The following is a 44,275-nucleotide window of genomic DNA, read 5'->3' on the forward strand; positions in this document are numbered from 1 at the left end:
AGACGTGTATAGGAGACAGGGGTCAGGCCGGTGCCGGGGGCGGGGCAGGTCGGGTACGGCGCCGGGAGCCGGTCGGCGTCAGCGGTTGTACGCCGGCATCGGGCCGCGCAGCCGCGTGCCGACGTCGTCGCACGCCGCCGCCACCTCGGGCGGCAGCGGGCCCGCCCCGGCGGCGGCGATATTGGCCCGGAGGTGCTCGGTCCGTGAGCCGCCGAGGAGCAGAGCGTCGGTGGAGGGGCGGCCGAGCAGCCAGCGCAGCGCCAGGTCCGTGAGGGGGATGCCCGCCTCGCGCGCGATCCCGGTGAGTTCGGCGACGGCGGCGAACAGCCGCTCGTCCCAGTAGCGCTCCCGGTACATCGCGGCCAGCCGCGAATCGCCGAACCGGCCCGACTCCGGAGTCCGTCCGAACGTGTGGCGGCCGGTGAGGAGGCCGCCGCCGAGCGGGTTGTAGACCATGGTGCGCAGCCCGGTCACGGCCGCGTACTCGGCGTACTCCTCCTCCAGCCGGCGCGCCAGCAGATTGTGGAGCTGCTGGGCGATCACGGGCCGGGGCGCGCCCACCTCCTTGGCGGTGCGCACGAGTTCGGAGATCTGCCAGGCGGCGTGGTTGGAGACACCGAGGGCGAGGATCTTCCCCTCGGCCACGAACTCGGCGACGGCGGACAGGGTTTCGGCCAACGGAGTGGCACGGTCCGGCTGGTGGAGATAGAAGAGGTCGACGCGGTCGGTGCCGAGGCGCTTGAGGCTGCCCTCCAGCGCCGCCCGCATCCCGGCCGCCGACAGCGGGGCGTGCCCGCCCTGGTCGGGATGCGGGATCCCGGCCTTGGTCGCGAGGACGATGCGGTCGCGACGGCCCGGCAGCAGACCGGCGAGAATACGCTCGCTCTCACCGCCCGCGTAACCGTTCGCCGTGTCGATACCGGTGATGCCCGCGTCCAGCGCCGTGTCCACCATGGCGGCGGCGCCCGCCCGGTCGACGGTGTCGCCGAAGGTCATGGTGCCGAGGACCAGACGCGACAGCGGGACGGGGACATGCGGCAGGTCGATGCCGGTGGTCACGAACGAGTGCCTTCCCGTGCGGTGGTGGTGAGCAGGTGCCGGGGCTTGACGCCCCGGATCGTGGTCGGGTCGAGAGCCGCGCGGCGCAGCGCCCGGGTGTACGGCTCGGCCGGTGAGGCCAGCACGGCGGCGGTCGGCCCGGTCTCGACGATACGGCCGGCGCGCATCACCACCACCTCGGTGCTGATCTCGCGGACCACTGCGAGGTTGTGGGCGATGACCAGATAGGCGATCCCGGTCTCGGCCTGGAGCTCGCGCAGCAGATCCAGCACCTGGGCCTGTACGGAGACGTCGAGGGCGGAGGTCGCCTCGTCGCACACCAGCAGGTCGGGGCGGGACGCCAGGGCGCGGGCGATACCGATCCGCTGGCGCTGCCCTCCGGAGAACTCCGGCGGCCTGCGGTGCAGGGCCGAGGAGGGCAGCCCGACCCGGTCGATCAGCTCCGCCGCACGCCGGGCGCGGCCGGCCCGGTCCCCGATGCCCGAGAGGCGCAGTGGCTCGGCCACGATCTGCTGGGCGGTGAGATGCGGGTCCAGTGAGCCGTACGGGTCCTGGAACACCATCTGCACCCGTCGCCGCAACGGGCGCAGCCGGCGCTCGGACAGCGTGGCGATGTCCGTACCGTCGAGGACGATCCGCCCGGAGACGGGCCTGAGCAGCCGTACGAGGGCCCGCGCGAGGGTCGACTTGCCGCACCCCGACTCCCCGACCACGGCGAGCGAACCCCCGCGCGGGAGCTGGAAACTGACCCGGTCGACGGCACGGAAGGGACCTTGGGCGGTGGGGTACTCGACGACAAGATCCTCGACGTCGAGGAGCGGTGGCTCGGCCACTGGACCAGATGGTGGCCGATCCACCGATCCACCGCGCGGTTCGGCCGACGGACCGCTGAATGGCTCAGTCATCGGGCCACCGCCCCGGTCAGGCCGTCCTCGTCCCAGGCGCCCAGGCGCGGGACCGCCGCCAGCAGAGCGCGGGTGTACGGTTCGGCCGGCCGGTCGACAATCGTGCCGGCGGGGCCAGATTCCACGAATCTGCCCTCCTTCATCACATGAATACGGTCGGAGACGACCCGGGCCACCCCCAGATCGTGGGTGATCATCAGCATCCCGATCCCCTCCACTTCCTGTAGCTCCATCAGCAGATCGAGGACACCCGCCTGCACCGTCGCGTCCAGAGCGGACGTCGGTTCGTCGGCGATCAGCAGCCGGGGTTCGGCCGCCAGCGCCACGGCGATCAGAACGCGTTGCAGCATGCCGCCGGAGAACTGGTGCGGATACGCCTTCCAGCGGGTCTCCGGCCGGGGTACATGGACCTGGGCCAGCAGCTCCGTACCCCTCTCCCGCGTCTCGGCACGCGACAGCCCCGGATGCCGCAGCCGCAGCGCGTCCCCGAGCTGACGGCCGATGGTGTGCACCGGGCTGAGGGCCGTCATCGGGTCCTGCGGGATCAGCGACACCGTCCGCCCCCGCAGCGCCCGGGCGGCGCGCGGATCGGCGACGACATCCCGCCCCGCGATCCGTACCGACCCCGACAGCACCGCGAGCCCCTCCGGCAGCAGCCGCAGCACACCCATCGCGGTGGTCGACTTGCCGGAGCCCGACTCGCCGATGAGGGTCACGGTCTCGCCCTCGCCCACTGTGAAGCTCACCCCGTCGACGGCGCGGATCACTCCATGCGCGGTGATGAGCTCGATCTGGAGGTTCTCGACATCCAGCAGCGGAACGCCGTCCAGCGGCGACACGTCCGTGGCCATGGCTCAGACTCCCTTCCCCGCGCGCGCACCGCGCGATGTGCGCGGCGCGCGCACGCCGCGCGGCAGCCGTGCCGTACGGGTGCGGTCGCGCAGCCCGTCGCCGATCAGATTGACGCCGACCACCAGCAGTGCGATCACCAGCCCGGGCAGGGTCACCAGCCACCACGAGGTGGTGATGTAGTCCTGGCCGTCGGAGATGATCCGGCCCCAGGTGGCGAACGGCCGCTGCGGGCCCGCCCCGAGGAAGCTCAGCGCGCTCTCCAGCAGCACCGCCTGGGCGAGCAGCAGCAGAACGACCAGGCTCGCCGGGCGCACCACATTGGGGATCACATGGCGGCCGAGCACCGACCAGCCGCGCAGTCCCAGCACCCGGGCGGCAGCGACATAGGGTTTCTCGCGCTCCACCAGGACGAGGGAGCGGGTCAGCCGCGCCACCTCCGGCCACTGGGCCACCGCGATCACACAGGTGATGACGGTCACGGAAGGCCCGAACAGAGCGACCACGAGCAGCAGCATCATCAGCAGGGGCAGCGCGAGCTGCGCCTCCAGCAGCCGGGAGACGACCGTGTCGGCCCAGCCGCCGAAGAACCCGGCGGCGGCGCCCGCCGCGATACCGATCACCCCGGAGACCAGCACCGCCAGGATGCCGACGGTCAGGGACACCTGGCCGCCGTGCAGGACCCGGGAGAGCAGATCGCGGCCGAGCTGGTCCGTACCGAACAGATGCCCGTCGCTGAGCGGCGGCAGCCGGCGCTCCGACAGATCCTGCGCGTCGGCGCCGGGCAGCGGCAGTACGCGCGCCAGGGCGACCGGCAGTACGACAAGGGCGGTGCAGACGGTCCCGGCCCACAGTTTGAACCGGGCGCCGCGCCGCTGCCGGGTCGCGGTGGCCCGGGCGAGATCGCGCGCGGTGACCGCGCTCGGCCTGCCGCCGGAGCCGGCGGACGGCGCGCCGGACGAGGCGGCGCTGCGCAGGGCGGTGGTCATGATCAGGCCGCCTTTCCGAGGCGTACCCGCGGATCGAGCAGCGGGTAGGCGAGGTCGACGAGAAGCTGGACAAGGATCGCGAGGGTCGCGGTGACCAGGACAGTGGCCTGGATGAGCGGGTAGTCCCGGGTCTCCAGGGCGCGGACGACGAGCGAGCCGACACCGGGCCAGCCGAAGACGACCTCGACCACCACCACACCGTTGAGCAGTGCGGCGAAGCGGGTGCCGATGGCGGTGATCAGCGGCACCCCCGAGTTGCCGAGCGCGTACCGCCAGGTCAGCGCCCGCTCGGAGAAGCCCCGGGAGCGGGCGACGGTGATGTAGGGGGAGTTGAGGGCCGTGGTCATCTCACGCCGTACCAGCCGTGATATCAGGGCGAGTTGGAGGATGGCGACGGTCACCGTCGGCAGGACCAGACCGCTCCAGGACGTGAAGCCGGAGGCGGGCAGCACCGGCAGCAGCACGGCGAAGACGGTCAGCAGCATCACCCCGGTCCAGAAGTCCGGCATGGACTGGCCGGTGATGGTCAGGACATTGGCGCCCAGTTCGCGCTTCGAGTCGGCGCGGCGCGCCATCCACACTCCGAGCGGTACGGCGACGACGGCGGTGACGGCGATCGCGGCGACGGCCAGGGTGATGGTGTACGGCATCCGGTCCAGGACCACATCGAGGGCCGGGGCACGGAAGGAGTAGCTGGTGCCCAGGTTTCCCGTCAGCAGATCGCGCAGGAAGATCCCGTACTGCTGGATCAGTGGCTGATCCAGCCCGAACTCGCCGCGGATCCTGGCGAGATCGGCGGTGGTGGCGGTGGGGCCCGCGTACGCGGCGGCCGGGTCGCCGGGGGCGAGCCGTACCAGCAGGAAGACCGTGGTCAGGGTGAGAAAGACGGTGAGCAGGCTCTGGCCGAGCCGGCGGGCGAGATACTTCGGCACGGCTCAGCCCTCCAGCCGTACGGCGGACAGGTCGTAGGAGTTGATCGTCAGCAGCGACATGCCACGCACCCGGTCTCTGCGGGCGAGCAGGGTCTTCGGGGCGAAGGCCCAGAGGCTGGGCCAGGTGTCCCAGATCGCTTGCTGCACGGTGGCCAGCTTTCTGGTGCGCTCGGCGTCGTCCACCTCGGTGGCCGCGGCGGAGAGCTGCCGTTCGACGCCCGGTACGACATAGCCCATGAAGGCGTCGCGGGTACGTTCCTTCGCGGCGGTCCCGCCGTACATGCCCTGGAGCGTGGTGAGGGCCTGGCCGGTCGGGCTGCCGTAGCCGTTGCCGATGACGTCCCAGTCACCGGCCCGGCCCTGGCGCCAGGTGAGGATGTCGCCGCCGGGCTCGAACTGCTGGAGCGAGGCCCGTACCCCGACCGCCTTCAGCATGTCGAGGACGGCCTCCATCACCGAGGTGTCGGCGGCGAACTCCCCGCTCTCCCAGATGACCTTGACCTTCAGGTCACCGGCACCCAGAGAGGTCAGCAGGGCACGAGCCTTTCCGGGATCGTAGGTGTACGAGCCGGTCCGCACGGCGCCTTCGAGGGCGAGCGGCACCACACCGCCGGCCTCCTCCGCCGAGCCGTTCAGCACGTCATTGATCAGGGCGTCGCCATCGATCGCGTGGGTCAGTGCCTGCCGGACCCGGGGATCGGCGAGCGGATGCCCCTTCGGCTTGCGGAAGTTGTAGAAGAGCTGGCACATACGGACGCCCGAGGTCACCTCGACCTCGACCCCGGGCAGACCGGTCAACTGGTCGGCGGAGTCGGGGGTCAGGGTGTCGACGACATCGAGTTCGCCGCTGCGCAGCGCGACCACCCGGCTGGACTCCTCGGGTACGAACCGCACCCTTACGGTGTCGATCCGCGGGCGCGGCCCCCAGTACCGGGGATTGCGCCCGAGGGTGTACTCACCGGCGCCGCCGTTCGCCTTCAGCACCTGGTACGGACCGGTGCCGAGCCCGCTCTGCAACTCCTCCGGCTTGTTGGCGGCGGCCGGGGTGATGTGGATGTTGGCCATCAGCCGGTCCAGCACCGGCACGGGCTTCCTGGTGTGCAGCAGAAAGGTCCTGGCCCCGGTCTTCTCCACGGTGGGCAGCTCGGGGAAGAGACCGAGGAGGAACGAACCGTTGACCTGTCCGTACATCCTCAGGGCGGTGGCGACATCCTCGACGGTGACGGGGCTGCCGTCCGAGTAGCGGATGTCCTCGCGCAGCCGTACCGCCCAGGCGGTGGGCTCGGCCATCTCGAACCGTTCGGCCAGCACGAGCCGCGGCTTCATGCCGGGGCCGATACGGGTGAGGGCCTGCCGCACCGCACGCTGCACGGTGACCGCGGCGTCGAACTGGTTGAGCTTGTTGTCGAGGCTCACCAGGGAGCGGTTCAGTCCGAGGGTGAGCGTGCCGGGGCCGGGGGCCCCGGTGGGTCCCGCGCAGGCGGCCAGCGGGGCGAGCGCCACACCCGCGCCGCCGGCGGCGCCCCAGCGCAGCAGGGTGCGGCGGCTGAGCGGCTCACGCGGCGGAGCACCGGCCGGCGCGCCGGGAGAAGCGCCGGAGGAAGCGCTCTGAGGGGTAGGGGTCATCGTCGACCTTCTCGGGTTCTGGGAGGCGACCGGCTCAACTGGGTGTGCCCGGTCCGCCGGAGCGTGTCCGGTCTGTCCGGGACCAACAGGTGTCGCGCCGCACAAGGTGGCACGGTTGCGTGTTTCGCGCAAGGGGTCTCGCGCACTTCGCGCAGCGTGTGTCATCATCAGGCACCGAGGCAGCCCGCCCCGGGCCGCCCGGAGGAGGTATCCGTGTCCCTCACGCCCAGCGGAGACCGAACGCCCCGCCAGGTGCTGGCTCTCGCGGACGATCTGTCCGGCGCGGCCGAAACGGCGGCGGCGCTGCGCCTGCCCGCCAGGATCGTTCTGGGCCCCGCGGCCCCGCGGTCCCCCGGTGCCGGCCGGGCCCTGGTCGTCGACCTCGACACCCGGCAGCGGGACGCGGACCAGGCCGCCAGGATCGTCCGCGAGGCGGTACGGGGCGCGGGGCCCGGCACCGTACTGCTCAAGAAGACGGACTCCCTGCTGCGGGGCAATCTCGCCGCCGAGACCACCGCCTACGCGGACGGAGCCGCCGGACTTGTGATCGCCCCGGCGCTCCCCGCGGCCGGGCGCACCGTCCACGACGGCATCGTCCACCTGCGCGGACAGCCGCTCCACGACACCGACGCCTGGCGCGCGGAGACCCGGCCCGCACCGCGCTCGGTGGCCGCCGCGCTCGACGGCACACCGACAGCCGTCGTACCGCTCACCGCCGTACGCGCACCCCTCCCGGAGCTGACCGGGCGGCTGCGCGCGCTCGTGGAGGCCGGGCTCACCCCCGTGTGCGACACCGAGTCGGACGGCGACCTCGACGCGATCGCGGCCGCCGCGCTCGCACTGGGTCCCGGGGTGCGGCTCATGGGGACCGGCGGGCTCGCCGCCGCCCTCGGCCGGCTGAGTCCGGGAACCGACGGGCCGTCACCCGCCCCCGCGCCCGGCGGCGCGCTCCCGCTGCTCGTCGTCGTGGGCACGGCCGAACCCGGAGCCGTTGCGCAGATCGCGCAACTCACCGCCGCCGGGGCCCGGCATGTCGCCCTGTCCGCCGAACTCCTTGCCGGGGCCGCCGAACCCGTCCCGCTCACCACCGGCCCGGACGACGCCATCACCGTGGTGAGCGTCGAGGGCTCCCGGGGCATACGGCCCGGCTCGGCCCGCCGGGTGGTCGCCGGACTCGCCCGGACCGTCGCCGCCGTGCCGTACCCCGCCGATCTCGTCCTCACCGGGGGCGAGACCGCGCGCCGTGTCCTGGACGCGCTCGGTGTCACCGAACTCCTGCCCGTGGGAGAGGTCCACCACGGAGCGGTGCACAGCCGCACCGCCGACGGCCGGTCGGTGGTCACCCGCCCGGGCAGCTACGGCGATTCCGGCTCGCTGCTGCGGATCGCCCGGGCCCTCAGGCCGTACCAGCCCCTCGTACCACCGCACGTACCCGCCGCCGGTCCTCCGGCTCAAGTCCCCGCTCCGCGCGCGGAGTTCACCGCGCCGTACCCCCCACCGCCCGAATCACCCGTACCGCAAGGAGAAGCCCTGTGAACGCAGCAGCCCCGACCGCCCCCGCGGAGCAGACCGACACCGCGGGCCGGCCGCTCCCGATCATCGCGGTCACCATGGGCGACGGCGCCGGCATCGGCCCCGAGGTGATCGTCCCTGCGCTGCTCCACGCCGACACCCTGCGCCGCTGCCGCCCCGTCGTCATCGGCGACGCGGAGCGGCTGCGCCGGGCCGCCGCCATCGTCGGTGCCGACTGCGAGATCGTGTCCGTCGGGAGCCCGGCGGAGGCGGTGCCGGGACCCGGCCGTATCCATGTCGTCGACCTCGGGCTGCTCCCCGCCGATCTGCCCTGGGGCAAGCTGTCCGCCGTCGCGGGCGACGCCGCGTACCAGTACGTACGGGTCGCCGCCGAACTCGCCATGAACGGCGAGGTACAGGGCATCTGCACCGCCCCCCTCAACAAGGAGGCCCTGCACGCGGGCGGCCATCTCTACCCGGGGCACACCGAACTCCTGGCCGATCTCACCGGAGTCGAGGAGGTGTCGATGATGCTGTCGACACCCCGGGTGAAGGTCATCCATGTCACCACCCACATCGGACTGATCGACGCCGTCAACCGGATAGAACCCGGTCTGGTGGAACGGACCGTGCGCCGCGGCCATGAGGCGATGGTCCGTGCCGGTGTCGAGCACCCGGTCATCGGGGTCTGCGGGATCAACCCGCACGCGGGCGAGAACGGTCTGTTCGGCTACGGCGAGGAGGAGGAGAAGATCGTCCCCGCGCTGGAGATCCTGCGCGCCGACGGCATCGACGCGGTGGGACCGCTCCCGGCCGACACCGCCTTCTTCCTCGCCTCACGCGGCGACTACGACCTGATCGTCGCCATGTACCACGACCAGGGCCACGGCCCCGTCAAGGTCATGGGCATCGAGGCGGGGGTCAATCTCACCGTCGGTCTGCCGGTCATCCGCACCTCCGTCGACCACGGCACGGCCTTCGACATCGCGGGTACGGGCAGGGCCGAGGCCGGTAGCATGGTCGAAGCCCTGCGCCAGGCCGCCGAGATGTCGGCCGCCCCGGCCCGTTGACCGCCGGCCCGCCGACCCCCGGCCCCTTGCCCACCGGCACCGGCCCGTCGGCCCCGGTTCGCCCGTACCAGAGGACAGAAGACTGATGTCTGCGATCGGATCGAACGCCCGGCGCGACCGTATCGTCCATCTCGCCACGACCACCGGGCTCGCCAGTGTCGAGGAACTCTCCCAGCTCTTCGGGGTCACGGCGTCCACCATCCGCCGTGATCTCGCCAAGCTGACCACCGACGGCCGGCTCGCCCGTACATACGGCGGTGCGATGGCGCTGGCCGCCCACCCCGAGGCCTCGCTCCGGCAGCGTACGGGCGAGGCCTTCGAGGCCAAGCGGGCCATCGCGCGCTGGGCGGCCGCCGAAGTACGGCCGGGGGAGTCGCTGTTGCTCGACGCGGGTTCGACGGTCGGGGCGCTCGCGCACGAACTGCGTACGGCGGAGGATGTCACCGTCGCCACCACGGGCCTGACGGCCCTTCAGGAACTGGCCGATGTCGAAACGGTCCATGTGGAGTGCCTCGGCGGTACGCTGCGGCCGCTCAGCCAGGGCTTTGTGGGACCGCTGACCGAAGCCGCCCTGGAACGGCTCACGTTCGACCGGCTCTTCCTCGGCACCGACGGTGTCTCGCCCCAGCACGGCATCTGCGAGGCCGATCTGCGCCAGACGCGGCTGAAGGAACTCATGGCGCGCCGCGCCGACCGGGTGTACGTCCTGGCGCACGCGGCGAAGCTGGGCCGCCGCCCCTTCCACGCCTGGACCCCGCTCAGGCCGGAGTGGACCCTCGTCACCGACGAGGGCGCGGACCCCGAGACCGTCGAGGCGCTGCGCTCGCGCGGCGTCACGGTCGTGCTGGCGAAGCGGGAAACGTAACCCGCGCGCTGGGCAGGCCGGTCCCGGAGGCCCCGTGGAGCGCACGCTCCGCGGGGCCTTCCGGTCAAGTGCGGGCAGAGCGGTGCGAGCGGTACAGCCCGCCACGGGCCGGTTCATTCACGCGCAATTGAACGTCCAATTCTGCTTGCTGACTTTTTGTCGCAGAATGCCAATCCGAGTAAGGGTCGACTTTCCCAGATCAACTTACTAGGATGCCCAACAAGTTCGGGGCGCCCGCATTGATTAGGACAGGTGGGGTGTCCTATGGATCGTCTATTCATCTGTTGGCAAAGCAGGATTAAAGGCTCCTGGCCGGTCCCTGTGGGACGGTAAAGGGCACCGTGTCCTGAATAGCTGGTAGTAGGGCGTATCGCGCCATGACGGGGGAGTAGGAAATAGTGGGGCCTGGCAGAGGTCTGTACCACGGAAAAATGCGAAAGATTTCTTTCCGTGGATGTCCTGACGTCGCGGTGTGCCCAATTTTCGGCACTTTCACGCGCCGTGTACCCGAGTGCTGATTCGAGGGGCAGGAGTCGCGTGCGTTTCCAGCTTTTGGGCCCTTTGAGCATCGCCGAGGGCGAGGACGCCGTTGTCCTCAAACCGTCCAAACCGTCCAGCCTGCTGGCGGCTCTGCTCATCCACCCCGGATCCGTCGTCTCGACCGGTTACCTGCTCCGGGCCCTGTGGGACGAGGACCAGCCGGCCACCGCGAGAGCCGCGCTCCAGAGCTGTGTCCTGCGACTGCGCCGCCTCTTCACCAAGTACGGCGTCACGGGCAGCCTCATCGAGGCGGTGCCCGGCGGCTACCGGATGAACGCCGACGCCGACACCCTCGACCTGGTGCGCTTCCGCACCCTGGTACGGGCGGCGGACGGCGCGGCGGACGCCGAGAGCGAGCTGTACCGGCTCAAGGAGGCCCTCACCCTGTGGCAGGGGCCGCTGCTGGCGAACGTACCGTCCCCGATGCTCCACCGCGACGAGGTGCCGGGCCTCACCGAGGAGCGGCTGCGCGCCCTCGAAAGGGCCTGTGACATCGAGCTCGCGCTGGGCCGATGTCGCCAGGTACTGGTCGACGTCTGGGAGGCCGCCCGCCGGCATCCGGGGCGCGAGAGATTCTCCGAACAGCTCATCGAAGCGCTCTACCGCACCGGCCGGCAGTCGGAGGCCCTCAGCGAGTACCGCTCGGTGAAGGGCCGGCTGGAGGAGGAGCTGGGCATCGACCCGGGGCCCGGACTCCAGCGGCTCGAACTCGCGATACTCCGGGGCGACGACCTCGGCCCCGCGGCCGTCGACCAGGCGGTGCCCCTTCCGGGCCGGGCGCCACTGGCCCTCGCGGAGGGGCCCGCGCGGCCGGCCCTCGCCGCCGCCCCTGCTCCCGCGGACACTCCGGCCGCCGCCCTCCCGTCGGCACCCGCGTCCGTGCCCCCCGTACCGCTTCCGGTACTTCCCGCACGGCTTCCCGTGCCGCCCGTGCCGTCCTTCACCGGCCGGGCCGCCGAGCGGGCCGCGATCAACGCCAGCCTCACCGCGCGGGACCCGGGCGCCGCCACCGTCGTGGTGCTCTCCGGAGCCCCCGGAATCGGCAAGACCGCGCTGGCCCTCCAGACCGCGCACGACTGCCAGGAGGGTTTCCCCGGCGGGGTGTTCATCCTCGCCATGACCCGCCCGGACGGATCGTCCGTCACCCCCGCCGAGGCGATGGCGGACCTCCCCGCGCCCGGCACCGCCGCAGGGCGGATTCTGCTCGTACTCGACGATGTCACCGGCGCCGACCAGGTACGGCCCCTGCTCCCGGCTGCGGCCGGCGGCGCCGCCGTCGTCACCAGCAGACGCGGTCTGGCCGGTCTGGTGGCAACCCACGGCGGCACCGTCCACCGGCTCTCCACGCTGGAACCCGAGGAGTCCCTGGAGCTGCTGGCGGCCACCCTCGGCCCGGCCCGGGTGAACGCGGAACCCGCCGCCGCCCGTGAACTCGCCCGTATCTGCGGGCACTTCCCGCTCAGCCTGCGGATCGCGGCGGCCCGGCTGCTCACCCGGCCGGGGCTGCGCATCGACGACTGCGTGGCCTGGCTGGCCGAGGACCTGCCCGCCCGGCTCTCCCTCGCCGACGACCCGCGGATGTCCGTCCCGCATGTGTTCGGCGGGGCGCTGCACCGGCTGGAGCCGCGCTGGCAGGAGGCCTTCCGCCGACTCGGTGACCAACTCGGCGAGCACGAAGGGCTGTTGCTCTCCTCCGGCACGCTCGGCGGCTCCGCCGAGGCGGAAGAGGCGCTGGAGCGGCTCGCCGACGCCGGGCTGCTCGAAGAAGGGCCGCCCGGCCCCTACCGCATCCATCAACTGCTGAAAATCTACGCGCGTCGTCATGCGCGCGAATGGAACCGGAGCCGGACGGCCACCGCGCCCCACTGACGGGCCATGCCCGACCTCGAACGATCCCGCCACCTTGTCCACGCATCCAGGGGTGTCATTCACATGGGCTCAACCTACGAAGCCGTCGCCGCGACCCGTCCGCGTATCCGCCGGGACGTCCTGTTCACCGAGACCGCGGACGGAGTGCTGTTCCACAACGCCGACGGCGGGTTCCAGCTCACCGCCAAGGCCGCCTACCGCTTCGCCACACTGATCGTCCCGCACCTGACCGGGGACCACACGGTCGCGGACATCTGCCAGGGCCTCGGCGACCGGCAGCGCGCCATGGTCGGAGAGCTGGTGAAGAGCCTGTACGAGAGGGACTTCGCCCGCGCCGTGCCGCAGACCGGGGCCGGGGCCGAGGCGGTGGACACACCGCCCGACGTGGCCCGCCGCTATGCCCCGCAGATCGCCTATGTCGACCACTACTCCGACGACGCGGAGGCCCGGTTCCGGCGCTTCACCACCGCGCGGGTGGCCGTCCTCGGCGACGACGACACCGCCCGCTGGTGTGTGCTCAGCCTGATCCGCAACGGCTGCGCCACCATCGGCGTCCAGCCCGGACTCACCGGCGAGGACCGGGAGTTCATCGAGGCCGAGGCGCGGGAGGCCGCGGCCGACGGCTGCCCGGTGGCCCTCCTCGACATCCCGGACGGCGGCCAGGCCCGGCCCCTGGGCTGGCCGGACCTCGACACGTACGACATCGTCGTGGTGACCGGCGGACCCGCCGCGCCGTCGCGGCTGTTCCCGCTGCTGAGCGCGGGTGTTCCCGAGGGGCGCACCCTGCTGCCCGCCTGGTCGTACGGCCACCACTGCGTCGTCGGACCGCTGATGACGGCCGGCACCCCGGGCTGCTGGGCGTGCGCGGCGCTGCGTATCGGCTACCACGAGGAGACGGGCGCCACCGCCGACATCTGGAGTGCGCTGGCGCTGCCCGGCACCGTCCCGGCCGGTGAACTCCCGAGCCGCCCCCTGGCCGCCATGATCGGCAATCTGCTGGGGTACGAGATCTTCCGCCTCACCACCGGCGCCCTGACCGCCGAGACCGCGGGCCGGCTGGTCGTACAGGACATGCGGTCCCTGGACGTGTCCACCGAGCCTCTGCTGCCGCACCCGCGCTGCCCGTTCTGCGCGGCGGCCGGAGCGGGCGACGAAGCGGCGGCCGTCGATCTCACCGCGGCGGGCAGCGACACCCTGCCCATGCCGACGGTGGCCACCGCGCGGGACGCCGACGCGCTGGTGGAGGAGCTGAACCGCCGGTCCGTGCTGGTCGGGCCGAAGGCCGGGGTCTTCACCCGGTTCGCCGACGAGCCGCTCACCCAGATCCCGCTCAAGGCCACCGTCCTCGAACTGGGCACCGGGCACGGCACTTCGCGCCGTATCGCCGCCTTCGACGTCCACCATGTCGCGGGCGCCCGGCTCCGGGCGCTGAACGCGGCGGCCGAGGTGTACGCCGAGCATGTCGCGCCCACCACGGGCATCCTGACGGGGCATCAGCTCGAAGCGGCACGGGCAGGGGTCCGCTCCCTGGAGCCCGCCGCGCTGACCACCGCCGGGCCGGTGCCGGCCGTCGCCGAGCGGGTGGCCGAGTGGACCGTGGCCACCTCGCTGCTGACCAAGGAACAGGTACTGGTGCCGGCCGCGGCGGTACGGACCTTCGGCCGCCACAACGCCGACCGGCTGTTCGAGCCGACCCGGGCGGGGACCGGCGCGGGCGCCTCGGCCGCGGACGCCGCCGCCGACGGCCTGCTCTCCGCGATCGCGCATGCCGCCCTGACCAGGGCGCTGCGCGGCGGACCGGTCAGCCGGACACCGCTGAAGACACTTGGTGAGGGCCCGGACGCCGACGCCGAACTGACCTTCCTGATCCGCTCCGCGGCCGTCCTCGACATCGGTCTGGAACTGCTCGATCTGGGCGAGAGCGACCGCTCCGGCGTCCATGTGCTGCTCGCCCGGGGCGCCGGCGGCTGGGCCGTCGGCAGCGAGACGAGCTGGCGGAGGGCCGCGTCCGCGGCCGTACGTGATCTGCTCGGCACGGTGCAGCTCGGCCGCGAGAAGACAGCCGCGCCGTTCGACACCGGGGACCCGCTGCTGCGCGACCTCGACCCGGTGACACTTGACGCCCGTGACACCGACGGCCTGCCCGCCGCCGCGGACCGGGAGGCGACGCCCTGGTCCGACGTGCTCGACCGGCTCGCGGCCGCCGGGCGCGACGCCCTGGTGGTGCCCACCGGGTCCGCCGATCTGGCCACCGTCGGGATCAGGACCGCCCGGGTACTCCTCACCACGGAGGCTCTTCGTGGCGCCTAGGGTCTTTCGTTCGGATCAGGCTGGATCAGGGAGCGGGGGACGGCGCCGTGGATCGCAAGGCGGAGGAGAGAGCCATGGCGGAGCCCTGGTGACCGACGACAACGCGGCGAGGCGCGGTGCCGGCGCTCGCGAGCCCAGCAAGATCGGAACGAGAGGCCCTAGCACCCTCTCCGTGCGCCCGGCCGGTCTCGCGGACCCGGTCGGCGGCGCGCGGCTCCGGCTGGACGAACTTCTCGGGCGCGCCCTGGAGCGGCTCGGCGGACCCGAGGCCGAGATCGGCGTACTCGGCATCGGCGACGCGTTCGCGCCCGAGGCGCCGGCCGCCGTGGAGCGTCCTGACCGTACGGAACCGGCCGTTCCCGTACAGGTGTACGCCGGGCACGCCGTCGTCGGGCCGCTGCCCGGCGGCGACGGCTCGTCCGCCGCCCCCTGCCCCCACTGTCTCGCCCGCCGCTGGCAGGCCGTACGGTCGGTGGCGCTCCGCGATGCCCTGGAACTGGGCGGGGAGACCCGGGCCGCCGGCGAATGGCCCTACGCGACCCCCTTCGCGGCCGACGCCCTCGCCGCGCTCGTCACCGCCCTGCGGGACCAGCCCCCCGCCGACGGCGGCCCGTTCCCCGCGATCCGGCTGCTGGACCTCCGTACCCTCACCGTCCGCCACTACCCCCTCGTCCCCGACCCCGAGTGCCCGCGCTGCGCCACGCCCCGTACCGACACCGCCGAGGACGCCCGTATCACCCTGCGCCCCGCCCCCAAGCACCGGGCGGGCACCTTCCGGCTGCGCCCCATCGAGTCGTACGACATCGATGTGGCCGCGTTCGCCAATCCGGTGTGCGGCGCGCTCGGCCCCTCCGTCGTCCATGACGTCTCCTCCACCTCCACCTCGGCGACCATCGGCTGTTTCTCGATGCGCTCGGGGGAGTATCTGCGCGAGACGTTCTGGGGCGGCCACGCCGACTCGTTCGGCCGGAGCAACCGGATCGGCGTCTTGGAAGGCATGGAGCGGTACGCCGGAATGCGGGCGCGCTCCCGGGTCACCAGTGTGACCGGAAGCTACGAGGAGTTCGGGGCCGACGCCGTCGACCCCCGCGAAGTCGGCCTGTACGCACCGGAGTTCTACCGCGACAACCCCAGGGTCCGGCCCTTTGCGCCCGACCGCCGGATCCCATGGGTGTGGGGCCATTCGCTGCGCGACGACAAGCCGCGCCTGGTACCGGAAGTGCTGACGTACTATCACGCGCCCGGTCTGGAGAACAGGTTCGTCCAGGAGAGCTCCAACGGCTGTGCCTCCGGCGGCTGTCTGGAGGAGGCGATCTACTTCGGGCTGATGGAGGTCATCGAACGGGATGCCTTCCTGCTCACCTGGTACGGGCAGCAGCCCCTGCCCGAGATCGACCCGGCCACCAGCGATCGCCCCGCCACCCGCCACATGGTCGACCGGCTGGCGATGTACGGCTACCGGGCCCGGTTCTTCGACACCCGGATCACCTTCCCCGTCCCGGTGGTCACCGCCGTCGCGGAACGCTTCGACGGCGGTCCGGGACGGATGTGCTTCGGCGCGGGCGCCGGGCTCGACCCCGAGTCCGCGCTCGACTCCGCGCTCTGCGAGATCGCGACCGACGCGGTGAACCTCCAGGGGCGCACCGAGCGCGACGAGACCCGGCTGCGTGCCATGGCCGAGGACTTCGCGCAGGTGACAGCGCTGCACGACCATCCGCTGGTGTACGGGATCCCGGAGATGGGCGAGTACGCCGGGTTCCTCCTCGGCGACCGGGGCACGGGGCGGCAGGGCCCGCCGGAGCCGCCGCGCGCGGTCGCCGATCTCCGCTGGCCGGATCCGTCCGGCGCGCCCGCCTCCCCGGATCTGCGCGAGGATCTGCGGCGCTGTGTCGACGCGGTGACCTCGGCCGGCTTTGACGTGGTCGTCGTGGACCAGACCATGCCCGAGCAGCGCAGGCTCGGCCTGTACACCGTCAGTGTCCTTGTCCCGGGTCTGCTGCCGATCGACTTCGGCTGGTCCCGGCAGCGCGCCCGCACCATGCCCCGGATGCGTACCGCGCTGCGTGCGGCGGGACTGCGCGACCGCGATCTGACGCCGGAGGACCTCAACCCGGCGCCCCACCCCTTCCCGTGAACCCGTTTCCCGTGAACCCACCGTCCAGCAGAGAGGAGCGTCCCGTGGGCTACGCCCATGACTATGCGGCAGCGATCATGCAGCGCGGCCGGATCCCGATGGAGCCCGCCGATTTCGTCCCCGACTGGGCGGACCGGCCCAGGAAGGCGAAGTACTACCCGGGCATCGGGGCGTTCCCCCTGCCGGAGACCGACTTCCCCGAAGAGGCCACCGTCGCGGCCGGCTGTCTGCCCCCGGGGGCGAGCACGGCGGGCGGTCCTGGACAGCCGGGCGATTCCCAAGTGCCGTCCGGGAGCCGGCCGTTCACCCTGGACGCGCTGTCCGGGATGCTGCGCGACTCGTACGGACTGACCGGCCGCAGGCTCGGTGTCCAGACCAATACCGACCTGGCGGCCCTGCCGCACTACACCCAGGCCAACTGGTCGCGCGGCACCGCCTCCGGCGGCGGCCTCTACCCGGTGAGCGTCTACTGGATCTCGGGACCCAGCGGCCCCGCCACCCCCGGTGTCCACTACTACTCGGCCCCGCACCACACCATGCAGCGTCTGGTCGCGGGGGATGTCACCGGCGAGATACGCGCGGCACTCGGTGACGGAGCGGCCGGAGCGGACCGCGACCAGTTCCTGGTCCTGGGCATCAAGTACTGGCAGAACGCCTTCAAGTACAACAGCTTCTCCTTCCACGCCGTGAGCATGGACCTCGGCGCGATCCTCCAGACCTGGCGCATCTGGGCCCGCGCCCGTGGCCTGGAGGTCGAACCACTCCTGTGGTTCGACGAGCAGAGGCTCAGCCACGTACTCGGAGTCGACAACGCGGAGGAGGGCGTGTTCGCCGTCGTCCCGCTGACCTGGCAGGGCGCCAGGCCCACCGCTCCCGCACTGCCCGCCCCGCCGGCCGCCCGCTACAGCGACTCCGAGCGCTCCCGCAGGATCCTGCGCTTCGAGACCCTGGAGCGGATCCACGCCGCGACCGCCGAGGGAGCCGCCGACCGCCCGGCGCCGGGCGCGCTGGCCCCCGCCACCACCGTCCCGCCCGCCGGGACCGGGGTCACCGTGGCGCTGCCGGAGCCCGCGCTGCCGCCGGTGAGTGTCCGTACCGCACTGCGGGCACGCCGGAGCAGCTTCGGCCGCTTCGACGCCAGTACGCCCCTGACCACCGCGCAGCTCGCCGCCACCCTCAGCGCCAGTGCCGCCGCCTCGCTCGGCAGCGACGCCGAACGGCCCGCCACCGAGGGGGACGGTCCCGGCCGGGATCTGCCCGCCGTCCCCGGCCTGGTCACGCTGTACGCCTTCGTCAGCCATGCCGAGGGCGTCGAGCCCGGCGCGTACGCCTACGACCCCGCAGCCCATGAGCTGCGCCTGGTCGTACCGGGAGCGCCGGGGCCGTTCCTCCAGCGCAACTACTTCCTCTCCAACTACAACCTGGAGCAGGCCGGAGCCGTCCTCGTACCCACCATCCGCACCCACGCCGTCCTGGACGCCGTCGGCGACCGGGGCTACCGGCTTGTCAACGGCACCATCGGAGCCGTGGCCCAGACCTTCTACACGGCGGCCTCGGCCCTCGGCCTCGGCGCGGGCGTCGCGCTCGGCTTCGACAACATCTCCTACATCGAGGAACTCGGCCTCGACCGCACCGGCGAGAAACCGCTGCTCATCATGTTGCTCGGCAACGAGCGGGCCCGGCCCGCCGACTTCCGCTACGAGATCGCCTGACCCGGGACGGGGGAGAACTGCCATGACACCGGGCACAAGCACCGGCTCGCCCCAGGGCGCGCCCACCGAGGAAACCACCGACTGGCGGCCCGGCCGCCGCTTCATGCTGCGCGTCGCCGGGCTCCCCGTCGAGTCCGTGCACGCGCTGCGCTGCGCCGACAGCAGCCGCTGGGCCGACGACGTCCTCGCGGCCGAGGACCGGCTGCGTACCCGGGGAGCCGAACTCAGCGACCGGCTGCACGAGGTGGTACGCGCCACCGATGTCTCCCCGGACGGCGACGGCGCCGCACAGCGCCGTGAACTGCTCGCCCTGCGCCGCCAGATCTTCAACAACAAACTGCCCGCCGCCCCCGACGCCGCCCTACGGCTGGTCTCCGCGCTCGACCCGGACGCCGCGGAACCGACCGCCGAGTGGCTCAGGGACCGCAGGCACCTGGAGAAGCTGCGGGCCGAGGGCGCGCCGCTGCTCACCGCCGATCTCGACAGGACCCGGGCCGCGCTGCGCGGTCTGCTCACCGAGGACCGGCTGCGCTGCGGACTCCTGCTCGCCTCGCCGACCCTGGAGGGACAGCTCGACTCCTATGTCAACGCTGTCAAGGCCGGTCCGGGCGCGCCCAAGCGGATGCGCAAGATCGAGCGCTCGGTGCTCGCGTATCTCTACCGGACGGCCTGCAAGACCAGCCCGTTCAGTACCTTCACCGGCGTGGCCACCGGCCTCTTCGACGAGGACGGCACGGATGCGGACCTCCATGTGGAGGACCAGTGGACCAGCCACGTACGGCTCAATGTCGTCGTCCTGGGCCGGCTCGCCGAACTGATCCTCGCCGACCCCGCCCGCCGGGGCGATCTGCCCGTACGGCTGGCCTCCGGCTGGGAGCGCGACGACGACCGGATCCGTTATGTGCGCCAGTGGATCACCGCGGGCGACGACTCGGCCGCCGTCACCTTCGACGCGGTCAAGGACCGGCTGTTCTTCCTGCGCCGCAGCGGCACCCTGGACCGGCTGCTCGCCCTCTTCGACACCGGCCGCGAGCTGCGTTACCACGATCTGGTCGACTGGCTGCGCACCGAGCACGGCGCGGAGCCCGAGCAGTGCGAGACCTATGTGGCGGCGCTGCTCCAGCTCGGCATGGTGCGCGTCCCCTGCCTGGACACCGATGTCCACAGCCCCGATCCGCTGCGCTCCTTCCGCACCGCGCTCGGCGGACTCGGGCGGCCCTGGGCCGACGCACTCGCCGCCGCCCTCGAAGGACCGGTCTCCGCCATCGACCGCTTCCCCGCCGCCGATCGCGCCGAACGGGCGGAACTGCTGCGGGAACTGCGCGCCGGACTGCGCGACGCCCAGGCCCTGCTGAGCGACGGCGGAGCCACCCTGCCGCAGACACTGCTGTACGAGGACGTCAGCGCGGGCCGTGAGGTGAGCTGCGGTCTGGGCGCCTGGACCGGACCGGACGGCGGGGCGCTGCGCTCCGTCGAACGGATCCTGCCCGCCTTCGATCTGACGCTGCCTCAGCGCGTCACCTTCAAGGGCTTCTTCCTGGCCCGTTACGGCCGGGGCGGCCGCTGCGACGATCTCCTGGGGCTCGTCCACGACTTCCACGAGGACTTCTTCGACCAGTACCTCTCCTTCGCCGGCAAGCGGCGACCGTTCGACGACCGGGGAGAATACGTACCGGAGGAGAACTGGCTGGGCCTGTCCGGGATCCGCGCCATCGACGCGGCCCGGAAGACCTTCATCTCCCGGATGCGGCAAGCCTGGGAGGCCCGTGGCGAGGCGGACGAGATCCGGCTCGGCGAGGCCGATCTCGCCCCGGTCGCCGAGGAACTCGCCCCGGTCGCAGGCGAGTTCGTACCGCAGTCGCACCATCTCCAGCTCGCCCGTGAGAACGGCGAACCGCTGACCGTACTCAACCGCTCCTACGGCGGACTGTCCTTCCCCTTCAGCCGGTTCACCCATGTCTACGATCCGGAGGGCCCGGCGGCGGAGGCGGGGGCGTTCTCCCGCGAACTGCGCGACAGCGCCCGTGCCCGCATCCCCGACGGAGCGGTGCTGGCCGAGATCACCGGGGGAGCGGTCACCAGCAATCTCAATCTGCACAGCCCGCTCACCGACTACGAGATCGTCTGCCCCGGCGAGTCCAGCACGGTCCCCGAGGACCGGCGCATCGACCTCGACGACCTGTCCGTCGAGCACGACGAGGCCACCGACCGGCTGGTCCTGCGCTCGGCCCGGCTCGGCCGCGAGGTCATCCCCGTCTACCTCGGCTATCTCGTACCGCTCGCCCTGCCGGAGATCCCCCGCACCCTGCTGCTGATGTCCCCGACCTCGATGGCTCCCCTCGATGTGTGGGGCGGGGTCCCGGAGGGCGAGGCGGAGGACGGGGTCACCGCACGGCCCCGGGTGCGGTACGGCGAGCTCGTCCTGAGCCGGCGCAGCTGGGCCACCACGGCCGGGGCGCTGCCCGTACGCACGCCGGGCACCGGCGAGCACGAGTGGTATCTCGGCTGGCGGCGCTGGCAGCGCCGGCACCGGCTGCCCGACCGGGTGTTCGCGACCGTCTCCAGCGGACCCCGGGGCGGCGCGGGTGCCAAGCCGCAGTACGTCGACTTCCAGAGCTGTCTCTCCCTCACGGCCCTCGAAGCGCTCCCGACGCACCCCGACGACCGGGTCGTGCTGCGGGAGATGCTTCCCTCCGAGGACGGGCTGCATGTCCGGTCCGCGCGCGGCAGCCATGTCGCGGAGCTGGCCGTGGAGACCTTCACCTTCACCCCGACCCGACGCACAGAGGGCGCCCCGACATGTCAGAGCTGACCCCCGCCCCCGGCGACTGGCAGGCCATCCACATCTTCTACGCCGCCAACCCGCAGCCCCTGCTGGTGAACTGCGTACGGCCGCTGGTCGCCGAGCTGACCGCCGAAGGACTGCTGGCCGGCCACTTCTTCATCAACTACTGGCTGGAGGGACCGCATGTCCGCCTCCGGCTCAGACCGGCCACCCCCGAGGACACCGCCGAGGTGCGCCGCCGCGCCGAGGAGGCCATCAGCGCCTTCCTCCGTGCCAGGCCCGCCCTCTACGAGGTCGATTCCGGCTTCCTCAACGAGTTCTACAACACCCTCTTCGAAATCGAGTTCCCCGAGGGCGACCGCGGTGCCTTCATGGACGCCGACGGCCGGATGAACCTGCGGCCCAACAACTCCTTCTCTTACGAGCCGTACGAGCCCGAATACGGCAAGTACGGCGGCCCGGCCGGGATCGAGCTGGCCGAATGGCATTTCGCGCACTCCAGCGATCTGGTCATGGACGCCTTCCGCACCATGAACCTCCATCTGCGGACCGTGCTGCTCGGCACCTCGGCGCAGCTCATGATGGTCATGGCGGGCTGTTTCCTGCCCGAGCGCGAGGAACTCGGCGGCTATCTCGACCGCTATTACGAGTTCTGGCACAAGGCCTTCCCCGGTACCGGATTCATCGGCTCCAAGGAATACGACAAGAATTACGCGGAGATGGCCCCCGGTCTCGGCCGCCGCTTCGAGGGAATCCGGCGGGCCGTCCGTACGGGGGAACTCGGCCGGCTGCCCGCCTTCCTGCGCGGCTGGGCCGAGCACTGCCTCGAACTCCGCGACCGGGCCGAGGAGCTGACTGTCCGGGGCGAGCTGGTCTTCCGCTCCTGGGACGGTACGCGCGACGAGCAGGTCGGCGATCCCGCCGTGGCGCTGCCCCTGTTGCTCTCGCCGTATATGCACATGACCAACAACCGGCTGCATGTGACGATCCGCGACGAGGCGTATCTGTCGCACGTACTCGGCCGGGTCCTGCGCGAGGACACCACCGGCACCCCGGCCCCGGCGGCGATCCCATGAGCGGTAACCCCGCCCGGCCGGCCGACTCCGCCGGACTCCTCTCCCACCGCCCGGCGCTGCGCCCGGACATCCTGCTGAGCCCCGCCCTGCTGCACGGCCCCGCCACCGTGCATCTGATCAAGGACCCGGACGGGGGCGCCGCCTTCGAGGTCGGAGTGAAGGAGTACTTCCTGATCGCCCGGCTCGACGGTGTCCGCAGCCTGGCCGAGATCGGCGACGAGTACGCCGACGCCTTCGGCAAACGGCTCGGCGAGCCGCACTGGCGCCGGCTCCTCCAACTCCTGGGCGCCCGGAGCCTGCTGGTAGGCGCACCTCCTCGGCCGGCCCCGGCCACCCCGGCGTCCGGACCGTTCAACGGCACCCTGCTGCGTGGCACCATGCGGCTGGTCGCCGACGCGGACGCCACCACCGGCCGGCTCCACCGGCTGCTCCGCCCCGCTCTGCGCGCGCCGGTCCTGGTTCCGCTGGCCGCGCTCATGGCGGCCATGGAGGTCCTGCTGGCGTCTGCGCTGCCCCGGCTGGGCGACGACACCTGGTGGCTGTTCCACCAGCCCGTCGCCCTGGTGGCGGTCTTCACCCTGCTCTGGCTCAGCACGGCACTGCACGAACTCGCCCATGGGATCGCCGCCCGGCACTACGGCGGCACCGTCAGCGAGATCGGGCTGCGCTGGCGGCTGCCCATGGCCGTGATGTACTGCACGGTCGACAACTACCGCTATCTTCGGACGCGTTGGCACCAGTGCGCGGTGGCCGGCGCGGGGGCCTTCGCCAACCTGCTGTTCCTGCTGCCGTTCCTCGCCTGGTGGGCGGCGCTGCCCGACGGGGACCCGACCCGCCGCGTCCTGTCCGGCCTGCTGCTGCTCGGCAGCGCCCAGGCCCTGGTCAACCTGCTGCCCCTGCCGCCACTTGACGGGTACACGATGCTCGGCCACGCTCTGCGCGTCTCCCACCTCGCACCCGAGAGCGGGCGGTACCTGCGGCTGCGCCTGAACGACCGGCAGGCCGCCGCCGCGTACCCCCGCCGGGCCCGCACCCTCTACCTCGGGTACGCGGTGGGGTCGGCCCTGCTTGTCGTACTCGTACTGGCGGCCCTGGCAACAGGCCTGTATTTCCAACTAGTTCACTGACCCACAACCCCCGAGGGGCGCAGAAGCACATGAGCGAGGCCAGGACCATGGCGTCCGTGCCGGACGACGCAGCCACCGGCGCGGCGATCGTCGCCGACGCGATCCGCAAGCGGTACGGCGACCGCCAGGCCGTCGACGGCGTGTCACTCCAGGTGAACCGAGGGGAGTTCTTCGGACTCCTCGGACCCAACGGCGCGGGCAAGACCACCCTCGTCGAGATCATGGAGGGGCTGCGCCAGGCCGACTCCGGCACCGTCACCGTGCTCGGCCAGTCGCCCTGGCCGCGCAATGTGGCGCTGCTGCCCAGGCTCGGCGTACAGACCCAGTCGTCCGCCTTCTTCGTACGGCAGACCGCGCGCGAGCACCTCCGTACCGTCGCCGCGCTGTACGGAGCCGGACGCGAGGCGGCCGACCGTACCCTCGAATCGGTCGGTCTCACCGGACAGCGCGACGTGATGGTCGAGAACCTCTCCGGCGGCCAGCGCCAGCGCCTGGCCATCGCCTCCGCGCTGGTCCACGGACCCGAGCTGATCTTCCTGGACGAGCCCACCGCGGCCCTGGACCCGCAGGCCCGGCGCGATCTGTGGAAGGTGCTGCGGGACCTCAAGAGCGAGGGCCGCACCATCGTCTACACCACCCATCACCTGGACGAGGCCGAGGCGCTCTGCGACCGGGTCGCGATCCTGGTCGACGGCTCCGTCGTCGCCCTGGACTCCCCGCACCATCTTGTGAGCGCCGCCGCCGCGCCGACCCGGCTGATGATTCCCGCGGAGCGGATGAGCGAGGCGGACGCGGCGGCCATACCCGGCGTCGACCGGGTCACCGTCCAGGGCGGCTCGCTCGTCCTGGAGACCGCCGTCTCCGGCAAGGTGCTCCAGGCGGTCGACGCGCTCATCGGTCTGGACGGTGTCCAGACCCGTACGGCCACGCTGGAGGACGTCTACCTCGAACTCACCGGCGGGGCGGGCACCGAAGGCACGCAGAGCACCCGGAGTGCGCAGGGCAGCGACGCCATGAACAGCACGCACGGAACGAACAGCACGAACAGCACGCACGGCACCGAGGACATGGAGCGGCAGGGATGAGCGCGTACGCGGCACTGACGGGGGCCGGCTTCCGGGCCCAGGTCCGGGACAAGGCCACCCTCTTCTTCACCTTCGCCTTCCCGCTGCTCTTCCTGGTCGTCTTCGGACTGATCTTCCGCGGCCAGGAGGTCGAGGAGACCGGCCGTCCGTACATTTCCTACATTGCGCCCGGCGTGATGTCCTGGGGCGTGGCGAACGCCGCCGTCTTCGGTGTGGCGTTCACCCTGATGCAGTGGCGTCGCGACGATCTGCTGCGGCTGATCCGGATGACCCCCACCAGGCTGCCCGCGGTCCTGGCCTCCCGGTATGTGATCTCCCTGGCGGTGGGCGCCGTCCAGGCGGTGGTGTTCGTCGCGGTGGCGATGCTGCCGCTCTTCGGCCTCGAACTGAACGCCCGCTGGCCGCTCGCGCTGCCCGTGCTGGTACTCGGCATCACCGCGTTCCTCGCGATCGGCGTGGTCATCGGCTCGTACGCGGAGACGCCCGAGGCGGTCGCCGCCATCGCCAACTGCCTGATGGTGCCGATGGCCTTCCTCTCCGGGTCGTTCCTGCCGCTCGACATGATGCCGTCCTGGCTCCAGGCCGTCTCCCGCGTGCTGCCGCTGCGCTATCTCAACGACGCGGTGTCCGCCGCCCTCTCGGGCCGCGGCGGGATCGACGACATCGCGGTGGGCTGCGGAGGACTGGTCGTCTTCACCGTCATCTTCGGCGCGATCGCGCTGCGGACGTTCCGCTGGAGCAACAAGACATGACGCCTCCGACCACGACTTCTGTGAGCGACGGCGGGACGGCCGTGGACCGGGTACCGCTGGAAGCGGCGCGCGAGCTGCTCCAGCGGGCGCTCGCCGAACGGCTCGGCCCGGCCGCCGGTCCCATCGTGGTGCCGCTGGGCGCCGCGGATGTCCTCGGCCACCGGGGCGAGGACCCGTACGCCGACGCGCGGCCCGGCGCCACCGTCCATCTCACCGCGCAGGCCGTGCTGGTGGGCCCCTGGGGCGGTGAGCCGGACACCGCCGCCTGCGGCCAGTGCCTCGCCATGCGCTGGCAGCGGCTGCGTACCCGTACCGAACGGGACGCCCTGGAGACCGGTGCCCGTACCCGCGCGAGCGGACCATGGCCCGCGCTCACCCCGTACGCCGTCGACGCCGTATACGCCCTCTACCGTGCCGCTGTCCTCGCGGACTCCGTACAGCCGCCGGGCACGGAGGCGGCCGACCGGCGCCTCCCCCAGGTCTCGCGTCTCGACCTCACCACACTGGAGATACGGACCTATCCGCTACTGGCTGATCCACTGTGCCAGTTCTGCGGTCCGCGCGGCACCGACAGTCCGGACGAGGCGCGGCTCGGCCTGGCCGGCCGGCCGAAGCCCGCCCCCGACACATACCGGCTGCGGCCGGCCTCCTCGTATCCGATGCCGGCCACGGCACTCGCCAACCCCGTCTCCGGGGTGCTCGGCGCGGGCACCTGGATCAATGTCACCTCGCCCACCACCGCCCCGGTCGCGGGCAGCGTCTTCATGCGCGGATACGCGGGCCTCACCGATGTCACCTGGAGCGGCCAGGCCAACGGCTTCGACGCCAGCCGCGATCTCGCGTATCTGGAAGGCCTGGAGCGCTACGCCGGAACCCACCGGCGCACCGGCACCACCCTGCTCACCGCGTCCTACGACGACCTCGTCTCCGACGGCCGGCCCGCGCTCGACCCGGCCGAGTGCGGCTTCTACTCGCCCGAGACCTACCGCGACGACCCCATGGTCAGCGCCTTCGACCCCGCCCGTGCCATCCCCTGGGTCTGGGGCTACTCACTTCGCGACGAGCGCGCCCTTCTCGTACCGGCCCGGCTCGTCCACTACAGCGCCGGCCTCGCCTCCGACAACTTCGTCTTCGAATGTTCCAACGGCTGCGCGATCGGCGGCTGTCTGGAGGAGGCGGTCCTCGGCGGTCTGCTCGAACTCATCGAACGGGACGCCTTCCTGGTCGCCTGGTACGGCAACACACCGCTCACCGAGATCGACCTGGACTCCATCGGCGACCCCACGGTCCGCACCATGATCGACCGGGCCGCCCTCCAGGGCTACGACGTCCACGCCTTCGACAACCGGATCGATCTCGCGGTCCCGGTGGTCACCGGTCTGGCCGTACGGCGCGACGGCGGCCCCGGCACCTTCTCCTTCGGCGCCGGCGCGAGCCTCGATCCCGCGGCGGCGCTGGAGGGAGCGCTCTCGGAGGTCCTCACCTATATCCCGCACCTGCCCCGGCAGGTCGAGGAGCGCCGCTCCGAACTCGACGCCATGGCCGAGGACTTCGGCAAGGTGCTGCACCTCAAGGACCATGCCCAGCTCTACGGTCTGCCGCGGATGACCGGCCATGTTCGCAGCTATCTGGAGCCGTCCGCCGTCCGGCCGATGGCCGAGGTCTACCGCACGTGGGAGGAGCGGGACCGGCCGCGCACCGGCGATCTGCGCGACGATGTGACGCACTGCCGGGACGAACTCGTCCGCGCCGGGCACGATGTCATCGTCGTCGACCAGACCACACCGGAGCAGCACCGCATCGGCCTGCGCACCGTGGCCACGATCGTCCCCGGCCTGCTTCCGATCGACTTCGGCTGGACGCGGCAGCGGGCGCCGAGGATGCCGCGGCTGCGAACCGCCGCGCACCGGGCCGGACTCCGGACCACCGAGCTGACGGAGCCGGAGATCCGGATGGTGCCGCACCCGTTCCCGTAGGCCCGCCCCCGGGCCGTGAGCCCGGTGCCGCACAAGCCGTACGCGCCCGTACGAGCCCCACAAACCGTACGAGCCGTACGAGCGGCGCGAGCGGTACCGGCCGCACAAAAAAGAAACGGGCGGCACCCGCGCGGGAGTTCGCGGGTGCCGCCCGCTCCTGTGCGGAGCGCCGGAAATCAGGCGCTGCAGGAGGTGGTGCTGGTGGTGGAGGAGCAGGTCGACGTCGAGCTGCAGCTCGTCGAGCCCGCGAGGACGACCTCGCTGGCGTCCGAGTAGTCGGAGATCTCGAAGGTCTCCGACTCGAGCTCCATGATCTCGTCGGCGAGGGAGGCGAGGGTGCTCTTGTCAGCCATGATGTCTCCTTATGGGAGGGCCCGGCCCCCGGGGGTTCCACGGAGGCCCGATCTCTTGACACCCGTATTCCAGCGGACCCCGCTTGCAGAACGGCACGTCTTCCACTGACCACTTGTGTCAGCGGTCTGTACGTGGCGGGCCCGGCCCGTACCGCACCATGGTCCGGTGAGCCCTGTCGCGTACCCCGGAGAGAACGCCCCTGTCCTCGGCGGTCTGGCCGAGGTCCTCCGCCCGGCGATCGCCCTCTATCTGGATCTGCACCGCCACCCCGAACTCTCCGGCGAGGAACGGCGTACCGCCGCCGCGCTGGGCGAGTGGCTGCGCACCGCGGGGTACGAGGTGACGGAGGGCGTCGGCGGCCATGGCGTCGTCGGGGTCCTGCGCAACGGCGACGGGCCGCGCGTGCTGATCCGCGCGGAACTCGACGCGCTGCCGCTGACGGAGCGCACCGGTCTGCCGTACGCCGGCGACGGCCCGGCCGCCCACGCCTGCGGCCACGATCTGCATGTCGCCGCGGCGGCGGGAGCCGCGTCCCTGCTGGCCCGCGCCCGGGAGCACTGGCACGGTACGGTCGTGATCGTCGGCCAGCCCGCCGAGGAGACGCTCACCGGCGCGCGGGCCATGCTGGAGGACGGGCTGTACGAACGCTTCGGGCGGCCGGACGCCGTACTGGCCCAGCACACCGCGCCCCTGCCCGGCGGCATGGTCGCCCACGGGTACGGTCCGATGCTGGCCGGCAGCGTCGGTTTCGAGGCCGTCATCCATGGCCGCGCCGGGCACGCGGGCACTCCGCACCTCGCCGTGGACCCGGTGCTCACGGCCGCGGCGGCCGTGCTGCGGCTCCAGGGCGCGGTCTCGCGAGAGTCGGCGCCGACCGAGCAAGTGGCCCTGAACGTGGGCTCGTTCCACGCGGGCACCGGCAGTAATCTCGTACCCGATCTGGCGACCCTCGGGATCACCGCGCGCGCCCTCTCCGAGCGGGCGCTCGACCGGATGACCGCCTCGGTGGAGCGGATCGTACGGGCGGAGTGCGCCGCGTCCGGCTGCCCCCGTGACCCGGAGATCACTGTCGTGTCCCGCTCCCCGGTCACCCACCCCGACCCGGCGGCCACGGCGGCCGTACGCCGTGCGCATACGGAGCTGTACGGTCCCGAGCGTGTGGCGGCCTGGCCACCGGCCATGGCGACCGAGGACTTCCCGCTCTACGGAGACGCGGGCGCCGCCGTGCACGGGATGACCGGAATCCCCCTCTCCTACTGGATGTTCGGGGTGGTCGGCCCGAAGACCTGGGCCAGGACCCCCGGTTCGGCTGAGGACAAGCTGGCGGCTCAGCCACCGAACCACTCACCCGAATTCGCCCCGGACGTCCGCACCGCGCTGCCCACCGGCATCACGGCGCTGACCTCAGCGGCACTGTCCTGGCTGGGGAGCAGGGGCGGCAGGGCCGGCGCCGGCTCCTCAGCCGCCACAGAAACAGCGCTTCGGTGACCGACATGCGCTCCAGCTCACGCGGGTCCACGCTCTCGTTGTCGGTGTGGACACGGGCCTCCGGTTCGGCCAGACCGATCAGCAGGATCTCGGCGCGCGGGCAGAGTTCCGCCACGGTGTCGCAGAGCGGGACCGGGCCACCGAGACCGGCCACCCGCATCTCCTGCCCGTACGCCTGCCGCATGGCCTCCGCCATCGCGGTGTAGACGGGGCTCGTGGTGTCCGCGCCGAACGGCTGTGTCTCGCCGACGATGTCGCACCGTATGCGGGCACCCCACGGCGCGTGCGACTCCAGATGGGCGGCCAGCAGTCCGGCGGCCGTACCGGTGTCGGTCCCCGGCGGCACATGGAGGCAGAGCAGTGCTCTCGCACTCCCGCCGGAACCCGGCGGCGGGCAGTCGAGTCCCACGACGGTCGCGGCGGGCCGGGCCCAGAGCCGGTCGGCGATCGCGTCCGACCCCAACAGGCGGACGCCGTACAGGACTTCGGCGTCCCTGCGGAACCGTCTGCGCGGATACGGCGCACCGCGCCAGCGCCCCCGGCAGTCGAGGCCGTCGACGACCGTGTTGCCCTCGCGGTCATGGAGGGAGGCGAGGGTACGGAGCAGGGAGGCGAGCGCGTCGGGTGTGTCCGGTGTGTCGGGCAGGTGGGGAGTGTTCAACGTGTCAGGTGTGTGCTGTGCGGCCCTGTAGGGCGCCGAGTAAGCGGCCGGGGTCCGGTCCGGAGTGTGCCCGGGTGGATCCACCGTGACGCGGGCCAGCACCGCACCGCGCACGGACGAGGTCACGGTCGGCAGTCCGGCGCGTACGTTGCCGGTGGCGCCGATGACCACGGCGTCGGCGGCCAGCAGCTCCGGGTGCGCCCGCGCGTACCGCTCCAGTCCGCCCGTACCCCGCTTCTGCGAGCCTGCGACGAGCAGCTTGACGTTCACCGGGAGGTCCCCGCCCGCTCTCAGGGCGCGCAGCGCGAGCAGATGCATGAGGATGCCGCCCTTGCAGTCGGCGGCACCCCGCCCGTACCACCGGCCGTCCGTGCGCCGGGTCAGGGTGAACGGCGGTGTGTTCCAGGCGGATTCGTCCAGTGGCGGCAGGACGTCGTAGTGCGCGCAGAGGAGGACGGTCGGGCTCGCCGGCGGGCCCGGGAGCGAGCCGTACACCGACCGGGAGCCGTCCGGGGTGTCCAGCAGCGCGACATCCTCGAAACCCTCGGCGCGCAGGGTCGCGGCCAGCCAGTCCGCGGCGGCGTCGCAATCGTTCCCGGGGAACCGCACCGGATCGGCCACCGAGCGGAAGGCGACCAGTTCGGCGAGTTCGGCGCGCGCCTGCGGCATCAGACGGGCGACGGAGGCGGCGATGGCACGATGGGCGGCTTCTGTTTCCATGGGCACACTCCTCGCGAACGGCCCGCGCCCACAGGGGAGTTGGGCACGCGGCTCACAACAAGTGAACCGCGCCGGGCGGGTTTGGCACCGGTGGGAACACGGCAGTTTTCATGGTGTTGCGCCGCCTCGGCCGCATACGCACGGCCGTTCGGGGCGAGGATGAACCGCATGTCCGACGCCATGCCCTCGCCAACACCACGGTCACAGCCCCTGCCGCGCCGGATCGCGGACGAGTACGTCGACGCCCTGATCGCCCTGGATCCGGTCACCGGCACGATCCTCGGCGACCGGGGCAGCCACGGCCGGCTGCCCGACTACTCCCCGGAGGGCCGCGAGCGGATCGCGGAGCTGGCCAGGGACACCCTGCGCCGGTTGGCCGCGACCGGCCGACGGACGGCATCTGGCCCGGACTCGGCATCTGGCCCGGACCCGGCGGCCGGCGGTGAAGCCGTGGCCGAGCGCGACTGCGCCCGGCTCCTGCGCGAGCGGCTCACCGCGGAGCTGGCGACGCATGAGACGGGTGAGACGCTCCGCGCGGTCTCCACCATCTACTCGCCCGTCCATCAGATCCGGACGGCCCTCATCCTCACCCCCACCGAGAGCACGGAGGACTGGCGGGCCGTGGCGGGACGGCTGCGTGCCCTTCCCGCCTCCCTGGACGGCTATCGCGCCGCCCTCGCGGAAGGCCTGCGGCGCGGACTGCCCGCCGGGCCGTCGCTGATCAGCACCATGATCCGGCAACTGGACGAGTGGCTCAGCCGGAACGGCGTGTGGTTCAGCCACTTCGTCGCCCCGGCACCGGAGCCGCTGCGCAAGGAACTGGAGGGCGCGGCACGCGAGGCCACCGCGGGGGTCGGGCGGCTGCGTGACTGGCTGAGCGCGGTGTACGCGCCCGGCGTCGAGGGTGCTCCCGACGTGGTCGGCCGGGAGCGGTACGCCGTCTCCGCACGGTACTTCAACGGCACCGACCTCGACCCGGACGAGGCGTACGACTACGGCTGGTCCGAATTCCACCGACTCCTCGCCGAGATGCGGACCGAGGCGGCGAGGATCCTCCCGGACGCCGCCACCCCCTGGACGGTGCTGAAGCATCTCGACACCCATGGCCACGCCGTCGTCGGACATGAGGAGGTGCGCGCCTGGCTCCAGGACCTGATGGCCGGGGCCGTCGACCGGCTGGCCGGTGTGCACTTCGACATCGCGGACCGGGTGCGGCGCGTCGAGTCCTGCCTCGCCCCCGCGGGCAGCAGCCCCGCCCCGTACTACACCGCGCCGTCGCACGACTTCGCCCGACCGGGCCGCACCTGGCTGCCGACGATGGGCAGAACGCGCTTCCCGACGTACGAACTGGTCTCCACCTGGTACCACGAAGGCGTCCCCGGCCACCACCTCCAACTCGCCCAGTGGGCCCATCTGTCGGACCGGCTGTCCCGCTACCAGACAGGCGTCGGGACCGTGAGCGCCAACACCGAGGGATGGGCGCTCTACGCGGAACGGCTCATGGACGAACTGGGTTTCCTCTCCGATCCCGAACACCGGCTCGGCTACCTCGACATGCAGATCATGCGAGCCGCCCGGGTCGTCATCGACCTCGGTATGCATCTGGAGCTGACGATCCCCGCGCACTCGCCGTTCCGCCCGGGCGAGCGCTGGACCCCCGCGCTGGCCCGTGACTTCCTACGGGCACACAGCGGACGCCCCGGCCATTTCATACAGAACGAGGTGATCCGTTACCTGGGTGCGCCCGGCCAGGCCATCGGCTACAAGCTCGGCGAGCGTGCCTGGCTGCGCGGCCGCGAGGCGGCCCGCAGAGCGCACGGCTCCGGCTTCGATCTCAAGCGCTGGCACATGGCCGCGCTCTCCCAGGGCTCGCTGGGCCTGGACGATCTGGAGGCCGGACTCGCGAAGCTGTGACCTGGACACTTCCCAGGACGGTACCGGTTAGGTACCGTACGGTCATGCCATCACTCAACATCAGCTTCACCGAGGACGAACTGGAGGCGGTCAGGGCCGCCGCGGCCGCCGAGGGCAAGTCGCTCAAGCAGTACGTCCATGATCTGCCGCTGCGCGAGCAGCAGCGGATCCAGTTCGTGCGGTACGCCGTCACCTGGGGCGAGCGGCACAGGACCGAGTTCGACGAGGCGTTCGCGAACGAGCTCCCACCCTCCGATCATGGGAACCGGCAGGTGGACGCCGCCTGATGCCCGTGCTCCATATCGATGTGGCCTGGCTCCTGGACGTACAGGAACAAGCCGTTCCGGAGGATGTGTCCGTCGCCGACTACTCGGCCCTGGTCGCCGCCGTCGCCCGGCACAAGACCCGGATCCCACGGCCGGCCACCAGCGAACCCGACGGAGCCTGGCGCGCGGCGGCCCTCTTCCACACGCTGGTACGGCTGGAGCCGCTGCCGTACCGCAACAGCCTGTACGCGTGCCAGGTCGTCGCCGCGTACATGCACGCGTCCGGCGAGGGGATCGATCCGCCGTACGGAGCGCTTGTCGAGCTGGTGCGCGCCGTCCAGTCGGGAAAGGTCAGCGTCTACCAGGCGGCCGAGCACATCCGTGGCTGGCGCATCTGAGATGCCCGGCCGAACCGGCTCCGGTGGCCCTCAGCTCTCCTGAGGCTGCGGCCCGGCCTCGTGCCGAGGCGCCGGGACCGCCGCGGAAGTCTCCCGTCCGGCCCCTTCCGTCCGCTCCAGCAATGTGCCCAGCGCGCTCAGGACAAGCGCGCTCACATCGACGGAGGCCGCCGAAGCCAGCGGCTCCTTGGGGGCCACCACCCGCATCAGCCCGATGCCCAGCAGCCAGGCCAGCGCCAGATCCGCCCGCAGCGCCGCGTCCGGGGCATCCGTCAGCGTACGGAGCGTGTCCGCGTAGTCCTCGCCGAGCCGGCGGCGTACGTCGGACACCGCACCACCACCGCCACCCGACCGGAGGAAGGCCTCCAGAAATCCGTCACGTTCCTCGGCCGGCGCCAGCAGCGCGCCGAGCACCGAGGGGAGCAGCCGCTCCGGCGGGACCTGGGCTAGCTGGTCACGGCCCACCCCCACCATGACCTCTTCGAACAGCCCCTCCTTGGAACCGAAATAGCGGAAGACCAGCGCCTGGTTGACGCCCGCCCGCTGGGCGATGTCGCGCACCGTGGTGCGGTCGAAGCCGCGCTCGGCGAACAGTTCCGCCGCCGCGCGCAGCAGTTCCCGCCTGGTCTCGGCCGCGTCGCGCCGGCGCTCCGCCCCCTGCTGGGCCATGCCGTACCCCCCCGTACTTCCGCGCCCGGCGCCCCGACCGCATCCCGCGCACCGGCCCCGCGCCCGCCGTGCACCGGACACCGTAGTGCCGCACGGACCCGGAATGTGTCCGAAGTGGCGCCGTTGACGAGCCCGGAACCCACTCATACCGTTTGTAATCGAGCGCTTACAACGCCGACGATCGGGGCTCCGCAATGACCCAGTTGCATGAGACATGGGCCGCTCCCGCCGACTACCCCTTCAACCCGCCGGACGGCATCGAGCTGTCCGAGGAGTACGCCCGCGCCCGCGAGCTGCCCGGGCTGGTCCGGGTGCAGCTTCCCTACGGCGAACCGGCCTGGCTGGTCACCCGCTACGCCGACGCCCGGCTCGTCCTGGGCGACCGCCGCTTCAGCCGTGCCGAGGAGGCGCGGCGCGACGGACCGCGCCAGTGGGCCGAACCGCGCACGGGCGGAATCCTCAGCATGGACCCACCGGAACACACCCGGCTGCGCACCCTGGTGGCCAAGGCGTTCACCGGCCACCGGGTGGAGGCGATGCGGCCCGACATCGCCCGGCTCGCCGACGGCCTCGTGGACGGTCTGATCGCGGCGGGACCGCCCGCCGACCTGGTCGAGGACTACGCGCTGCCGATCCCGGTCGCCGTGATCTGCCAGCTCCTGGGCGTGCCGGTGCAGGACCGCCCGCTGTTCCGGGTGTGGAGCGACGCCGCGCTGTCCACCAGCGGGCTGACCCCCGAGGAGTTCGCCCGCAACCGTGAGGAGCTGCGCGCGTACATGGCCGGGCTGGTCGCCCGGCACCGGGAGGAGCCCGCCGACGATCTGATGTCCGCGCTCATCGAGGCCCGGGATGTGGGCGACCGCCTCTCCGAGACGGAACTCATCGACCTCTGCGACGGCATCCTGATCGCCGGGCACGAGACCACGGCCACTCAGATCCCGAACTTCGTGTACGTGCTGCTCGACCACCCCGAGCAGCTCCGGCGGCTGAGCAAGGATCCGGCGCTGATCCCGGGCGCCGTCGAGGAGCTGCTGCGGTTCGTGCCGCTCGGCGCGGGCGCCGCATTCCCGCGCTACGCCACCGAGGACATCGAGGTGGGCGGCACCCTGGTCAGGGCGGGCGAGCCGGTGCTGGTCGCGGTGGGCGCGGCCAACCGGGACGCGATCCGCTTCAGCTCACCCGGAACCCTCGACATCGAACGCGAGGGCAATCAGCACCTGGGTTTCGGCCATGGTGTGCACCACTGCCTCGGTGCCCAGCTGGCCCGGGTGGAACTGCAGGAGGCACTGCGCGCCCTGCTCACCCGGCTGCCCGGACTGCGGCTCGCCGGGGACATCGACTGGAAGCGGCGGATGATCGTGCGCGGGCCGCGCACCATGCCGGTCGGGTGGTGACCGGTGAGCTGGCGGGTGGCGGTGGACGGACAGCGCTGTATCGCTTCGGGCATGTGCGCGGGCGCTGCGCCCGGGATCTTCGCCCTGGACGACGACACGGCCAGGGCGCTGGCCGACCGTATCGAGCCTGACGAGACGGTGCTCGACGTGGCGGACTCCTGCCCGGCGTCGGCGATCACGGTCACCGAGGACGGCAGGGAGATCGGCCCGCGCCCCTGACACCGGGCCGGTGAGTGACCGAGCCACTGAGTGGCCGAGCCACCGGACCACCCACTCGGTCTCCGGATCACTCGGACCACTCAGCCACCGAGCCCGCTGGGCCGCTCGCCCACCGGCCCACGGCTCAGCGGCGCAGTGGCGCACTGGCTCGGCCACCGGGCCATTGGTCCACCGGCCCCGGAGACTCAGCGGCGCAGTGGCCCAGTGGCTCGGCCACTGGACCACTCAGCCGCCCGCCGCATCTCACACCCGCACCAGATGCACCGCCGTGCTCGCCCAGTCCCCGGCCGGCAGTTCCGGTGCGTACCCGTACCCGGTCAGTACCGCCGCCGAGTGCACCGTGCCGGTGCGCGTGTCGCGGTAGCGGGCCGCCGGGTCGAGTCCCGCCAGCCGGAGCGCGGGCCACGCGGCGCCATGGCGCGGCGCCCGCCGCCAGACCAGCAGCAGCGCCTCGCTCCGGTCCTTCGCGGTGTACTGCACCGCCGTCGGCCCGTCGTCCACCGGACCGCGCGGCCGGTGCAGTGTGCCGTGCTGGACGAGATGCCGTACGCGCTTGTACTGCGCCACCAGCTCGGCGCCCTCCGCCAGTTCGTCGTCCGACCACCGGGTGAGATCGCCGCCGACCCCCAGCACCCCGGCCATCGCCACATGGAAGCGGAAGCGCAGCGGCACCGACCGTCCGGTGAGCTGGTTCGGCACATCCGTCACCCACGCGGCCATGGTCCGCGCCGGATAGAGCTGCCCGTATCCGTGCTGGATCAGGACCCGGTCCGCGGCATCCGTGTTGTCCGAGGTCCACGCCTGGTCGGTACGGGACAGAATGCCCAGGTCGACCCGCCCGCCCCCGCCGCTGCACGACTCGATCCGCAGCGCGGGATGGTCCGCGCGCAGCCGGTCGAGAACCCCGTACAGATTGCGGACGTACGCCGTTCCGACGCGGTCCGCGCCGTCCGCCTCCTCCGGCCAGCCCGCCTCGCTCAGCGCGCGGTTCATGTCCCACTTGAGGAAGTCGATGCCATGGGCGCCGACCAGCTCGGTGAGCCGGCCGTACGCCCAGTCCGCGACCTCGCGGCGGGCGAAGTTCAGCACGAGCTGGCTGCGCAGCTCGGTGCGGGTACGGTGCGGGAAGTTCAGGACCCAGTCGGGATGCGCGCGGTAGAGATCGCTGTCCGCATTGACCATCTCGGGCTCCACCCACAGCCCGAACCGCATCCCGAGCCGGTGCACCTCCTCCACCAGCGGCCTGAGCCCGCCGGGGAAGCGGTCGGGGGACGGAGTCCAGTCGCCCAGCCCGGCCCGCTCGCTGCGGCGCGCGCCGAACCAGCCGTCGTCCATGACATACAGCTCCACACCGAGCGCCGCGGCCCGCGCGGCGAGTGCCTTCTGCCCCGCCTCGTCGACATCGAAGCCGGTCGCCTCCCATGAGTTGTAGAGCACAGGCCGGATCTCCTCGGCGTGCGGCAGCACATGCGCGAGGGTGTACGCGTGCCAGGCCCGGCTCGCCGCGCCGAAGCCGCCGTCGGTGTAGAGCCCGGCGTACGCCGGCGTGGTGAACTCCTCACCGGGCCCGAGCGGCAGCACCGTACCGTCCAGACCGGCGCCCCCGGTGAAGCCCGCCCTGCCGTCCGGGGTGCGCTGCACGGTGACGCGCCAACTGCCGCTCCAGGCAAGGGCCGCGCTCCACACCTCCCCGTGTTCCTCGGTCGCGTCGCCTGGGTCCACCATCACCCAGGGATTGGCGTGATGGCTGGTGATTCCGCGTCTGCTGGTGAGGACGGTCTCGCCGAACGGCAGCCGCTCCCTGCGCAGTTGGGTCTCGGCCGACCACTGTCCCGTGACATGGCTCAGCCGGTAGTCCTCCCTGGCCGGCAGCGTCCACGCGGCGGAGTCGGCACGCGGCAGCGCGACGGGAGCGTCGCCGGTGTTGCGCAGCACGGTCCAGCGTTCGATCACATCGCTGTCGTCGTGGACCCGGTAGTGGAGGCCGATCTCCAAGGGGTAGTGCCGGTCCCTGAACTCCAGTACCAGTTCGGCGGATCCGTGTGCGGGAGGCTCCTCGGTACTGTGCCCGACAGGGAGCCATTCGACGGCCCGGGTGCCGTCGGCGAACCGTACCTGGAGCGACGGCGGACCGAACCGGGCCCCGCCGTCGACCGGCAGTTCCTCACCGACGGGCGGACGCCCCTCGAAGCTGCTGGCCGCCGGGGCCGGGGGAGTGGCCAGTTCCCGTGCCTCGTCGAGCGTCAGCCGTGGCCCCCACGCGAGATGACAGGGCGCTCCCGTCTCGTCGATCCGCAGCGCGTACGAGGTGCGCGGAGTGGACAGCAGCCAGACCCCGGAGTCCGGGGCGAAGGAGATCACAGGCATGGATCCTCACGTTCGAGTAGCACCACGAGAGCCGTGCGCAGCCAATCGTCCCTTCGATCACCTGTCAATACCCAGGACGAATCTCGTATTTGCATGATCATGTTGCTTCGGGTTGGCACTTCGAAAGGAGCTTGCTTCTTTCATTGACAGCGGAAAAGAACCCACCTACGTTTCGGCCATGCGCTCGACGCCTCGCACCGAGGCGGTTCCGGTACCGACACCGGCCGCCTCCCTCGTCTTCACCACCGTGCTGTCCCACGGCCCGCTCACCCGGACCGGGATAGCGCGGCGGACAGCACTCTCCTCGGCCGCGGTCACCAAGGCGGTACGCCCGCTGATGGAAGCCGGCTATCTGGTCGAGGGTGTCGACGAGGAGTCACGGCCCGCCCTCGGACGGCCCGCCAACCCGCTGCGGGTGGACGGCGGCAGGGCCCTGTTCATCGGGGTCAAGGTGACCGGCGACGAGATCATCGCGGTCCTCGCCGACCTCTGCTGCCGTATCCGGGTCGCCCGGCATCTCCCGCTCACCGCCCGCGATCCCGGCGCCGTACTCGCCTCGATCACCGGACTCGTACAGGAACTCCTCACCGAGGCCGACGGGTTCGGCGTGGAGGTACGGGGAGTGGGCCTCGCGGTCTCCGGCGATGTGGACCGCGGCGCCGGGGTGGTGCGCTACTCGCCGTTCCTGGACTGGCGGGACGTACCGCTCGCCGAACTCGCCGGTACGGTCACGGGGCTGCCGGTCACGGTCGACAACGACGTACGGGCGCTGACCGTCGCCGAGCAGTGGTTCGGCGCCGGGGCCGGAATCTCCGACTTCGCACTGGTGACCGTGGGCGCGGGCATCGGCTGCGGGCTCGTGGTGCACGGACGGGTGGTCTCCGGCGCGCACGGCGTGGCCGGCGAGATCGGCCATCTCTCCATCGACCCGCTGGGCCCGCCGTGCCACTGCGGCAACACCGGCTGTGTGGAGGCGATCGCCGGGGACGCGGCCATCATCCGCCGGGTCAGGGAGGTCACCGGCCTGCCGGTCACCGGCTCGGACCAGGCCCTGGACCTCGCCCACCGGGGCGACCCCGGAGCCAGGGAGGTGTACGCCCGGGCCGGCGAGGCCATCGGACGGGCCATCGGGGCCGTCGTCAATGTGCTGGGACCGCAACGGGTGATCATCTCCGGCGAGGGACTCGCCGCGTACGACCTCTTCGCCGAGCACATCCGCGACGCGTTCACCGCGTCCGCCTTCGGGACCGCCGCACAGTGCGACGTGATGACACGTCCGCTGCCCTTCGAGGAGTGGGCGCGCGGGGCCGCGGCCACCGCCATCCAGTCCTTCATCGGAACAGACACGCAATAGGAGTAGCGATGACGCTGAGCCGCACCCCCTCGCCCGCCAGTGGGCCCGGCCGCCGCGGTGTGGTCCGCGGCGCGCTGGGCATCGGCGCCGCGGCGCTTGCCGCGCCCGTGCTGACCGCCTGCGGCGGCGGACCCTCGGCCGACCCGAAGACGGTGACCTTCGGATCCAACGGGGCCGACGCCACCCCCAAGTCCGCCTACGCGGCCGTCACCAGCGCCTTCACCAAGGAGAGCGGGCTGACGGTCAAGACGAACACCGTCGACCACGACACCTTCCAGAAGAGCATCTCCACCTATCTCCAGGGCACGCCGGACGATGTCTTCACCTGGTTCGCGGGCTACCGCATGCAGTACTTCGCCAAGAAGGGCCTCGCCCACCCCGTCGACGACGTGTGGGAGAAGATAGGCGCCGGCTTCAGCGACGCCGCCAAGCAGCTCTCCCGCGGACTGGACGGCAAGTACTACTTCGTACCGCTCTACAACTATCCGTGGGCCGTCTTCTACCGCAAGAGCCTGTTCCAGGAGCGCGGTTACGAGGAGCCCCGCACCTGGAGCGAGTTCACCGCGCTCGCCAAACGGATGAAGAAGGACGGCCTCTCGCCCATCGCGTCCGGCTACGGCGGCGGCGACAGCTGGTCCATCCTCGGCGCCTTCGACTATCTGAATCTCCGCGCCAACGGCTACGACTTCCACATGTCGCTGATGCGCGGCGAGGTCGCCTGGACCGACCCCCGTACGGTCAGGACGCTCGACCTCTGGCGCGAACTGAGCCCCTACTACCAGCAGGGCGCGGGCGGCCGCTCCTGGCAGGACGCAGCCCAGTCACTCCTCGACAAGAAGTCCGGCATGGCGGTCATCGGGCTCTTCCTCGGCCAGCAGATCACCGACGAGAAGCTGCGCGAAGACATCGACTTCTTCGCCTTTCCCGAGATCGACCCGTCCTTCGGGCAGGACACCGTCGAGGCGCCGACCGACGGCTTCATGCTCAGCCGCCGGCCCAAGAACCTCGATGCGGCCAACCGGCTGCTGGAGTTCCTCGGCAGCGCGAAGGCCGAGAATCTCTACATGGGCGTCGACCCGAGCAATGTCGCCGTCAACTCGCAGGCGGACACCGGCTCGTACAACGCCCTCCAGAAGAAGTCCGCTGAACTCATCGCCGAAGCCAAGCACATCACCCAGTTCGGCGACCGCGACAGCGACCCGGGCTTCATCTCCACCGTCGTCCTGCCGGGACTCACCCAGTGGCTGGGCCACCCCGACGACGGCTCGGCCCTGCTCAAGACGATCGAGTCGCAGCGCTCGCGCTTCTTCACGGCCTGACCAGGACCCGGAAGGTTCCACATGTCCTCCGTGCGCCCCGCGCCGCCCTCCCCGGCGTCCTCCGCCCCACCGCGTGCCCGGCCCAGGCCGCGCCGGCTCGGCCCCGGCGACCGAGTCTTCCTCGCGGTCCTCATCGGGATCCCGCTCATCGCCCTGCTGGTCTTCGTCTGGCTGCCGGCCCTGGCCTCCGTCGGGCTGTCCTTCACGAGCTGGGACGGCATCGCCCTCTCCGACATCCACTGGACCGGACTGGGCAACTACCAGGAGATCTTCACCAATTACCCGCCGTTCTGGCCCGCGGTGCGGCACAACGTCGTCTGGCTGCTGTTCACGGCCCTGCTGCCCACCCCCTTCGGGATCTTCCTGGCGTACCAGCTCGACCGCAAGATCCGCTTCACCCGGATCTACCAGACCGCGATCTTCCTGCCCATGGTGCTCTCCCTGGCCGTGGTCGGCTTCATCTGGGAGATCATCTACAACCCCGACAACGGACTGCTCAACGGCGTTCTGAACGGAGTGGCACCCGGCCATCACATCGACTGGCTGGGCGATCCCGACCTCAATCTGTGGGCCGTGCTCGTCGCCTCCGCCTGGCGGCACACCGGCTACATCATGATCCTCTATCTGGCCGGGCTGAAGGGCTTCGACCCCGCGCTCAAGGAAGCCGCCGCGCTCGACGGCGCCAACGGCCGCCAGACCTTCCTGCGCGTCGTCTTCCCCGCGCTCAAACCCGTCAACATCATCATCCTCGTCGTCACCGTCATGGAGTCGCTGCGGGCCTTCGACATCGTGTACGTGCTCGGCGGGGGCGTCGGCAGCAAGCCGGGCATGGAACTGCTCTCCCTCCTGATCACCGACAACATCATCGGCGAGTCCAGCCACATCGGTTACGGCTCCGCCCTCGCGGTCGTCCTGCTCCTCGTCTCCCTGGCCGCCATCGGGACCTTCCTCTTCCAGAACTTCCGCAAGGAGGACCAGTGACCGCGACCGCCACACCGCCGGCCGCCGGCTCACGGTCCCGCCGCACCCCGCCCCGGGACACCGGACCCTCCCGCCCCAGGAGCCAGGCCGGCCGGCATCTGCTCCTCGGCGGGATCGCCCTGCTCTGGCTCGTCCCGCTGCTCTGGGCCGTCTACACCTCGCTGCGGCCGTACGAGGACACCAGCAGGCACGGCTATCTCTCCTGGCCGCGCGGGCTGAGCCTGGAGAACTTCTCGGACGCCTGGAACCAGTCCGGGATGCCGCACTTCTTCTGGAACTCCGTCCTGATCACCATCCCCGCGGTGCTCGGCACCCTGCTGTTCTCCGCCGCGGTGGCCTTCTTCGTCACCCGCTTCGACTTCCGGTGGAACATCGTCCTGCTGATGCTCTTCACGGCGGGCAACCTGCTGCCGGCCCAGGTGCTCATCACCCCGCTGTACCGGCTCTATCTGCTGATCCCGCTGCCTTGGTGGATGAGCGACTCGCTGCTGCTCTACAACTCGGTGTGGGGCATCATCGTGATCCACATCGCCTACCAGTGCGGCTTCTGCACCTTCGTCCTCAGCAACTACATGCGGACGATCCCCAAGGAGATCACCGAAGCGGCACTGGTCGACGGCGCCCCCGTCTGGCGCCAGTTCTTCCAGATCGTGCTGCCGCTCTGCCGCCCCGCGTTCGCGGCGCTGGCCACCCTGGAATCCATCTGGATCTACAACGACTTCTTCTGGTCGCTCGCGCTGATCGAGACCGGCGACAAGCGTCCGATCACCTCCGCGCTGGCCAACCTCCAGGGCCAGTACTTCACCAATCCCAATCTCATCGCGGCCGGAGCACTGATGACCGCGATCCCCACGCTGATCGTGTACTTCGCGCTCCAGCGCCAGTTCATCAGCGGGCTGACCATCGGCTCCGGCAAGGGCTGATCCGCACCGGGCGACGAGCCGCCGCTTCCGCCCGCAACCCCCGTGCAGGCGCGCCGGGTTCCGGCCCGCCCCGCTCCGCCATGCCCCGCATTCCCCGACAACAGGAGGTCCCGGCCCATGCGGTCACCCTCGTACTCCCTCAGAGCGCTGCTCGTCCTCGCGCTCACGGCAGGTCTGACCACGGCCGTCCCCGCGGCGGTGGCGGCCACTCCCACGCCCACAACTGCTCCCGCGGCCAAGTCCAGCGCCCCTGCCCAGAAGCCGTACATGGGCTGGACGAGCTGGAGCATGCAGTCCTCGAAGTACCCCGGGCTCAACCCCGACGGCGACTACAGCTACCTCACCGAGAAGAACGTCCTCAAGCAGGCCGGCGCCCTCGCCTCCAAGCTCAAGAAGTACGGCTACGAATACGTCAACATCGACGCCGGCTGGTGGCGCGACATGGCGTGGAAGCCCGAGTTCGACGCGTACGCCCGGCAGACCCCCGACCCCGGCCGCTTCCCGCGCGGAATGAAGCCCGTCGCCGACGACATCCATGCCAAGGGCCTCAAGGCGGGCATCTACCTCCCGGTCGGCCTGGAGAAGGAGGCGTACGGTGGGGGTACGGTGCCCATCTGGAACGCCGAGGGCTGTACGACCGCGGACATCGTCTACGGCGACCTGCGCACCACCAACGGCTGGGACAGCGCCTACAAGCTCGACTTCTCCCGCCCCTGCGCGCAGAAGTACATCGACTCGCAGGCGCAGATGTTCGCGGACTGGGGGTACGACTTCCTCAAGCTCGACGGCGTCGGGCCGGGCTCCTTCAAGAGCGGCGACAACTACAACAACGTCGCCGACGTCGCCGCGTGGCAGCAGGCGATCGCCAGGGCCGGACGCCCCATCCACCTCGAACTCTCCTGGTCGCTGGACATCGGCCATGTCGCCGACTGGAAGAAGTACTCCAACGGCTGGCGGATCGACACGGACGTCGAGTGCTACTGCAACACCCTGGTCTCGTGGGAGAACTCGGTCGACGACCGGTTCGACGACGCGCCCAAGTGGAGCCGGTTCGCGGCCCCCGGCGGCTGGAACGACCTCGATGCCATCGATGTCGGCAACGGCGAGATGGACGGCCTGACCAAGGCCGAGCGGCAGAGCTACATGACCCTGTGGGCCATCGCCAAGTCGCCCCTCTACACCGGTGACGATCTCACCCGCCTCGACGACTACGGCGTCTCGCTGCTGACCAACAAGGACGTCATCGCGATCAACCAGGGCAGCACCCCGCCCGCGCGGCCCGTCACCGCCACCGGCGACCAGCAGGTCTGGAGCGCGAAGAACGCCGACGGCAGCTACACCGTCGCCCTGTTCAACCTTGCCGACGCCTCCGCGGCCGTGACCGCCGACTGGCAGTCCCTGGGATTCACGGGCCGGGCCGCGGTCCGCGACGTCTGGAACAAGCAGGACCTCGGTACGTTCAAGGAGAAGGTGACCCAGGCCCTGCCGGCCCACGGCTCGCGTCTGTTCACCGTCACCCCGCGGGGAACCGCGTTCGAGAAGACGGCCTACGAGGCCGAGTCCCCGGCCAACACGCTCAGCGGCAACGCCTCGGCCGCCGACTGCGGCGCGTGCTCGGGCGAGCGCAAGGTCGGCAATCTTTACCAGGGCGGAAAGCTCCAGTTCAACGATGTGGTGGCGACGAAGGCCGGCCACTACATGATCGAGGTGTCCTACATCAGCGGTGACGCGCGCCCGGCGAAGATCTCCAGCAACGGGAACGGCGCCATCGGGCTGAAATTCCCCGCCACCGCCGACTGGGGGACCGTCGAGACCGTCACGGTCCCGGTGACGCTCAAGGCGGGCAAGAACACGATCACCTTCGACAGCGGTGAGGATTACGCGCCGGACATCGACCGGATCGCCGTACCGCAGCTCTGAGCCGTACGCGAGCTTCGACCCGTACAGGAGCTTTGAGCCGCGCCGCACCCTGAGCCACCTCCCGCATCGAGCCGCGCCCGCCCGCTGCGAGCCGTACACCGCTCCGAACACCGGTGCGGGGCCCTGAAGCCACAGGCCCCGCACCGGCCCCCTCC

At 71.6% G+C, this 44,275-nt stretch carries 34 protein-coding genes; 24 read left to right on the plus strand and 10 right to left on the minus strand.

Annotation, left to right across the window (positions count from 1 at the left end):
* Positions 1 to 78: 78 nt before the first annotated feature.
* The 6 genes from WH07_RS27320 to WH07_RS27345 form a co-directional block, all read right to left on the minus strand.
* Complete coding sequence (locus WH07_RS27320; RefSeq protein ID WP_079023599.1) at positions 79 to 1,059, minus strand: aldo/keto reductase; 981 nt, start codon at positions 1,057 to 1,059, stop codon at positions 79 to 81.
* The gene (locus WH07_RS27325) at positions 1,056 to 1,892 is read right to left on the minus strand and encodes an ATP-binding cassette domain-containing protein (protein ID WP_052744574.1); all 837 of its coding nucleotides are present in this window, start codon (positions 1,890 to 1,892) and stop codon (positions 1,056 to 1,058) included. Before WH07_RS27325 ends, WH07_RS27320 begins: the two co-directional genes overlap by 4 nt.
* Positions 1,893 to 1,960: 68 nt before the next feature.
* Positions 1,961 to 2,815: an ABC transporter ATP-binding protein gene (locus WH07_RS27330; protein ID WP_046505576.1), complete on the minus strand. Its 855-nt coding sequence runs from the start codon at positions 2,813 to 2,815 to the stop codon at positions 1,961 to 1,963.
* 3 nt (positions 2,816 to 2,818) lie between these two features.
* Entirely contained in the window at positions 2,819 to 3,802 is a 984-nt protein-coding gene (locus WH07_RS27335; protein WP_046505502.1) for an ABC transporter permease, read from the minus strand.
* A 2-nt stretch (positions 3,803 to 3,804) separates the two neighbouring features.
* The gene (locus WH07_RS27340) at positions 3,805 to 4,734 is read right to left on the minus strand and encodes an ABC transporter permease (protein WP_046505504.1); all 930 of its coding nucleotides are present in this window, start codon (positions 4,732 to 4,734) and stop codon (positions 3,805 to 3,807) included.
* A 3-nt stretch (positions 4,735 to 4,737) separates the two neighbouring features.
* Entirely contained in the window at positions 4,738 to 6,360 is a 1,623-nt protein-coding gene (locus WH07_RS27345; protein WP_079023601.1) for an ABC transporter substrate-binding protein, read from the minus strand.
* A gap of 213 nt (positions 6,361 to 6,573) precedes the next feature.
* Between WH07_RS27345 and WH07_RS27350 the strand changes: the two genes are divergently transcribed.
* The 13 genes from WH07_RS27350 to WH07_RS27410 all read left to right on the plus strand — a co-directional run bounded on the left by WH07_RS27350 (position 6,574) and on the right by WH07_RS27410 (position 27,173).
* Positions 6,574 to 7,896: a four-carbon acid sugar kinase family protein gene (locus WH07_RS27350; protein WP_232789076.1), complete on the plus strand. Its 1,323-nt coding sequence runs from the start codon at positions 6,574 to 6,576 to the stop codon at positions 7,894 to 7,896.
* The gene (gene pdxA, locus WH07_RS27355) at positions 7,893 to 8,942 is read left to right on the plus strand and encodes a 4-hydroxythreonine-4-phosphate dehydrogenase PdxA (RefSeq protein WP_232789077.1); all 1,050 of its coding nucleotides are present in this window, start codon (positions 7,893 to 7,895) and stop codon (positions 8,940 to 8,942) included. The genes WH07_RS27350 and pdxA overlap by 4 nt, the downstream gene beginning before the upstream one ends.
* 85 nt (positions 8,943 to 9,027) lie before the next feature.
* On the plus strand, positions 9,028 to 9,807 hold the full coding sequence (locus WH07_RS27360) for a DeoR/GlpR family DNA-binding transcription regulator (RefSeq protein ID WP_046505506.1): 780 nt from the start codon (positions 9,028 to 9,030) through the stop codon (positions 9,805 to 9,807).
* Positions 9,808 to 10,344: 537 nt separating this feature from the next.
* Positions 10,345 to 12,216 (plus strand): AfsR/SARP family transcriptional regulator, encoded by a 1,872-nt coding sequence (locus tag WH07_RS27365; protein ID WP_046505510.1) that lies wholly within the window; start codon positions 10,345 to 10,347, stop codon positions 12,214 to 12,216.
* A 63-nt stretch (positions 12,217 to 12,279) separates the two neighbouring features.
* Complete coding sequence (locus WH07_RS27370; RefSeq protein ID WP_046505512.1) at positions 12,280 to 14,526, plus strand: TOMM precursor leader peptide-binding protein; 2,247 nt, start codon at positions 12,280 to 12,282, stop codon at positions 14,524 to 14,526.
* A 172-nt stretch (positions 14,527 to 14,698) separates the two neighbouring features.
* Positions 14,699 to 16,660 (plus strand): TOMM precursor leader peptide-binding protein, encoded by a 1,962-nt coding sequence (locus WH07_RS27375; RefSeq protein ID WP_079023602.1) that lies wholly within the window; start codon positions 14,699 to 14,701, stop codon positions 16,658 to 16,660.
* A gap of 44 nt (positions 16,661 to 16,704) precedes the next feature.
* On the plus strand, positions 16,705 to 18,372 hold the full coding sequence (locus WH07_RS27380) for a SagB family peptide dehydrogenase (RefSeq protein ID WP_046505516.1): 1,668 nt from the start codon (positions 16,705 to 16,707) through the stop codon (positions 18,370 to 18,372).
* Between the two features lie 22 nt (positions 18,373 to 18,394).
* A complete protein-coding gene (locus WH07_RS27385) occupies positions 18,395 to 21,184 on the plus strand; it encodes a lantibiotic dehydratase (protein WP_046505519.1) in 2,790 nt (929 codons plus the stop codon).
* Positions 21,172 to 22,233 (plus strand): lantibiotic dehydratase C-terminal domain-containing protein, encoded by a 1,062-nt coding sequence (locus WH07_RS27390; protein ID WP_046505522.1) that lies wholly within the window; start codon positions 21,172 to 21,174, stop codon positions 22,231 to 22,233. Before WH07_RS27385 ends, WH07_RS27390 begins: the two co-directional genes overlap by 13 nt.
* Positions 22,230 to 23,360 (plus strand): zinc metalloprotease, encoded by a 1,131-nt coding sequence (locus tag WH07_RS27395; protein WP_046505525.1) that lies wholly within the window; start codon positions 22,230 to 22,232, stop codon positions 23,358 to 23,360. The genes WH07_RS27390 and WH07_RS27395 overlap by 4 nt, the downstream gene beginning before the upstream one ends.
* 29 nt (positions 23,361 to 23,389) lie before the next feature.
* The gene (locus WH07_RS27400; RefSeq protein ID WP_079023603.1) at positions 23,390 to 24,445 is read left to right on the plus strand and encodes an ABC transporter ATP-binding protein; all 1,056 of its coding nucleotides are present in this window, start codon (positions 23,390 to 23,392) and stop codon (positions 24,443 to 24,445) included.
* The gene (locus tag WH07_RS27405; protein ID WP_046505528.1) at positions 24,442 to 25,197 is read left to right on the plus strand and encodes an ABC transporter permease; all 756 of its coding nucleotides are present in this window, start codon (positions 24,442 to 24,444) and stop codon (positions 25,195 to 25,197) included. The genes WH07_RS27400 and WH07_RS27405 overlap by 4 nt, the downstream gene beginning before the upstream one ends.
* Positions 25,194 to 27,173 carry a TOMM precursor leader peptide-binding protein gene (locus tag WH07_RS27410; RefSeq protein WP_079023604.1) on the plus strand — a complete coding sequence of 660 codons (1,980 nt, stop codon included), beginning with the start codon at positions 25,194 to 25,196 and terminating at the stop codon, positions 27,171 to 27,173. Before WH07_RS27405 ends, WH07_RS27410 begins: the two co-directional genes overlap by 4 nt.
* 176 nt (positions 27,174 to 27,349) lie before the next feature.
* Here the strand turns inward: WH07_RS27410 and WH07_RS27415 are convergent, their stop codons facing one another.
* A complete protein-coding gene (locus tag WH07_RS27415) occupies positions 27,350 to 27,526 on the minus strand; it encodes a thiazolylpeptide-type bacteriocin (RefSeq protein ID WP_046505532.1) in 177 nt (58 codons plus the stop codon).
* Positions 27,527 to 27,692: 166 nt separating this feature from the next.
* Between WH07_RS27415 and WH07_RS27420 the strand changes: the two genes are divergently transcribed.
* Positions 27,693 to 29,015 carry an amidohydrolase gene (locus WH07_RS27420; RefSeq protein WP_046505535.1) on the plus strand — a complete coding sequence of 441 codons (1,323 nt, stop codon included), beginning with the start codon at positions 27,693 to 27,695 and terminating at the stop codon, positions 29,013 to 29,015.
* Here WH07_RS27420 and WH07_RS27425 read toward each other — a convergent pair.
* Positions 28,918 to 30,396 (minus strand): M20/M25/M40 family metallo-hydrolase, encoded by a 1,479-nt coding sequence (locus tag WH07_RS27425; protein ID WP_046505537.1) that lies wholly within the window; start codon positions 30,394 to 30,396, stop codon positions 28,918 to 28,920. The genes WH07_RS27420 and WH07_RS27425 overlap by 98 nt on opposite strands.
* Positions 30,397 to 30,564: 168 nt before the next feature.
* Between WH07_RS27425 and WH07_RS27430 the strand changes: the two genes are divergently transcribed.
* From WH07_RS27430 to WH07_RS27440, 3 genes are read left to right on the plus strand one after another with little or no spacing between them, the layout of a single operon-like run.
* Positions 30,565 to 32,310, plus strand: coding sequence for a DUF885 domain-containing protein (locus WH07_RS27430; RefSeq protein ID WP_046505541.1), 1,746 nt, complete (start codon positions 30,565 to 30,567; stop codon positions 32,308 to 32,310).
* Positions 32,311 to 32,354: 44 nt separating this feature from the next.
* Entirely contained in the window at positions 32,355 to 32,597 is a 243-nt protein-coding gene (locus WH07_RS27435; RefSeq protein WP_046505544.1) for a hypothetical protein, read from the plus strand.
* Complete coding sequence (locus tag WH07_RS27440) at positions 32,597 to 32,974, plus strand: hypothetical protein (RefSeq protein ID WP_046505547.1); 378 nt, start codon at positions 32,597 to 32,599, stop codon at positions 32,972 to 32,974. Before WH07_RS27435 ends, WH07_RS27440 begins: the two co-directional genes overlap by 1 nt.
* 30 nt (positions 32,975 to 33,004) lie before the next feature.
* Here the strand turns inward: WH07_RS27440 and WH07_RS27445 are convergent, their stop codons facing one another.
* Positions 33,005 to 33,643: a TetR/AcrR family transcriptional regulator gene (locus WH07_RS27445; RefSeq protein WP_063775842.1), complete on the minus strand. Its 639-nt coding sequence runs from the start codon at positions 33,641 to 33,643 to the stop codon at positions 33,005 to 33,007.
* A 194-nt stretch (positions 33,644 to 33,837) separates the two neighbouring features.
* Between WH07_RS27445 and WH07_RS27450 the strand changes: the two genes are divergently transcribed.
* Positions 33,838 to 35,037, plus strand: coding sequence for a cytochrome P450 (locus WH07_RS27450; protein WP_046505549.1), 1,200 nt, complete (start codon positions 33,838 to 33,840; stop codon positions 35,035 to 35,037).
* A gap of 3 nt (positions 35,038 to 35,040) precedes the next feature.
* Entirely contained in the window at positions 35,041 to 35,256 is a 216-nt protein-coding gene (locus WH07_RS27455) for a ferredoxin (protein WP_079023605.1), read from the plus strand.
* A gap of 243 nt (positions 35,257 to 35,499) precedes the next feature.
* Here WH07_RS27455 and WH07_RS27460 read toward each other — a convergent pair whose 3' ends face one another.
* The gene (locus WH07_RS27460; protein ID WP_046505554.1) at positions 35,500 to 37,623 is read right to left on the minus strand and encodes an alpha-galactosidase; all 2,124 of its coding nucleotides are present in this window, start codon (positions 37,621 to 37,623) and stop codon (positions 35,500 to 35,502) included.
* A gap of 178 nt (positions 37,624 to 37,801) precedes the next feature.
* Between WH07_RS27460 and WH07_RS27465 the strand changes: the two genes are divergently transcribed.
* From WH07_RS27465 to WH07_RS27485, 5 genes are all read left to right on the plus strand, one after another.
* Positions 37,802 to 38,977 carry an ROK family transcriptional regulator gene (locus WH07_RS27465; protein ID WP_046505557.1) on the plus strand — a complete coding sequence of 392 codons (1,176 nt, stop codon included), beginning with the start codon at positions 37,802 to 37,804 and terminating at the stop codon, positions 38,975 to 38,977.
* Positions 38,978 to 38,985: 8 nt separating this feature from the next.
* Positions 38,986 to 40,296, plus strand: a complete 1,311-nt coding sequence (locus tag WH07_RS27470; RefSeq protein WP_046505560.1) for an ABC transporter substrate-binding protein — start codon at positions 38,986 to 38,988, stop codon at positions 40,294 to 40,296.
* Between the two features lie 21 nt (positions 40,297 to 40,317).
* Entirely contained in the window at positions 40,318 to 41,277 is a 960-nt protein-coding gene (locus tag WH07_RS27475) for a carbohydrate ABC transporter permease (protein ID WP_046505562.1), read from the plus strand.
* Positions 41,274 to 42,200 (plus strand): carbohydrate ABC transporter permease, encoded by a 927-nt coding sequence (locus WH07_RS27480; protein ID WP_046505564.1) that lies wholly within the window; start codon positions 41,274 to 41,276, stop codon positions 42,198 to 42,200. Before WH07_RS27475 ends, WH07_RS27480 begins: the two co-directional genes overlap by 4 nt.
* 117 nt (positions 42,201 to 42,317) lie before the next feature.
* The gene (locus WH07_RS27485; RefSeq protein ID WP_046505567.1) at positions 42,318 to 44,120 is read left to right on the plus strand and encodes an alpha-galactosidase D; all 1,803 of its coding nucleotides are present in this window, start codon (positions 42,318 to 42,320) and stop codon (positions 44,118 to 44,120) included.
* The last annotated feature ends 155 nt before the right edge of the window (positions 44,121 to 44,275 follow it).

The organism is Streptomyces odonnellii, from assembly GCF_000981895.1.
Lineage (GTDB): Bacteria > Actinomycetota > Actinomycetes > Streptomycetales > Streptomycetaceae > Streptomyces > Streptomyces odonnellii.

Excerpts from the sequence above, each read along its gene's own strand:
- WH07_RS27330 (WP_046505576.1), bottom strand. The coding sequence starts at position 2,815 with ATGGCCACGGACGTGTCGCCGCTGGACGGCGTTCCGCTGCTGGATGTC.
- WH07_RS27335 (WP_046505502.1), bottom strand. The coding sequence starts at position 3,802 with ATGACCACCGCCCTGCGCAGCGCCGCCTCGTCCGGCGCGCCGTCCGCC.
- WH07_RS27345 (WP_079023601.1), bottom strand. The coding sequence starts at position 6,360 with ATGACCCCTACCCCTCAGAGCGCTTCCTCCGGCGCTTCTCCCGGCGCG.
- WH07_RS27360 (WP_046505506.1), top strand. The coding sequence starts at position 9,028 with ATGTCTGCGATCGGATCGAACGCCCGGCGCGACCGTATCGTCCATCTC.
- WH07_RS27370 (WP_046505512.1), top strand. The coding sequence starts at position 12,280 with ATGGGCTCAACCTACGAAGCCGTCGCCGCGACCCGTCCGCGTATCCGC.
- WH07_RS27385 (WP_046505519.1), top strand. The coding sequence starts at position 18,395 with ATGACACCGGGCACAAGCACCGGCTCGCCCCAGGGCGCGCCCACCGAG.
- WH07_RS27390 (WP_046505522.1), top strand. The coding sequence starts at position 21,172 with ATGTCAGAGCTGACCCCCGCCCCCGGCGACTGGCAGGCCATCCACATC.
- WH07_RS27395 (WP_046505525.1), top strand. The coding sequence starts at position 22,230 with ATGAGCGGTAACCCCGCCCGGCCGGCCGACTCCGCCGGACTCCTCTCC.
- WH07_RS27400 (WP_079023603.1), top strand. The coding sequence starts at position 23,390 with ATGAGCGAGGCCAGGACCATGGCGTCCGTGCCGGACGACGCAGCCACC.
- WH07_RS27405 (WP_046505528.1), top strand. The coding sequence starts at position 24,442 with ATGAGCGCGTACGCGGCACTGACGGGGGCCGGCTTCCGGGCCCAGGTC.
- WH07_RS27410 (WP_079023604.1), top strand. The coding sequence starts at position 25,194 with ATGACGCCTCCGACCACGACTTCTGTGAGCGACGGCGGGACGGCCGTG.
- WH07_RS27415 (WP_046505532.1), bottom strand. The coding sequence starts at position 27,526 with ATGGCTGACAAGAGCACCCTCGCCTCCCTCGCCGACGAGATCATGGAG.
- WH07_RS27425 (WP_046505537.1), bottom strand. The coding sequence starts at position 30,396 with ATGGAAACAGAAGCCGCCCATCGTGCCATCGCCGCCTCCGTCGCCCGT.
- WH07_RS27430 (WP_046505541.1), top strand. The coding sequence starts at position 30,565 with ATGTCCGACGCCATGCCCTCGCCAACACCACGGTCACAGCCCCTGCCG.
- WH07_RS27435 (WP_046505544.1), top strand. The coding sequence starts at position 32,355 with ATGCCATCACTCAACATCAGCTTCACCGAGGACGAACTGGAGGCGGTC.
- WH07_RS27440 (WP_046505547.1), top strand. The coding sequence starts at position 32,597 with ATGCCCGTGCTCCATATCGATGTGGCCTGGCTCCTGGACGTACAGGAA.
- WH07_RS27445 (WP_063775842.1), bottom strand. The coding sequence starts at position 33,643 with ATGGCCCAGCAGGGGGCGGAGCGCCGGCGCGACGCGGCCGAGACCAGG.
- WH07_RS27450 (WP_046505549.1), top strand. The coding sequence starts at position 33,838 with ATGACCCAGTTGCATGAGACATGGGCCGCTCCCGCCGACTACCCCTTC.
- WH07_RS27460 (WP_046505554.1), bottom strand. The coding sequence starts at position 37,623 with ATGCCTGTGATCTCCTTCGCCCCGGACTCCGGGGTCTGGCTGCTGTCC.
- WH07_RS27465 (WP_046505557.1), top strand. The coding sequence starts at position 37,802 with ATGCGCTCGACGCCTCGCACCGAGGCGGTTCCGGTACCGACACCGGCC.
- WH07_RS27470 (WP_046505560.1), top strand. The coding sequence starts at position 38,986 with ATGACGCTGAGCCGCACCCCCTCGCCCGCCAGTGGGCCCGGCCGCCGC.
- WH07_RS27475 (WP_046505562.1), top strand. The coding sequence starts at position 40,318 with ATGTCCTCCGTGCGCCCCGCGCCGCCCTCCCCGGCGTCCTCCGCCCCA.
- WH07_RS27485 (WP_046505567.1), top strand. The coding sequence starts at position 42,318 with ATGCGGTCACCCTCGTACTCCCTCAGAGCGCTGCTCGTCCTCGCGCTC.